The following is a 47062-nucleotide window of genomic DNA, read 5'->3' as shown; positions in this document are numbered from 1 at the left end:
AATTTGTTTTGGATACTTACGTTCACTTCTTAAGGCTTTTCGTTCTGAAGCGTCTGACGTATCTTCAAGTTGTTTATCATACTCAGTTACAACATCGTCTACTTTTTGAACCAATTGAGAGAGATCTTCCAATGATAATTCTTCAGCCGTTTCACGTTCAATTTCAGGTAAAATTTCATTCTTAAGTAACTCATTGTATAGCTGGTTTGACTTTTCAATTAAACTCTCATGGTAGTTCTCAATGGATTTCTTCCAGACGAACGTAAATTTATTCGCATTCGCTTCAATCTTTGTGCCATCAATAAAAATTGCTTCTTGATCAATAAGTTTTTCTTCGATCAATTGGCAACGGAATTGGACAAAACATTCGCGAATTAATTCTTTCACTTCTGGTTGAACACGGAATCGATTGATTGTGCGGTAGCTTGGTTCATATCCTTGACCTAGCCACATCATACGAATACTGTCTTTTAATAGGGCTTCAATTTTGCGTCCAGAAAAGACCGATTGTGTGTAGGCACACAAAATAATTTTAAGCATCATGCGTGGATGATAGGCAGGACAACCCTCATTTCGGAGAAATGATTCGAACGCTTTATGAGGGATACTTTCAACTAAATGATGGACATGGAAGGCAATATCATTTTTTTGTAATTTCATTTCTAGATCTAAAGGCAAAACTAGTTGATTCATGATATAATTTTTAAACATAAGGACCCTTCTTTCTGATTAGATTTTGTGTGGTAACTTTATTTTATCAGAAGTGGTCCTTATTTTAATTCAAAAATAATCAAAGCCGGTGAAATTTTACTCGTCGTAAAATTTCACCGGCTTTTTCATATCAGAGTTGGGTTTTGTCCCAGCCTCCTAACTTTAATATTACATGTGAGCCGTTTAGCTTATTTGAAAAATAGAAAAGCTAAACGGAAAAGGCTGTTTTCGCATTAACTGTTGTTTTCTAAAATTAAGTAATATACAAGTACACAACTATCGTTCGTGGCATCTTTATTTTGAAATATGTCAAACGTTTTAAATCCCTTTTTACTATACTAATTTAGTGGCAAGAGCAACCATCGAAAAGAGCCTAATAAAAAGAGCCTGAAGCTTAAGCTCAAGTGTAATAAATAAAATCTTTTTACACATATTGTGAAGCTTAACGACAGACTCTGTTCATGTATATAATTTATTAGCAATGATACTCTATTACAACATTTGATCTGTTGGACGAACGATGATTTCATTTACATCAACATGATCAGGCTGTTGAACTGCATACGCAATCGCATTTGCAATGTCTTTTCCTTGTAATGTCTTTAAATCAACATATCTTTCTTGGAAATTACGGATAACATCCTCATCTGTAATTGTATGAGTGAGTTCTGTTGCAACTGCTCCAGGGCAAATAATTGTTGTACGAATATTTTGTCCTGATTTCATTTCTTGTCGCAGCCCTTCGGTAATAGCTCTTACAGCATATTTTGTACCACTATAAACAGAGCTTCCAGGCCCAACTCGATGCCCTGCTACAGAAGAAATATTAATAATATGCCCTGATTTTTGTTCTTCCATATACGGTAGAACCGCTCCGATCCCATAAAGTACGCCTTTTATATTCACATCAATCATTTTATCCCATTCATCCACTTTTCTTTTGTTCAAAAATGACAACGGCATAATCCCTGCATTGTTTACTAGAACGTCTATTTTACCAAAAACATTCATCGTTTCTTTCGATAAAGTTTCCATTTCCTCAAACGATGTTACATCTGTCACATGATATGAAGCCTGACCACCAATTTCCTTAACTTGTTCTTGTAATTCCTTTAATCTTTCCTCCCGTCTTGCAGCTAACATCACTTGATATCCTTGCTCCGCTAACTTTAAAGCTGTTGCCTGACCAATACCACTACTCGCTCCTGTTATGATTGCCACTTTGTTTGTCATAGTAAAACAACTCCTTTAGTATTTTAACTTTTTATACTAATAATGTTTTTTTAGCCTAAAATGTATTACATATGTAAATATAACACTATTATTAAACATTGTAAACTAAAACAACTTATTTTGTCTAAAGTGTTTATTATAAGGCTATATTAGTATATGTTATAATTAAGTTGTTAAGGGGGATTTTCCATGCGTAAGATTGATCCTAAGTTAAGGGAACAAATGAGAAAAACATATGCACAAAAATTAATGAGCATCATTCGAGTTCAAGGATTTAATTCACTTAAAATACAAGATATAGCTGAGCATATGCAAATTAGCAAAGCTACACTTTATAATTATTTTTCTTCAAAAGAAGAAATATTAAATGAAATAACGAAAAACTATATTGAATATTTTAAGCAAGGCGAACAAACCATTGAAAATAATCAATTTACTTATATAGAACGTTTCCAAAAAGTTTTTGAGCAAGAAGTACTAACGGCTATATATATTTCTGAATTGTTTTTAGAAGAATTGAAAATTGGTTTTCCAAATTTATATGAAGAAATTATTTTTGCCAGAAGAAAAAGAAAAACGACCATTAAATATTTTTATGAACAAGGGATGAAAGAAGGGGTTTTTCATTCATTAAATCCTCAAATTCTGCTTATGCAAGATGAAGTTGCATTAAGAAAGTTACTAGAACCAACCTATTTATTAGAAGAAGGCTTAACGACTAAACAGGCTTTATTAGATTATTACGAAGCAAAAAAAATACAAATTATAAAAAGTGAAACACTGCTATCTGCAAACGATGAAGTAATGACAGATATTATTGAACATCTTTCTCGCAAATTAGCAACGTCATATTTATAATATTTTTTGGGTGAGATTAAATATTAATCTCACCCTTTCCCATCATCTTAAATTATCCATCAAGTAATAATGATTCAGGGTCCTCTACCAGTTCTTTTACATGGACAAGGAATTGCACTGCTTCTCTGCCGTCAATGATTCTATGGTCATAAGAAAGAGCAATATACATCATTGGTCGAACTGCAATCGTATCATCTTCATCAATAACAATTGGTTTTTTTTGAATTTTATGCATCCCTAATATCCCTACTTGAGGTGCATTTAAAATTGGAGTTGAAAATAATGAACCGAATACACCACCATTAGTAATCGTAAATGTACCACCTTGTAAATCCTGAAGTGATAATTTTTTTTCTCTAGCTTTAGAGGCCAAATTCCTAATTCCTTTTTCAATGTCTGCAAAACTTAATTGGTTAGCATCACGGAGAACTGGAACAACTAAGCCCTCTTCTGCTGACACAGCAACCCCGATATCATAATATCGTTTTAGTAAAATTTCGTTGTCTTGAATTTCAGCATTTAACATCGGAAAGGCTTTCAATGCACCTACAACTGCTTTCGTAAAAAAAGACATATATCCAAGGCGAACATCATATTTTTCTTCAAACCTTTGCTTTTTCCTATTACGCAAATTCATAATTGCAGTCATATCTACTTCATTAAAAGTAGTCAACATCGCTGCTTGTTGTTGCGCTTGAACTAAATGGTGTGCAATTGTTTGACGGCGCCGTGACATTGGGACCCGTTCAATTTGTTTAGTTTGAGTAAGGTCAGTGAAAGGTGGTTGAGCATTGTCAATTATAGTTGATTTATCTTGCTTCTCTTCGATTGAAGTAGCATAGTTTATGACGTTTTCAGGTCTAATTCGACCGAGCAAATCTCTTGAATCAACTTGTTTTAGATCAATCCCTAATTCTCTAGCTTTTTTCCTAGCGGCTGGTGTCGCTATCGGACGCTCATTTTGTGATGACAATTTGTTCGTTTGCTCTCCCTCACGAACATCTATTTTCGGTTGATCACCATGAACTGTTTCTTCGGTAGCAGCTTTAGAAAATGACTCATTTGAGTTATCATTTACTTTCGCAATTACTTGATCTACAAAAACAACTTCACCTGGCTCAGCTAGAATATCCTCTAATACACCATCATATTCTGCATAAATTTCTATATTAATTTTGTCAGTTTCTAACTCAACTATCGCTTCACCTTTGGAAATGGAATCACCCTTATGCTTGAACCACTCAGAAATCGTACCTTCTGTAACAGATTCTGCGAGTTCCGGTACTTTAATTTCTTTCATTATGCCCACTCCTCTGTTATTTTCAGTGCTTGTTGTATAATTTGCTCCTGTTCCAACTTATGAATTACATGTTCTCCTGTTGCAGGACTTGAGTGATATGGTCGTCCTATATAATCAAATTTCACATGCTGTAAGGAAGGTTGTAACAGTTTATAAATGAATTCCCAAGCCCCCATGTTTTTAGGTTCCTCCTGTACCCAAAAGACCTCAGCTAAATTTGGAAAGCGTTGTATTTTTTGAATAATTTCCTCTTTTGGAAAAGGATATAATTGTTCTATACGTAATATATGAATATTACTTGATGCTTTTGTGGATCTCGTTTCCAACTCAGAAACTATATCTACTGCAATTTTTCCTGTGCAAAGAATAAGCCGTGTCACAGCCTCATAATCTTCTTCAACAAGCGGGTGTTCAATAACTTCTTGAAATTGCTGATTAGTGAATTCCTCAATATATGACATTGCCTTTGTATGACGTAGTAAACTTTTCGGTGTCATTATAATTAGTGGACGAACCCCCTCATCACTTAACATAGCTGCTTGCCTTTTGAGTATAAGAAAATATTGTGCAGAGGAAGTTACATTAGCCACTGTCCAATTATTTTCTGCAGACAAGGTTAAAAAACGTTCTAACCGCGCGCTTGAATGCTCTGGCCCTTGTCCCTCGTATCCATGTGGAAGTAGCATGACTAACCCTGACTTCTGTCCCCATTTAGCCCTTCCAGCTGATATGAACTGATCAATGATTACTTGCGCAGCATTCACGAAATCTCCAAATTGTGCCTCCCAAATAACCAATGTATCTGGAGCATAAACACTGTATCCATACTCAAAACCTAGTACGGCCGCTTCAGACAATGGACTATTATATACCGCAAAAGATGCTTTGCTATTGTCCATGTTGTGTAAAGCAGAAAATTTTCTATCACTTTGATAATCATTTATAACAATATGGCGGTGGGCAAATGTTCCCCTTTCAATATCTTGGCCTGTCATTCTTATCGGTGTACCATCAGAAATAATTGATGCAAGCGCTAACACTTCAGCTAACCCCCAATCAACTTTTCCTTGTTCGTTCAACGCTTCCTTTCGTCTCATCAGTATTTTTTTCAATTTCGGATATACATTTAAGTCTTCAGGCCATTGGACTAATGAAGTATTAATATCAACTAGTTCTTTTTCAGTTATTGGCGTTTTTTTCTCAGAAACGTTGGAAGATAACCTTTCATTTAAGCTGGTCTTATCATTCGTATTTTCTTGTGTAGTTATTTGTTTATAACTTTCGGTTAATCTGTTATTCATAAATTGTCTATAATTATTGAAGCGCTCAACACTGAACTGTCCCTTCACATGAAGTTGCTCAGCATACTTTTCAGCTACTCGAGTGTGCTTATGAATCAAGTTATACGTTAAAGGCTGTGTTGCCATTGGATCATCTGTCTCATTATGGCCATAACGACGATAACCTACCAAATCTATGAGAAAATCTTTCTTAAATTTCTCCCTATATTTTGAAGCGAGGCGTACAGCTACTAAGCAAGCTTCCGGATCATCAGCATTTACATGTATGATTGGTATTTCAAAACCTTTGACTATATCGCTTGCATACAATGTAGAACGCGAGTCAACTGGGCTTGTAGTAAATCCAATTTGATTATTTGCAATAATGTGTATCGTACCGCCTGTTTGATATCCTCTTAAACGGCTTAAATTTAATGATTCTGCTACGATCCCTTCGCCAGGAAAAGCAGCATCACCATGGATGAGGATACTTAATGCGCTACTTTGGTTTTGTATCGGGAATCCTCGCTTCTGTCGATTTTCTTGGGCTGCACGGGTAAACCCTTGAACAACAGGATTAACAAATTCTAAATGGCTAGGATTATTCGCAAGGTGTATCTTTGTATGAATACTTTCTTGTTCGTGAATATCAAGGTCTGCACCTAAATGATATTTAACATCACCCGTCCAACCGTAATTTATCCCTGTTGATCCTTCAGAAGGGACAAGATGTTTATTTGGTGCATGATGAAACTCAGAAAAGATTTTTTCATATGGTTTTCTTAAAACATGAGCTAGCACATTTAATCTACCTCGATGTGCCATCCCTATCAACATGTCTTTAGTCCCTGTTTTTGCATTTGCATAAATGATTTCATCTAACATTGGGACTAACATATCAAGCCCTTCAATTGAAAACCGTTTTTGGGCTGCAAATGTTTTGTGTAAAAACATTTCAAAGCTCTCAACTTCAATTAAGCGCTCAAGAAGACTTACCTTTTGATCTTGTGGCAATTCTTCATATAAAGACTCAGTTTCAACTACTTTATATAGCCATGCTCTTTCTTCTAAGTCTTGTACGTGATTAAATTCGTATGACAATGAACTTGTATAGAGCTCTTTTAATTTTTCGATAGCAGAAAGTCCAGTACGTATTGAGTGAGGTGCATGCTCCCATATAATATCGGCAGTCATATTGTTCAGATCATTTCTCGTTAATTGATACGTCTCTAAGTTTAGAAAGTTAGGTGAAGAAGCATTTTTATTAAGATGCTGATGTAGCGGATTAGTTTTTGCATACAAATGTCCCTTTGTTCGGATCATTGTAATAAGTTGGATTGCAGAAGCAACTTTTGATAATTGGTCTGATTGGTTGTTTTGAGATTCACAATGCTTAGTAGTTGAAAAAGTAGGCGGTCCCCACTTAGCAAATAATTGTTTAATACTATCATCCACTTGATTAGGGTTAATACAATATAACTCATATTGCTCTTGAACATACGCAATGTTTGGTCCAGAAAACGATTGCCATTGAAAGCCATGTTTTCTGTTTGTCATGTTAGTTACCCTCCCATTTATATGAACGAATATGATGTAACTATAAGAAGTGTTGTATTATATTTAATTGAACTTGGTTCTCAATTAAAAAATAACAGAAACGCATACATATTACAAAAATAATGCTTAAAACAATAACTAATTTTAACAACCCTCTTCTCGTAAGCTTCAATATTATTTTTACTATTATCCTACGCGGTTATGCCTTAGCTTGATAAAGCGACAACCATTTTGACATAACCTTATTTTTATCATTAAATCTAAATAGTATTTAATAAAGGCTGTTTCCGCATTAATTGTTGCTTACCTAATAGCTAAACACGAATATAACTAACGTTCGGGGCATCTTTTTTCTATAAAGACTATAAAAAACATATAATACACTACATCTGTTTCTCAAATCCAAGTGAAAAAACGGCAAAATTCACGAACAGAGCCTTAATAAGACAGTAAAAGATACCTCACTATAGTCAGATGATTGGACTGTTGAGGTATCTTTCGTTTAGGCTCTTTATTGTACTTTTTTGTTAATATTACTCAGTAAAATGAGTCACATACCAAGAAATAGTTATTTATTTCCCTGCTAGTTGTTGTGCCTTCTTTTGTGTTGCGATAACCGCCTGCTCAATAATATTTGTGAATTGATTTTGATCTAACACTTCTATTCCTGCTGCCGTAGAACCACCAGGTGATGTCACTTGATCACGTAGTTCGTGAGGAGCATGTCCTTCTTTCAGCATAGCAGCTGATCCATATATCATCTGCGTAACGAGCTTGCGTGCTTGGTCTTTTGTAACACCGTATTCTAACGCCGACTGTTCTAACGCCTCAGCAAAACGATATAAAAACGCTGGTGCACTTCCAGTAATAGCAGTTAAATCATGTATTTGCTGCTCCGTACATAGTTCTGCATCACCTATTCCAGTTAATACTAGATCTAACTCTTGGCGATGCTTCTCCTTAACAGCTTTCCCAAAAGTGTATAAAGACATAGATTGAGAAATATTTGCAGCAGTATTTGGCATAATCCAAGCAACTGGCGTCTCCTCAGGCAAAATATTTTCTAGTAACTGTATGCCTATACCACCTGCTATGGTAACAACTAATTGGCCTTTAATCCATAAAGACAAATCTTCTAGTATCTCTTTGTGGGCTTCAGGAGGCATAGCCAAAATAATTATATCTACATGGGCGACCTCATCCTGCCATTTTGTTGATGTAGTGACACCATATTTTTCCTTCAAATCAAATAACCTTTGTTCATCCGTTCGATTCGTAACAATAATTTCATCAATATACTCTTGTTTGTATGTTAGTAAACCAGAAAAAATGGCCTCCGCCATTCTGCCTGCACCGATAAATAAGATCTTTTTTTTCATTAAATGTTCCACTCCATTAATAGATATATTTGTTGATCTAATCAATATTTCTTATTTTCAAATGTGTTTCTTGATCATTAACTACCACAATAAACGATTATAACGTAGTCACTATTAATAATGAAGTATTTAATTATACTCGCTATAATTTGGATGAACTTTGTTTAAGATATCAGAAATAGTATTTATTTTCAGCGTGAAAACTATTTCTGTCCTCAAAACAAAATAAAGGAGTACTCTTCTTTTTATAAGAGTACTACCTTAAAAGCCATATAGGCGATCAACCTATTCAAGTTTTACGCTATTGAAACATCTAACTCCATGAATGAAAGATGGTGTTCACTTGTATACTCTAATAAGGGCGTACCACAACTCCAAGTACAATGATCAACAGTATGAATAATACTACAATAAACGCAAATCCACCAAAAGGTCCATGTCCACCATATCCATAACCACCATAACCATACATATTACCATTCCTCCTTTCTAGTTATATGTTCAGTTTATGTGTATAAAAAAAAACTGACTGTACGAATGCACATGATGAAAACACCCAATTTATGATCATCTTTATTATTTTTCAAATAGCTTGTTGTTTTCGAACTTAGAAACAATCACTGATTTAATTGATTTGGAGTAGCTTTGTTACTTACAGTTGAAATCAAACAATACCATTCCATCCCTATATATTTAATACAACAAAATTCCTTGTTTTTTTCTGCTTGTGCGTAGCATATTGTTTTTCTTAACAAAAGCTGTTATCCGATTATTGTTGATTTTCGTAATAATGACTAAATACAAATGCACCTAACGCTCGGGGCATCTTTCTTCGCTAAAGACTATGAAAGTCATATAAACAGTCACTCAAATGCAAGTGAAAAAACAACATAGTTTTCTAAACTTAGGAGAACAAATGCTGAAACAAAATAAGACTTTTTACTTAGCCTATAACTTACAATACTTGTGAAAATACTATCAATCTTGATTAATATACTGAATATTTGTAATATTACAATTAACTATATGCATTTACTATATAGTAGAAAATATGAATAAAAGGAGTTGGAAAAATGAAAATCCGTACTTATCTATTAATCGTTTTATTAACTGTGATGCTAGTATTTCCATCTAGCATTGTAAAAGGTGCTATTGTAACTGATGCTATTCCAAAACCAATTAATGTAACCGACACACCTGGAACTTGGTACTTAGGGGCATCACCCGACAATTTGAATATGAACAAATCTCCTCTCGTATTCGTCCAAGGTTTACACGGAAACGCTAAGGATTGGTGGGAAGAAACAGTTTATTACGGTGAAAACGATATGTACAATTATGCATATGCTAATGGCTATCGAACAGCTTTTGTACAACTTGAGGATGCAACTGGTGGAGATGCTGCGGATATGTGGCATAATGGTCAAATGCTAGCTTCAATGTTAGAGGACATTTACGACTATTTTGGAGAGCAAGTTACTATTATCGCTCATAGTAAGGGAGGGGTCGATTCACAAACAGCGCTCGTCCATTATGGAGCATGGCCATACGTAAACGATGTGATTACATTATCTTCTCCACACTATGGTTCTCCTTTAGCTGATTTGGCATATAGTTCTTGGGCAAATTGGTTAGCAGACTTGATTGGCAGAACTGATGAAGGAACATATGTAATGCAAACAGGAGAAATGGAGAAATTCCGGCTAATTACTGATGAAAATGAAAGCGCATACAAAAATAACTATTATACTGCATCTGGCACTGGATGGGGGCCTTTCTTTTCTGCTCTTTGGTTTGGTGGTGCGTATATAGGCGGTGATAACGACGGTCTTGTTCCTGTATGGAGTTCAAAGCTTCCGTATGGCACTCACTTTTTTAGTGGAGGAGACGACATAGATCACGATAATATTCGGATGGGCAACAGTTCATTTGATAGAATCGTAACTTTGTTAAATGATACATCTAATCACACATCGGCAAATTGGTTCACAGCTGCTTCATCTGACTCACAATATGTACCTGAACAATTATTAAGAGGCGGTAATTTATCTACTAATCAACTAGTAGAAGAACTTATCCCTGTAGAATCCGATAATAATAGAGTTGTATTTCAAATATTAACAGCTAGCAAAGATGTGAATGTAAAGCTTATTTCTCCGAAAGGAAAAGAGTATACAAAAAAATCAAAACAATATATTCAATCTGAGGGAGAGAATTACTTTAAAAACACTTACATTCAAACATTTACTATAGACCAGCCTGGTGCTGGAGAATGGCAAATAGATTTAAATAGTAGCAACGAAGATGCCTACTTTATAGTAACAAATTTTCAAGGGTCAAATGCGCTTAACTTAAATTGGGGAGAGCTCGAAAAAGAAGCGAAAAATACAAATAACGAAAAGAAAGCTAAGAAGTTGAAAATTGATAAGAAAGTGAAGAAAAATAAACCTAAACAAAAAAACCCTGGAGATATTTCTAATGAAATTCTTGATATACTCCAAGCTGATACGTACAATGTAACCTATGAAATTGTTGGAACGACCGAAAATGGTGAAACGTTTTACCGAACTGCTGTGAAATCTTATTATCAATATGACGAAAATTAAAGTCAATTTGTTTTGTTGAATTATGTTCGTAGATGATAAAATTAATCGGATTTAGAAAATTTGCGACTTTATACTCGTATTTAACATTAACCTTTTATCTATTAAACTAATCTGTTGCGCAAAAGAGCTTGAAACAACATTCAAGCTCTTTTTCTTCTATTTATTTTATGTCCCATTATATTTCTACTCATATATCATTCAAGGACAGTACCAGTATCATTTACATATAAAATATATGTTTGCCTATCCTCATCTGCCTCTACCGACGACCTTTTATACTCTTTTCCTTCTATATATATAAATGTATTACCTATATATCCTAAAACGTCCATATGATCACGACAATCATATATTTTAAGAAGCTTTTGCTCTCCAATCCTTCTATACTCCCTTACTTCCACACATAAGTTTTCTCTCACACGTGTATTGGGATCGATAGTATCATCTCCAATTTTGTTCACATATAAAACGAAACGGTCATCTTCTAATGCTGATGATACTTGTTCATATACTATGCCGTCCTTCACATAATACTCACATTCACGCCTGACAAATATTTGTTCTCGATCGATATCTTTATAATGATATAGTGCAGGATAGTCTTTATAACGGTCATTTAGCCGAATTTCTAACACTCTAATTTTGTGATTCATGTGCCATCTCCTATGTAAATGTTATTACATCCATTATATAGAAAATACCTATAGCTATAAAATGATTATACTTAATAAAAGATTTTTATTATTTTAACATTCAATTTCAATTGCTTGCCCTATTACGAAGTCATTGTTAAGACTCTTATTGTATATTACACGATAATCATAAAATTAAGAATAAAAAATAGCACAAAGGCTGTATGTGTTGTTATTCCTTAGCATTAATAAACAACCGTTACGATAACATCAATACTCAGTTATAAATGCTCGTTTTTCACATTAATGAATCCATTGTTCTCCTTTGTAAGATTCACAAATAACTTCAAATCCAAATATGCCATTAATTAGAAATGGACAACTGATTTATTCACCTTCTAACAATATTTTATACATGTTAGGCGGACCCCACAATCAATATATATTGAATGCAAAATGTTATCTTGACTGTGGGATTAATCCCCTCTAACATTAATTTTATTAGGCTCTTTTCGAACTTTGTTGCTATTGTTATCACAATAGTACCAAAAAGTGGTTTATATTGTTAATTAACGTTGTAGAAGAAAAGATGCCTATCGTGTTTATTTCTTAATACGAAAAACAACAATCAATGGGAAAATAGCCTTTTAGTATGTGGTAATTAGAAACGTCGACGACGGAATAATGCACTTAACAAAAAGATCGTTGCGACAGCACGAAATGGAAAGAACCTTCTTCCACCACGACCACGAACAAATAAACCCGTTCCAGTCCTACCTTCGATGACTCCATCATAACTCCAACCGCCAAATCCCATCACTCTAACTGGTTGATAATAATATCTATTTGTTAAATTACTGATGTGTTCTTCATGTAGCATATTTATTCCTCCTTTCTAACTAAATCTTGCGAGAAGGATAAATAGCAATAATAGAAAAGGTTTATTAATACTCAATTACTGTGATTTGATTTAGATGTTTATTACCCATTCTAAAAAGATAGCCTAATACCGATGCAAATAGATACTTTTTAATATAGGGTAACTGCCTGAACATATTTAACAGCATCCTTCCGCTTCTATCTATTATATGTATGTAGTAAATAATCGGTATGGACATCCCCCTATGCCTATCAAAAATTTTCTTAGTCTATGTTTAGGTGTTTGTTATAGGAAGTTTTCACATTAATAGTTGCTTTCCTTAAAAAGAGCTGAACACAAATATAACTATCGTTCGGATCTACTTTACTTCTCAAAGGTTATAAAAGTTATATAAAACACATCAGTTACTTAAATTGAAGTGAAAAAAATAGCAACCAAGTTTACTAAAAGTTCCTATAACAATGAGCAGCATAGTTCTACACTTCCAATATAATTTCTATTACTTCCCTAAATACACGTTTCACCTTTCGATCCTATCGTATTTGTTCTTTGAATAGTTAAAACTCAATTGCTAATACTAATCAAAGCTCCATAAAACATGTAACAAAATAAGGAGATACAACATGCAAGAAAAACTTCATCCTTATCAAGTCACTATCGTTGTATATATGATACAAATTGGAATTACCATCATTACTTTACCTCGGATCAGTGCTGAAACTTTTGGGACGAATGGATGGATTGGGATAATAATTGTATCTCTGCTAGTAGCAGTGAACATATTAGCGATTGGTTTAGTTTTCTTTTATAGCAATGGGAAATCAATTTTCAAGATTTTGGATGAAGGTATCCCACAATTTTTATTGCGACCATTTTATCTTTTTTTAGCGTTATTATGGAGCTCTCTTGGGGTTTTAATAGCAAAAAATTTCGAATTACAATTGAACTTATTTTTCTATCCAACACGTACAGCATACATATATGTATTAATGTCTCTTTTTTTTACATATTGGCTCGTTCGAAGAGGAATTTATCACATCGCTAAAGCTTCAGTTGTTTTCTTCGCTGTCATCTTAATGACATTATTACTAGGGTTTCTTCTACCCGAGTTTAGATTTACAAGATTAACACCCTTCGTTTTTAAAGGTGACAAAGAACTATTCAAAGGTGGGATACAAGTTGTATCAGCTTTTTTAGGGTATGAGCTAACCCTTCTTTTTATACCTTATATGCTGAAACCAAAAACAGCTGTAAAATCAGTTTTACTCGGACATGCCATAGTGACTTTTGTCTACCTAAGTACATGTTTTGTTGCTTTTGGCTTATTTAGCTATCGTCAATTGTTAAATGAAAAATTCCCAATCCTAACTATGCTTGAATATTTGGAGTTTCCATTCATAGAAAGGGTTGAAGGGTTTGTTTATCATTTTTTTATATTAGAAGTGATTATCACCGTCGTGTTTTTTTATTGGGGTGCTGATCAAGTTCTTAGACAAGCGATTCCAAAGATTTCTCCTAGAAAATCGATATTAAGTTTAATCATCGTCTCATTTTGTTTATCGCTATTTGTAAAGGGCTCTATTGAAGTTGATAAGTGGTTACTCGGACTTGGTTTTGCTGAAGCAATCATTGCAGTATTACTTCCTACCCTACTCTTATTAACATTAGGAATATCTCATTTACGTCAAAAACAAAATATTTAATCTAGATTCTTAAATGACATAATCGTATATCCTATCTTGGAATAGAGAATCTATAGAAGTCCATACTAAGGACAAAACATCAATTAAGACTAATCTGTTCACAAATATTAGAAATTACTATAAATTCGGGGTGATAAAGTGTTTACTTTTTTTAAAAAGCGGATGAAAAATGACACAGCTAAGAAGCAGGCATCCGACAATGAACTAGAAATGAATGATAGTAACCCTGAACCTACCTATTCACATATTGAGCAGCAATTTACGGATTGTACTGACATATCTAAGAAATATTGTAAACGAGTAAATGTAAGGCTAATATATTTCGAGTATATGGTTGACAAACAAACATTAAACAGCGATGTTATTGATAAATTAGAAGATCTCGCCCCTGAAGAAGTGCACTCGTTTCTACAGCAAAGCCAATTTCAGCCTAGTAACGACAACAAAGAAGTAGTGAAAGCGATCTTAGATGGTAATGCTGCTATTTTCCACGAAAATATAACGTATATATTCGAAGCTACAAAATTAGAAACACGCGCGATACAAACAGCTGAATCTGAGACAATTATAACGGGTCCGCATGATGCATTAAATGAACTAATTGATACGAATCTATCCCTAATTAGGCGCAGAGTTAAAAGTTCTCATTTAAAAGTTCTAAAACTGTCGGTCGGTGAAATTGGAAAAAGTAACGTGTATTTATTATATATTGAAGATATTGCTGATCAACAAATTGTTCAAGATGCTAAGACAAGAATTGAAAACATAGAGATTGATGCTATTTATGACGTTAACATGCTCGTGCAATTAATCGATGAATCGCCAAATTCACCTTTTCCACAATTTCATACGACAGAACGTCCAGATGTCATTTCGTCTAAACTAACTGAAGGTAAAGTTGTCGGCATGATGGAGAACAGTCCTTATGCATTCAGTGCTCCAACGAGCTTTTTTGATTTCTTTCAGTCAACAGATGATTATAACCAACGGTGGCTTGTGGGATCTGCCACAAGGTTGCTACGACTCTTTGCTTTATTTGTAACTGTTTCTTTTACAGCTCTGTATGTGTCAATAACTACATATCATTATGAAATGGTACCCGACTTATTATTAATTAGCTTAATTACATCAAGAAGTAATGTTCCCTTCCCACCAATAATGGAAGCATTGTTGATGGAATTTACCATTGAACTATTAAGAGAGGCTGGAGCACGTCTACCGACTAAGATTGGTCAAACAATCGGCATTGTTGGTGGAATTGTCATTGGATCAGCATCAGTAGACGCTGGTATTACAAGTAATATTTTAATAATAGCTGTTTCAATTTCTGCTATCTCTTCTTTTGTCATACCTAGTTATGTCATGAGTAATTCTATTAGAATTATTCGGTTTGGTTTTATTTTATTAGCTGGTTTGTTAGGTAACTTAGGTATTGTATTCGGCATAGCTTGTTTAGTTATTCACCTTACTGGATTAACTAACTTAAAAGCACCTTATTTTTGGCCTATTTCACCAACAAATCCTAGTGGTTGGAAAGACACAATCATTAGAGGGCCTCTTAGTATTTTTAATACCCGCCCAAACATAAGTAGCCCTACAAATGATACAAGAAAAAAATTAAAATAACGACAAGATCCTACCCTTAAAGAGCTAGAGTAGCTTAAACAAGAATTTGTAAGAGAAGGGGACTTATGAATGCAAGAGAAACTCCAACCTTTTCCAACTGCTATACTTATCCATATGGTTCAATCAGGGATTATTTTATTCAGCTTACCTCGTGTAGCAGCTGATGCTTTTGGAACTAATGGGTGGATTGGAGTTTTGCTTATCTCCATAATCGTCATGTTAAATATAGTGCTCATTAGTCTCGTTTTTCACCTTGGTAAAGGAAGGTCAATATTTAACATATTTGAGGATGCTTTACCGATATCATTGTTGCGACCTTTTTACCTCCTTTTAGCTTTGCAATGGGGTACATTGGCAGTTCTTATCGCAAAGGATTTTGAAATGTTGTTGAGAATGCTATATTATCCTACGATGCCATTTACAGGATATGTATTTATATCGATATTATTAACGTATTGGCTTGTAACGAGTGGTATTTATCATATTAGTAAAGCAACTGTTATTTTCTTTTTTTTATCAATATGGACTATGTTTTTATTGTTTTTCCACCTTTCCGAATTTAGGTTGTCTCGATTTACACCATTTATTTTTGAAGGCAGCAAAAAAATAGTTGAAGGTGGTAGCGGCGTGTTTACTGCTTATTTAGGGTATGAAATTATCTTGCTATTGTTTCCTTATTTAGCTGTAAAGAGATCTACAATTAAAGCATTTTTCTATGCAAATGTTATTACAACGACGGTCTATTTCTTCGTTTGCTTTGTATCTTTTGGTTATTTTAGCTTTGAGTATTTAAGAAATGAATCATTTCCTTCGTTGACATTGCTTGATTACATTAGATTTCCTTTTGTGGAACGAATTGAAGGCTTTCTGTATAATTTAGCTTCTTTATCCGTTTTAGTTACTGTTGTCATGTATTATTGGTCTGCAAATGAAGCTATAAAGCACGCTTTGCCAAAAATAAAGCCAAATCGCTCATTTGCATTATTGTTAGTCGTTACGTTTATAATTTCTTTGAACCTGACATTGATGAGGGAGGTTGAATTAGCCTTAACAATACTTGCACGAATTGAAATCGGAATAGCTATTTTATTACCAATTATCCTTATTGTACTTATAAGCATCACACAGATGAGGAGGAAAACAAATGCGTAACATATTCTTTGTAACAATATGCATTGTCCTATTAAGTGGCTGTTATACTAGTTATGGAATTGATGACTTAGCTATGATCAATGCAATAGGTTATGACCTTTCTGAAGAGGAGGATGCTTATCTTGATGTTACAGCCTTATATCCACGTGCTACAGAAGCTGGAAACGTTTTTGAAACACTGCAAGCATCTGGGAATTCAACGAAAGATATTGAGATTGATACGATGGCGCAATCAAGCTTTGAGATCGTAAATGGTCAGCTTGAGATTATGTTATTTGGGGAAGAACTCGCAAAAGAAGGTATCTTACCGATTATTCATACAGCATTACGAGATCCTAGCATTGGCTCTAGAGTAAAGCTAGCTGTGACAAAAGGAAAAGCAGATCAAATCATTACAAAGAAATTAGAAAAAGAACCTAACTTAGGTTTATATTTAGATACAATGTTAAATAAGTTCGAAAAGACATTTGTTTTTCCATCTGTTAATTTATATCAATTTTCTAGATCTTATTTTGATGATGGGATTGACCCCTTTTTACCAGTATTTTCAGCAACTTCAAATAATATTGAGTTTGACAGTTTCGCCTTATTTAATGAAGATAAACTTGTTACGACGATCTCAAGAAAACAAGCTGTCTACTTATTTTTTTTAAGAGAAAATTTTCGTAAAGGCTTACTTGATATCGATTTAATGAAGGGAGATATTGCAGATCATATTCATCTGTCCTATGTACGTAACAAACATAAAATACATATTACAAAAAAAGAAGATGATCACTTTTCAGTGGAAATTGATATCCATGTTACTGGTTCTTTAGAAGAGTATACCGGTGATTTGAATATTGAAGAACCTAAAGAACAAAAGAAATTAGAAAAAATAATAAAAGAGCTTGTTGATAAAGAAACTATGGCTGTAATGAAGTTTCTACAAAAGAATAATGTTGACGTGATAGGATTAGGCCAAAAAGTTAGAAATAGCCTTACATACGAAGAGTGGCAAAGCCTTGATTGGGATAAAGTGTACCCAGAAATTGATGTCACAATTAAATCAGACGTAAAAATACGAAACATTGGTAAATTTAATCAGGATGACGTGAGCAACTAGTTGGGGACTAATCCCGGCAACTTTAAAGTGTTACAATAACGAATGGCAGACCTATCCAAGGTTTGCCATTCGTTATTTTCCGTTAATGTGTTTTCATATTGTTAGTTTCTTTTCATCAAATACTTAAGCCCGTTTACATCGAATATTGAACTCTCATAAAACTCATTCACACTATCTATCAATTTATAGCAAAGTTTATCAAAATGCCTACACTATTTAAATTAGCTTACATTTATATTTTACATAGTGAAAGGCCGTCCTCATAAATTTCAAAAATTCGTTGTACATCAATATTAAATAACTCTGTAAAAGAGTTAATAGGGTACTTCTCTAAATAAGAGGTAACAGTATTATAAGCAAATGCATGTCCAGTATATGTAGGTAAATCATCGTCATAATACCCATAATAAAATTTCCTATTTAATTGTACATCTGTTGACTGAAGCAACCCTTTCACATTAGCCCAGTATCTCTCTTCATCTATTGTGTCGTCAGCCCACCATCGTTTATCTTCAAAGAAGGATAGACTAAAATACTGTGCTGCCCCCTCCAATTTAAACCAATCAGCTAAAGTAAAATTGCCGTTCAATTGATTAACTGGGTTTTGTGGAGAAGAGTAAAAAGCTTTGTGTGCTACCACGTATTTTAAGTAATCGATATCTGGATTTGGTGGAACGGAAATGAGTATATTACCATGATGATTTTTATAGGCAAAAATACAAAGTGACTGAGGTATATGATAAGGTTTTGTAAGGGCTGGGACTACTGTTATTTCTACATTTTCGCCATAAATATATTTGTTTACTAAGCTCATGGCATTTTGTATAGCAGCTTCGATTAATCCTTCATTCCATTGTAATGCAACAAGTTCTTCACTTGTTAATGTATGCAAGTTATGAAGGTTTGTATCATTAAATAAAGAGCTACTACCTTTACTGCTCTCTTCTTTAAACTCGAAATTAAAGTCATGATCGCGAAAGAAATTTGTTAAGCAACCCTTTTTTTCTATTAAGCTATAGGGGGCGAATTGAGTAATAGATACCATAATGAAATAAGCTCCTTCCATTATTATCTTTAATTTTTCAATGCCATTCTAACTTTTAGAAACACCTTTAATCCAAGCCAAGCACCCACTGTATTTAACAAAATGTCATCAATATCAAAACTACCTAGGCTAAAAACAAATTGAAGTAATTCTAGACTGCCAATCAACCATATGAATACAAAAATTAATAAACTGCTTTTTCGCAGCTTAGGGATTAATAAAGACAAAAATAATCCGAACGGTATAAAAACAATGACATTCCCAATTAGATTTATCATTATTACACTTGCATTGTAGTATCCAATACTGTTCACATAATTACCTATTGTTTTAAATGGAATAAGATTGTACGAAGCTTCTTTATAAGTACTTCTAGAAAATCCAAAGAACATCACGTATATGAGCATCAAAAAATAAATGCCAAATAACAACCATCCAAATATCAATTTCTTGTCCTTTGTCAAATGTATCGTATCTGACATACCCATTCCCCTATGTTTTTAAAACTAACAAAGCAACTTAAGAGTAACTTCTAGTATTCTTATATGATCTCTACATATCATACCATATATCCTTTGGTAAAATTAGTATAATCAATAAATCACACAAAATTCAAAAATAATATGTATAATTTTTAATTATTCAAAAATATTAGAATACAAAACAGGATTTCTCTATTAAATATTGAAATATTATATTAATCATTAAATAACACGAATTCTAACATATATATAATTATAAATTGTTTAAGATGGTTCCAGTATTTATAGCCTAAAATGAAGCATTTATCTTATGTTTTCGTGCATACATTATGTAATAAGTAAAGAAATATAAAATTTCTTTATCACACAACAGCTTAAAAGCGTTTGTGTGATATAATATTAACCGTCACTATTTTGACACAAATAACTTCATAATTTTTTATTTGTAAGGGAGGAAATAACAATGAATATAGTAAAAAAAAGTGAGATTCCAGCTCATTTAAGAGAGTATGTTATTGAACAACAGTACGATGCGTACACTCCTATTAATCACGCTGTTTGGCGTTATGTGATGAGACAAAATGTAAATTTCTTTAAAGATGTCGCTCACGAAGCTTATACAAATGGTGTAACAGCCTCAGGCATGAACATTGAACGTATACCAAGAGTGGAAGAAATGCATAATAGCCTTCAGCCATTTAATTGGGGTGCTGTTGCAATAGATGGATATATTCCTGGAGTAATTTTCTTTGACTTCCAAGCTCATGGGCTACTACCGATCGGAACTGATATTCGTAAATTAGAAAATATCGAATATACACCTGCTCCTGATATTATTCATGAAGCCGCAGGACATGCACCAATTCTTTGTGATAAAAAATATGCTGAATACGTCAAAACCTTTGGTGAAATTGGGCGAAAAGCTATCGCAACAAAGGAAGAACATGACGTATTTGAAGCAGTTCGTACATTATCTAATTTATTAGAAAAAGGAAGCACAACTGAAGAAGAGATTGCTGAAGCTGAAAGAAATCTTGAAGAAAAACAGAAAGCTGTTACACAAATCTCTGAAGCTGAAGAAATATCACGACTTTACTGGTGGACAGTAGAATACGGACTAATAGGAAGCATCAGCGATCCTAAAATATATGGTGCGGGCCTACTATCATCAGTTGGAGAAAGTAGCAGTTGTTTAACAGATGAAGTCAAGAAAATTCCATTTGATCTAGATCATGTTATTTCAACTGGTTTCGATATCACAACAAAACAACCTCAACTGTTTGTTTGCGAAGATTTTGATCAATTAATCGATGCTGTTAAACAATATGCAAAGCGGATGGCATTTTATGTCGGCGGCACAGAGAGTCTAGAAAAAGCTGTACAATCTGGTGCAACTGCAACAGTTGAGTATAGTTCAGGCTTACAGCTGACTGGGACTGTTTCAAAACTAATTAAGGATGAAAAACAAGAAGCAGTTTATTTAAATACGTCAGGTGAATCCATCTTATCATATGATGACAAACAACTTGCTAATCATGGGAAAGATGTTCATGCTGATGGCTTCGGATCTCCAGTTGGAAAGCTAAAAGGAGAAGATAAACCTTTAGAAGACCTATCTGATGTTGAATTAGAGCAGTATGGAATTATTATTGATGACAAAGCAACACTACAGTTTGAAAGCGGTGTCATCGTTGCTGGAATAGTTCATGAAGTGATAAGAAAGAACAGTAAAGTAATTCTCATTCGTTTCAAAGAAGCTACAGTCACATATGACAATCAAACACTTTTCCAACCAGATTGGGGTATGTATGATATGGCTGTTGGGTCACACGTTACATCTGTTTATGCTGGTGCAGCAGATCCTGAAGCTTATTTTTCATCAGAAAGCATAGTAGAGGACGAAGAAGGTAATTCTAACGTAACTAACTCCTTAAGCCCATTAGATCATTTATATACAAGAGTACGTGAAATAAGAGAAGATATCAGTCTTCATTCAAATCCATCTGAGGGTTTACTAGAAGTGATAAATCAACTAGATAAAGACTTCCCTAATGATTGGTTATTACGCTTAGAAATATTAGAGCTTCTAGCTGAAAATGATCTGAATCCTGAAGGTCAGGAAAAACTTCATAATGACTTAAACCGCTTAAAAAGTGACGAAAAGGCATTATCTCAACTCATCGAAAACGGTTTGAAATTAGTCTAGTTGACGGTATGAAAACGAGCGCTATGAAATTAAATAGCTGCTCGTTTTTTCTATTGATCATTGAACATGTGTTTTATGACACACCTTTTCTTTTCTTTATTACGTGAGAAATACTAAGTAACAATAATAAAAAGACTGGCAGAGCAATCGATACCACCCCTTCTATTAGTCCTAACCAAATATCCCATTCATCTAACTCTCTTGAGAGATTTGGTATGAAGGACAAACAAAAAGTTAAAATTATTAAAAACAAGAGCGTATAACGAGGCTTAATAGATGGCACAGCATGTCTAAGTACTAAATCGGCAGACCAGTAATAAACAACGATAGTTATCAAAACTCTTAGGAAATATAAGCTAACAATAAATCCATCTAAGCGTTGGAAAAAAGGCAATTGAAAATATTCAATCATAGTTATGAATGGATACGTGTCATTTACCAATTGGTCATAACTGAAATAACCGTAAGCAACAAAGCAATTTACAAGAAAAATAAATGTTGTAATGATATTCCCGAATATCAATGCTTTAAAAGCTGATTTCTTTTTCATCATAAATGGGATGATTAAAATAACTAGCTCATAACCTAAAAATGCATCTAACACACCAAAACCGCCGTCAATAATCTTTTTCTCCCCTTCAAAAATAAAGGGTGTAAATCTTAAAATCCTAAATTCAGGTGTTAAATAGAAAAACAACAACACAATCCATATCGTAAGCCCAAAAAATACAACAGTTGTTTTCCCGATATGGTATATTCCACTTCTAACTAGCCAATATGTAATAACTAAAGTAAAGATAATAAATAAAAGTGAGGGCATAGTTGGATAATATAAGGTACGTAACAATAAGTCATAATACTTTAAAACTAAGACCCCAGTTGTACTCCACAACAAAGCCAAAAAAACATATAGTGGCTTTACAAGAATTGGGGAAATTACGTCTTCTAATATTTCAAATATGGTTTTATCTTTTCCAAAACGAAATACTAACGCTATAAGTATTAAATTCAAAATGACAAGAACAGAAAATATTAATATTCCAATCCACCCATTTGTCCCAAACGCTTCTGCGGTATAACGTGGTAAGCTTAATTGATCAATGCCTGTTTGTATCATAAAAACCATTATTGCAACCTGAAATGTACTGAGTCCCTCTTTCATCATGTGCCTCATTTGCTTATTGATTTTGTTGGCTGTTATAGCTTTAATTGTTGCTTTTCCTAATAAGAACTAAACACGTTTCGAAAAGAGCCTTTTCTTTTGAAGTACTAAAAACTTAAAAGAAAAATGAGCTTAACCAAAAATTAATTACATATTTATTCCTTTGATGTTAGTATGATGATAATTTCCTAAATTATTCCTACATCCCCCATTATCCACATTTAGTGCACGACTATCTGTTATTTTTCCTTTACACATCCAGTTTTTTAGCAAGAATCATTAGGTTATTCGTTTAGGCTGTTTTCGCATCGATTGTTGCTTTTCGTTCTTAAAAATAAACACGTAAATATCAATCGTTCGTAGCACCTTTTCTACTTTTAAAATAATTGAGTTGTCAAAACTTATTTTTTTAGTAAAAAAATAAGTTTACGAGAAGAGCCTTAGTTTAAATTGACAATCAATCCCTACCGTTGTTCATGCTAATGAGAAGAAGTTCACTCATGTTTTCTAATACGACATTCCAATAACATTTTTGGACCTTAAGTAAATTATTAGAAATCAAGACAAAATAGTTGAATGTCAAAAAAGGTCAGAGTATAATAAAGTCAAAGTTAGTCAAACACCCACCGATTCAATCGGTCTATTTTTCATATTAAAAGTCAAAGTTAGTCAAAGTCTAAACTAAATTGTATTTCAACTGATATCAGAGTTTATTAATAACAATAAATTTTATATATGGAGGTTTTATGTTATGGAATGTCAAGTTTGTAAAAATAAAGAAGCTGCTATTGTAGTAAAACTGAACATAAACGGTAACCAAGAACAATTACCTTTATGCCAAGAATGCTTTATCAATGAACGTAATAAATTAAATACACCCTCTGGCTTCCAAGGATTTTCGCAATTTCCTTTTGAGCACATGTTTCAAGGTTCTCAATCATCATCCGAGTCCAAAGAACATACTAAACAAACTCAACATGGAGGCAGAGGTGGATTATTAGATCAATTTGGACGCAACATCACACATGCTGCCAAAGCAGGCTTAATTGACCCTGTTATCGGTAGAGACAAAGAAATAAATAGAGTAATTGAAATTCTAAATCGACGCAACAAAAACAACCCCGTACTCATAGGTGAACCGGGTGTTGGTAAGACAGCAATAGCAGAAGGTTTAGCGTTAAAAATAGCTGACAATAATGTCCCGACTAAACTGTTAAATAAAGAAGTATATTTACTTGATGTTGCATCTTTAGTAGCAAATACTGGTGTGCGTGGTCAATTCGAAGATCGTATAAAAAGAATCATTGGAGAGCTTCAAAGAAGAAAAAATATTATTCTTTTCATTGATGAAATCCATTTATTAGTTGGTGCTGGTTCAGCCGAAGGCTCTATGGACGCAGGTAACATCCTAAAACCAGCACTTGCTCGGGGCGAGTTGCAAGTGGTTGGAGCAACAACACTTAATGAATATCGCAAAATTGAGAAGGATGCTGCTTTGGAACGACGCTTTCAACCTGTTACTGTAGCAGAACCAACAACTGATGAAGCGGAACAAATATTACATGGTATTAAAGAAAAATACGAAAACTACCATCATGTAAAGTATACTGACGAAGCAATCACACAATGTGTCACTTTATCACACCGTTACATCCAAGATCGCTTCTTACCTGATAAAGCTATTGATCTACTTGACGAGGCTGGATCGAAAATTAATTTAGAGTTTGGTCACACCGATGAACAAGCTATACAAGATCGCCTATCTCAAATAACAAAAGAAAAGGAGGTTGCAGCAAATCAAGAAAATTACGAAGAAGCTGCAAATTTACGACACGAAGAAATCAAACTAGAAAAACAATTAAAAGATCAAAATAATGTAGAAAAAGCATTGGTAAATACGGAAGTTATTCAAAAAATTATTGAAGAAAAAACAGGTATCCCTGTTGGGAAGTTACAACAAGATGAACATAATAGAATGAAAAACTTGGAGAAAAACTTATCATCAAAAGTAATAGGACAAGAGGAAGCTGTTAAGAAGGTTGCAAAAGCTATTCGTCGAAGCAGAGCTGGCCTAAAAGCAAAACATCGTCCAATTGGATCATTTCTATTTGTAGGTCCAACAGGTGTCGGAAAAACGGAACTAACAAAAACTTTAGCAGAAGAATTATTTGGCTCTAAGGATATGATGATTCGTTTTGATATGAGTGAATTTATGGAGAAACATTCGGTGTCAAAATTAATAGGTTCACCTCCTGGATATGTCGGGCACGAAGATGCAGGTCAATTAACAGAAAAAGTCCGCAGAAATCCTTATAGTATCATTTTATTAGATGAAATTGAAAAAGCACATCCTGATGTGCAACATATGTTTCTTCAAATTTTAGAAGATGGCCGTCTTACTGATAGCCAAGGTAGAACAGTTAGCTTCAAAGATACAGTAATTATAATGACCAGTAATGCTGGAACATCACATAAAACAATTACAGTAGGCTTTGAACATAGCGGAACCGATGCTATTAAAGAAAGTAATATTCTAAATACGTTAGGTTCATTCTTTAAACCAGAATTTTTGAACAGATTTGATAGCATTATCGAATTCAATCAATTGGAAAAAGCACAGTTACAGAAAATAGTAGAGCTATTAATTTCAGAACTAGAACAAACATTAAAAGATCAAAACTTAATATTAACTGTTTCATCAGAAGCGATTGAAAAAATTGCTGAATTAGGCTATCACCCTCAATTTGGAGCTCGACCACTTCGTCGAGTCATCCAAGAACAGCTTGAAGATCAAATCGCTGATTTACTGCTCGAAAAAGAAGATGTTACGGAGTTCCACACAGATATAAAAGCAGAAAAAATAGCAGTTAAGGCAGTCGAGAAGCAAATTGTATAAGTCTATAGGCTAAAATCAGCTTTTTAGACACATCTCACAACTACACATACTGCTTCGAACTAAGAAACAACAATCTATACAACTACTATACGTGTCGCCTCTTTTCTATAAAAAGACGATGACAGTCGTATATAACACCATCTTGCTTTTATAATTTTAGCAACAAAGTTTCACTAAAGCCTCTCCTTAATAGAATGGAAGATTAAATGCTAAATTTGTACCGTATAGAAGAGAACATTCTCTCTATACGGTATTTTTCGTTGTTAACCTTTTTTCCTATCATATAATAATTAGCTCTCTTGTTGAATGTGTTAATCGCTCACTACCATTATCTGTTATGACAATATCATCTTCAATTCTTACGCCGCCAAGGTGAGGGATGTAAATTCCAGGTTCTACAGTTATAACCATGTTTGGGTGTAAGATATGATTAGCTATGGTTGATAAAAAAGGAAGTTCATGTAAATCTAAACCAAGACCATGACCAGTCCCGTGACCAAAGTATTCTCCATAACCTCTTTCAGTAATGTAATCTCTAACAATTTTATCACCGGCTATACATGATAAACCTGGCTTCATTCCTTTTACACCTAACGACAGTGCCTCTTTAACGATAGAATAAATTTCTTTTAATTGTTCATCAGGCTCACCTATAGCAATCGTACGAGTAATATCTGATCGGTATCCCTTATAAAGAGCACCAAAATCTAGCGTTACCATCTCTCCATACTCAATAATCTTTGGAGTAGCAACACCGTGTGGAAATGCAGACCGATAACCCGATGCTACTATCGTATCAAATGATGACGAGTCTGCCCCTTGCTTTCTCATATATAATTCTAATTCATTCGCTACCTCTTTCTCGCTAATACCTGGGCGTATAAATTCTAGTATATGTTTAAATGTCCCATCAGCAATTTTTGCTGCTGTTTTAATCGTATCAATTTCTTCATCTGTTTTTATCATCCTTAACTTTTCAATAATCCCTGATGTTGGAACTAGCTGAGAGGAAAGAGTTTCTTCATATTTTTTATATGCACCAAATGAAAGATGCTCTTGTTCGAAACCTAACTTCTTAATACCGATAAGCTCCGACTGCACCGACACACTATTGGCGATCTCATTTATCGTGTTACTTTTGTGTTTAACAATGTCAAACCCAATTGCCTGTTTGGTCGCTTGCTCTACATAACGAAAATCCACATGTAACTTAGCTTCATTTGCTGAAATAAGTACAACTCCTGCAGAACCAGTAAAGCCTGTTATATACCGCCTATTTTGATTACTAGTGATAAGAAGTCCATCTAAATTTAGTTCAAAAAGTAGTTTCCTAAGTTCTTTAAGTTTATTCATCATTTCTCCCCCTCTTTTTTTAGTTTTTTTCGTAAGGATCTTCTCATAAACTTTCTTTAATTTTTCAACTTACATTTGAGTTAATGATGTGTACGACATGATTTTTTAGTTTAGAGAAGAAAAGATGCCCCTAACTCTTATTGCTAAAAGCAATCATTAATGCGAAAACAGCCTTTCGTAACTTTTATTGATTTTTACATCCTGCACCTGAGTCAGTGATGTCAATGATAAGATTTTTTTAGAGGCATTAGAGCAGAAAAGATACAACGAATGCTAATTGTTTACGTGTTTATTCTTGTTTGATAAATAACAATCAATGCGAAAACAGCCCTCTACTAAGACTATATATGCAGTTATTATGCCAAGCAGCCAACATTTGACTAATTCACTTGAATTCCTTTCACACTAAAAAAATACAAGAGCAAACTATCAACGTTCGTGACTACCGAATCTCTCTTAAGACTCAAAATTTAATAATAAAAGCACCATCGTTAACAAGAAAACTTCGAAAAAGCTGCAGTGTAAAAAAAACTATACAACGCTTTGTACTCGATGTATAAATTAGAAGATATATTTTTTCTTTCGTAATTATTAGAAATTTTAGATTTTTCATATCATTATACTTCATAATTATGGTAATATTAAGATACTTATATAAATAGGACTGATGACGAGTGAATGTACAAGACTTTATTCATAATAGGAACAAATTTTTAAGTAAATTGCTAGCCATTGTTTACGCAATAGAATTAGCTATCTCCATATATATAAATGAGTTTCACACTATCATGCTTATTGGACTAGCCCTACTTTTCTTAATATATAGCTTTATAATCTTAGCTGCCAATCCAACTTTGACGATGTATGTAATCATCATTTCATTGTTCACATATTTTTTCATCCTAAACTTCTTCTCACCAAACAGTGGGAACTATTTTCTAATCATATTTGGGATCATAGTCACCACTCTTTATCACCAGGTATTACCCATCATTTTTTCTGGGGCTATTGCTAGCTGCATGCTAATATTTTTCTTTATAACAAATTACGAAGAAAATTTTGCAACTCCTTCGGCAACAACAGATATCTATTTTGGTTATTTTACAGTATTAACTACGATATTTTTTATTTTTTTGGCTATTAATACGAGGCAACTCTGGTTAAGTGCCCAACATAGCGAGCAAATATTGAAGCAGCAACTGGTATCTATTCAAGAATACTTTCAATCATTTTTCGAAAATTCAAACGATGCTATACTGTTATTAGATATTAACGGGACTATAATTATGATGAACGATGCATTTGAACGAATTTACGGTTGGAGCTACGAGGAAGCTGTAGGATTTCACATTGAAAAAATCACCTACAAACGAGAAGAAAGGAATGAATTATTACAACGAGTCCTATCTGGAGAAAGGATTGTTGCATTACCATTCAGTGATGAAGGTAAACACGGGAAAAAAGTAGATGCTGAAATCACATTATCACCCATTTACAATGATCAACAGGTAATCATAGCTATTTCAGTCATAGCCAGAGACATTAGTAGTAAAAAGGAAACAGAAGCAAGGCTTATTCAATCTGAAAAACTTGCAGTAGTAGGTGAAATGGCTGCAGGAGTTGCACATGAAATCCGTAACCCATTAACAGTCATATCAGGGTTCATGAAAATTATAGATAGTGATAAAAATAATCCGTATAAATATTATTCCAAATTAATATTAGATGAACTCAAGCGAATAAACTTAATTATTAGTGAATTTTTAATTTTAGCCAAGCCACAAGCAGTGAAATACGAACAAGTAAAGATCAATACCATTATAGAAGACGTCATTTTACTGTTTCAATCAGAGTGTAATTTACGTGACGTCAATATCCATTACGAGAATTCAAATAAATCTACTCTCCTTACATGTGAGGCGAACCAGTTAAAGCAAGTATTCATAAATTTATTAAAAAACTCCATCGAAGCAATGCCAACAGGTGGTACTATTCACTTAATGTGCACGAGCACAAGTAATAACCTCCTTATAGAAGTACAAGATAATGGACAAGGTATACCAAGTTCAATTATTGAGAATATCGGTAACCCGTTTTTCACTACGAAAGAAAGTGGGACAGGTCTTGGTATGATGATTAGCCAAAAGATTATTCAAGACCACAAAGGAGAACTATCTATTACTAGCAAAGAGAATGAAGGAACAACTGTAACAGTCCGGCTTCCACTACAGTAGATGTATGTTTTGATTGTGAACAATATTATATAATTTTCATCTAATCATTTCTCTTTTAACATCTGTTGTCTTAGTTAACTATTACCTTTTTCATGTATCACTTCAAACTGTTTATTACGTATTTCAACATTTAGCAAAACTCTTTTCCAAATGTTATTGCAATCTCTCTAGTATTAAAACAGCAGATTGGAGTATGTACGAATGTCATCGAAAAGTGTCCAAGCGATAGATAATTGTTGTATATGAGTTTTCATCCAACGACCAACACCAAAGAGACAGCTTCTATAAATACCCGTTAAGTTAGTGGGTATTTTTTTAATCAATTATATAATTGAGTAAGTTTATGAATATTTTATAGATGTCCAGCAAACAGTCCTCAATTTCAAACCGCAACATCCCTATCCTAGTAGTCAATATTTCATACTTCTGTAAGCCAAAATATAAAAAAGACCTCATAATCTATGAGATCTTTTTTTATCTACTTCACCCTTACTGCTCCACCACTTGGTTATACTTTTTTGAAATAAACTTAATATAAGAGAAAATATGATCAAATTTTTCAATTCGTGTTTTCTTCTGTTCTATATGTTTTTCCTTGTTCATATGATTATTGGTGAGGTGTTTACATGAAGAGCATACATATATGTTTGTTATTTACTTCCTACATTATCCTATTCTTTAATGGTTCAACACTCGGTTTTTTCCTATTCAAGTTATTAGATGCAAAATATGGTTACTTCTTCTTCAGTACACTTTCTTACTTTGGATCGTTACTTGCACTGATTGCTTACCATATTTATAAGAAGAATTCATTTTACTGCACAATGTCTTACTTCGTTAATATTATTATAGGCTTGTATCCTGCTCTATTTTTAATTAGTGCAAAATATTTTTTTCACAACTTACTCAAATGAATTTTATAATTGAAGTTTAATCCACTACAATTGACTCTTAAAAGAGTGTGTCTATTCGTATTTAAATATGGTTGATATCCTTTGTAATATAACTTATTAACAGCTCTTAAAGATTGTAACAAACCATTATAGTCATCATAAAGTGAAAATGTATCTATACATTAGTTCTTTCATGTTGGTCAGTTAATATTTGAGGTCCATCTTTAGTAATTGCAATAGTATGCTCATATTGTGCTGATAGACTCCCATCAATCGTACGGGCAGTCCAATGATTATCATCCATTTTTGACTGCCAGGCACCAACATTCACCATAGGTTCTATAGTGATTACCATACCTTCCTTTAACCTCAAACCTTTATGTGGTAATCCAAAGTGTGGCACTTGAGGCTCCTCGTGAATAGTTGGTCCAATTCCGTGTCCTACAAATTCACGTACGACTGAAAACCCCTCATTTTCGACAAATGTTTGAATAGCATGACCGATATCTCCCATTCTATTCCCAATATGTGCCTTTTCAATTCCTTTATACATAGCTTCTTTCGTTACGGATAGTAATTTTTCTGTTTTGTCATTGATTTGTCCAACTGCATATGTCCATGCTGAATCTGCTAATCCCCCATCCAAATTAACGACCATATCAATCGTTACAATGTCTCCATCATTTAGAGGCTTCTTGCGAGGAAATCCATGACAAATTTCATCATTAATAGATGCACAAGTAGCAAACTCGTAACCTCGAAATCCTTTTTGTTCAGGAGTAGCTCCGTGCTCCTTTAAATATCTTTCAACAAATTGGTCAATTTCATATGTTGATATACCTGGTTTAATTAGTTTTGCAATCTCTTTATGACATGAAACTAATAAAGTACCAGCCTTTTCCATTAATGCTATTTCTCTTGATGTTTTTAACTGAATCATCGCATGTCTCCTTTTCTATTTACTTCTCTTATATTCATATTGTTATGATTTACAAAATGTCACCAAAGACTTGTTTTTTCTTATGGAAGTTTTCTTATTATTGTTATTTATAACAACAAGTTGAGGTTATAAGCGAACTGTAAAGGAGAAGAAATGTGCCACGTGCATAAGTTAGTATGCTTGTTTATCTCTAAGTACGATAAACAAAATCAACCATTGTAAAAGAGGCTGTTGTATAGATCAACAGCCTCTAAACACTTTACAACGATTACAACTTTTTATCTTCTACTCCACTTAACCATGCATCAATTTCCCCTACAACTGATTGTACACATCCCTCTTCGAAAGGAGATTTTAAATTTGCTACTTTCACAAGGTTTGTAAATGATTGGCTTCCTCCCTGTTTGCAAAGATGAACATAATCATTCCAAGCAGATTGCTGATCCTCTCTTGACCTTTTCCAAAATTGGAAAGAACAAATTTGCGCAAGCGTATAATCAATATAATAAAACGGAGTTTGATAAATGTGACTTTGACGTTGCCAAAAACCACCCTGTTCTAAATATTCATTTCCATCATAATCTCGATGTGGTAAATATTTTTTCTCTAAGTCTCTCCAAGCCAACTTCCTTTCTTTCGGTGTAGCTTCTGGATTTTCATAAATAAAATGTTGGAATTCATCAACTGCAACTCCATAAGGAAGAAATAATAACGATTCACTTAAATGAGAGAATTTATACTTTTCCGTATCTCCTTCGAAAAATAGCTCCATCCATGGCCAAGTGAAGAATTCCATACTCATTGAGTGTATTTCACAAGCTTCAAAAGTAGGCCAATTATATTCTGGGATCTCATAATTTCTAGACTCATACACCTGAAAAGCATGCCCCGCTTCATGTGTTAGTACATCAATATCGCCTGAAGTACCATTAAAATTTGAAAAGATAAATGGCGACTTATGGTTTTCTATATAGGAGCAATACCCACCACTTGCTTTACCCTTTTTAGCCACGAGATCCATTAAATTATTATCAATCATATAGTTGAAAAACTCGTTTGTTTCAGGAGATAATTCTTCATACATTTTCTTACCGTTATTTATAATCCATTCTGGACTTCCTTTTGGTGTTGCGTTACCAGTTTTATATTGAAAGCCTTCATCGTAATATTTTAAAGCATCGACCCCAATGCGCTCTTGTTGACGTTCCCGTAATTTAGTAGCTAATGGAACAATATATTCCTTCACTTGGTCTCGGAAATTTTTAACCATATCTGCATTATAGTCAGTTCTTGTCATTCGATAGTACCCTAACTCAACAAAATTTTTATATCCGAGTTTTACGGCAATTTCTGTACGTACTTTAACTAGCTTATCGAATATATCATCCAGTTGTTCAGCATGCTCTTTGTAGAAGCCAAACCGTGCTTCGTTTGCCTTTTTTCTCATTTCTCGATCAGTGGATTCAGCAAATGGACCTAGCTGAGCAAGTGTACGCTCTTCTCCTTCAAACATAATTTTTGCAGAAGCTATCAACTTTGTATATTCTGTGGATAATTTATTTTCTAATTGTAAATCTTCTACTACTTCAGGTGAAAATGTTTTTAATTCAGCATCAGCTAATGCAAATAATTGCTTACCCCACTTCTCCTCTAGCTCAACTCTAAACTTAGAATTGACAAGTTCTTTGTAATAATCCGATATTAACCCTTGAAGCAAAGGTTGAACTTCATCTAAATAATCCTGTTCCTGCTTGTAAAATTCGTCCTCTGTATCGATGCTGTGACGGATATAACAAAGGTTAAACATTGAACTCACATCATTACGAATATTGTTTACGTCGTTCATTGCTAGTTCTTGCTCATCTACATTACTAGCATTTTTGAATTTGTTAATAGCCAAATGATATTGAGCTTCAATTTCTTTCATATTTGGGCGTTCGTATGTATAAGTTTCAAATTTCATATTTTCCCCACCTTATTTTTATTTTGAACCACTTCTACTATTCTACATTGTTTATGAAAGTCCTTCTAAACAATATTCGAAAAATATCAATTTAATACCCAAAAAAGAGTAAGGAAATTACGATTATGATGCAAAATATAAAAACCTACTATATTCAGCAGAATAATTCAGCTCATATGAAAATAATGTTAATCTTTGTGATTTTTTCTAACTAAGTATGATAGGATAAGAACGAATAATTAAGAAAGTTGCAATTATTGTAAACGTCGTTTATTTTAAGGAGGATAAAAAAATGCACGAATTAGACTTGCACCACATTTTTGAACTTGGCATGATTCTAATCATGCTTGCGGCAGGAATAACTGCAATAGCAAAAAAGTTTAAGCAACCGTATCCAATTGCACTTGTTATTGTAGGTACTATTATTGGGTTAGTAAATATCCCTGTACTTGAACCATTGAAGGAGTTTATTACCGAAGGAGAAGTGTTCAACTTTGTTATCATTACATTGTTTCTACCTGCTTTATTAGGAGAAGCTGCACTGAAACTCCCATACACACATTTGTTGGAAAATAAAAAGCCCATTATTGCATTAGCCTTTGGCGGAACCTTTTTGTCTTTCCTTATCATTGGTTTTTCATCCCATTACTTGTTAAATTTATCTATACCTGCAGCCTTCGTATTCGCCGCATTAATGAGTGCTACAGACCCTGTAAGTGTATTATCAATATTTAAAAGCGTTGGTGTTAAAAAACGCCTTGCTACTGTTATTGAAGGTGAATCTCTTTTTAATGATGGCTTAGCAGTTGTTCTCTTTAATATTTCTGCATTTTATTTACTCTCTTATATTGATCAAGGTTGGGTAGGTGCCGGTTTAGGTGCTTGGGAATTTGTAAAGGTAATCTCACTAGGACTTATAATTGGTGGTTCATTAGGATATGCCTTCTCACTATTAACTAAATATTTTGATGATTACCCCCTCGAAATTATTTTTAGTATTATTTTATTTTACGGATCATTTTTATTAGCTGAAAGCGTACATGCTTCAGGAGTTATCGCAGTAGTTGTAGCTTCACTTATCTTCGGTAATTATGGATCAAAAATAGGGATGAGTCCAACTACAAAACTAAATATCAATAATTTTTGGGACGTCGCCGCGTTACTTGCAAATTCACTTGTCTTTTTAATGGTTGGGTTGGAAATAACAAGAATAGATCTAACTGACAGATGGGGTATGATTGGATTAGCGTTGCTCATCGTATTAATTGGTCGAAGTATTGCGGTCTATACTAGTTTATCAATCGTCAAAAATTTCCCAGCAAATTGGAAGCATGTATTGAATTGGGGAGGATTAAAAGGGTCTCTATCCATTGCGCTCGTATTAAGCTTACCTCGTGACTTTACCGGACGAGAAGATATCTTAATTCTGGCATTCAGTGTTGTACTATTCTCCCTTGTATTTCAAGGTTTAACAATTAAGCCGCTTATAAAAAAACTAGGCGTTATTTCTACTAGAAAAGGTTCTGATGATTATGAACGATATTTAGCCCAACTATACCGATACCAAGCATCAAAGGATGAACTATATAATGTTAAATCTAAACTATATATCCCTCATCCAGTTTACAAGGAGTTATTAGCTACTTATGACGCACATATAGAAAATATACAGAAAGATCTTAACCAATTATTTAAGGAACACCCTGAATTAAAGGAAAACCAAATGGCTGCTTTAAAAAAACACATTCTATATGTGGAGCATGAAGCCATTAGTCGACTTGAAAAAGAAGACATTATTTCAGCTGAGATTAAGACAGCAGTACAAGAAACAATTACAAACGAACTTGTCAAGCTAGAAGAAAAATAACGAAGCTCAATAAAACTCTGCCCGATAAACATATCAAATCAATGTAACGCTACGCTGTTGTAAAAAATATAACTATAAATATAAAACTGTTTTCGTTGTTTCTCGAACTAAAAAATATATACGTGGATATCTAAAGTTAGTGGTATCTATTTTTTTATAAAATGATGACTATTGAATAAAATGATGTTAATATCTTCTATTTTAGGGCAACAAAGTTTACGAAAGAGCTGATCATTAAAACTAAATTATGATCATTGTGTATAAAAATCACCTCGTATTACAAACTATTTAGTAGTTGTTTAACTCCAAGACGAGGTGATTTTTTTAATGGTACAAATCTTACGACATGAAGTTGAAACACATGGTAACAACACAACAATTACGGTTTATGTAAATGAGCACCAAACAGAATTTGCAACAGAATTTGAATCGAAGCAAAATAATGATAAAAATGATTTAGAAGAAAGTGTACAGAACTATGTCAAAAAGAGATTTCCAAACCTAAAAAAAGCTACTGTTAAAGTCGTTGTTGGCTCAATGCTTGTTACATCCTTTGCAGTTAGTCCAGCCTTAGGGATAATTGGAGGAGGAAATCAAGCTGAAGCAGCTGAAGCAGAAGAAGAGACTGAAGAGGCACTTGAAAGTAATTTTTCAGATGTTTCTCTCGAAAATATGGATGAAGAAACTGTTTCAGCTATTAACGATTTAGTAGATATGGGTGTCATCACAGGATATGAAGATGGGACATTCCAACCTTGGGAAGATATTTCAAGGCAGCATGCAGCTGTAATGTTTGTTAGAATGATGGAATTGGATACAACAGACGTTGAGGACCCAGGGTTTGAAGATGTAGACCCAGATGATTTGTATTACAAAGAAATTGCAGCAGCCGTTGAAGCTGGATTATTCATAAAAGCAGAGAATTTTAATCCGACTGCTACTTTTACACGAGGTCAAGCTGCTACTGTTTTAGTTAGAGCATTTGATTTAGAAGGTGATACAACGACCCCATTTACAGATATAACAGATAGTGGTCACGATGATATGATTGGTATTTTATTCAATAACGATATAACCAAAGGAACAACTGAATCAACATTTTCACCACATTCCGAAGTAAAACGATCACAATTCGCTCTATTTTTATTTAGAACTTTTCAATTAGATGAAGATGTAGATGATGATACGATTGGTGAAGCTAATCCTGATGATGAGGGTAATGTCGACGACGAGGCTGGTAATCCTGATGATGAGGCCGGTAATCCTGATGATGAGGGTAATGTCGACGACGAGGCTGGTAACCCTGACGACGAGGCTGGTAATCCTGATGATGAGGCCGGTAATCCTGATGATGAGGCTGGTAATCCTGATGATGAGGCCGGTAATCCTGATGATGAGGCCGGTAATCCTGATGATGAGGCTGGTAATCCTGATGATGAGGCCGGTAATCCTGATGATGAGGCTGGTAATCCTGATGATGAGGCCGGTAATCCTGATGATGAGGCCGGTAATCCTGATGATGAGGCCGGTAATCCTGATGATGAGGCCGGTAATCCTGATGATGAGGAAAACGTCTAGGATGAGTCTGCAACAGACGATAAAAATACATGTGGGTGGAAACAAAATATTGTTTCCACCCACTTTATTATTCCATTTTATAGCTTTTTCTTTAAGATTTGATATAATACTATACGTATGTTTAAAACAAGGGGCAGGTATATCTTGAAGAAAAAGCATGGAGTATTTAAACACATTTATTTATACATTTTATTAGTAATCATTCCATCAATATTAATTATTACGATAGTAATTAACTATGTTGTAGATGATTTAAAAAAAGATTTGTATGATGAGACGAAAGAGATTGTCAAATTTCATGAAAATCATATAGACAGTTTTATCGGAGAGGCAAAAGTTAGTCTAGAAACGCTTGCATTAGTCTATAACATCCTGGATGAGAGTGAAAGTAATTTAACACAAATTTTACAAAATACGCAACAAAAAGACCCTCGATTTGATGGATTGTATTTTGTGAATAAAAGTGGAGTTATTACAGTAGGCTCAACTGCGATGCTTGAGAATGTTCCAATCTACGATCGAGAATATTTTCTAGAGGCACAAAAAACTAAAAAAACAACAATCTCAAAATCCCTTTTTAGTAGAGTTAGTGGTGATGAAGTCATAGTAGTTATCACACCTATTACACAAAATCAGGATGAAATCAAAGGTTATTTATTAGCGAGCTTACGTCTTAATTACATGGAAAATGTCATGAATCAGTTAACACCGAATATGATTATTAAAGTTTCTGATTCCAATCAGCCATTTTTATTTGGAACGAAGCAGGCTAAAAATATTAACGAACCTTTCCCAATTAAAGAACAATTTAATGAAGTACCATGGATAATAGAAGCTCAACCTCTAGCTTTAGAGAAAAAAGAACTCATTCAAACAAGCTTGTTAATTATAGGGCTTACATTCTTTTTTACTAATATCATATTTTTATTTGGAGAATATATTTTACTTAAAAGAAAAGCCAAAGTTGAACGCCTACAGAATGATGCTCAAAAGCTTGAGTTAGTGGGAGCATTAGCAGCAAGTACTGCACATGAGATTCGCAACCCTTTAACTGGTATAAAAGGACTCATCCAACTGTTAAGTGAAAAATATAAAAACCAAGAAGATCAATATTATTTCTCTGTTATCCAAACTGAAATTAATAGAATTAATGAAATTTCAAGTGAATTTTTAGTTCTTGGAAAACCTACTATTCAAAAAAATGAAAAGTATTGTCTAGTAGATATTTTAGATGAACTTGACCCTATTCTGCGCTCAGAAGCAAATTTATATAATGTAGAGTTAGAGGTTATTAAGCCAATACATAAAGTTTATGTGCGCCTTTCAAAAGATCATATTAAACAAGTCATATTAAATCTAACAAAAAATGCTCTTGAATCGATAAAGAACGATGGACGAATTAAGATACAATTATGTACAAGAGATAAATTTTGTAAACTTGAGATCACAGATAATGGAAAAGGCATGTCGGAAGAGGTATTATCGAAAGTATTCACACCATTTTTTACAATGAAGGATAAAGGCACTGGTCTTGGCCTTGTCGTATGTAAAAGGATCGTTAATATGTATAACGGACATATAAAAATTCATAGTATTGAAAACAAAGGGACGACTGTTGAGATTTTATTCCCATTATGTACATCTAAGAAGTAGCATTACTTCCTAGCAGAATCTCAAAAGTAAGAAAGTAGGTGAAATTGTTGTGTCTAATACACACCTAGAATTCAATATGCTTATAGGTGCAAATAAACCAGAAAATATAATAAATAAAAATGCATCATGTCCATTCTGTGATCGCGATAGTTTGGAAAATATTATAGACGAAGACGGGTCAATCATTCTACTAAAGAATAAATATCCAGTTCTAAAAGACGCATATCAAACCGTAATAATTGAAACCGATGAATGTCACTCAGAACTTTCAACTTATTCAAAAGATCATTTGTATCGACTCATAGCCTTCAGCTTAAAGCATTGGATAAAATTAATGAACACAAACGAATATCAGTCAGTCATATTTTTTAAAAACCATGGTCCATATTCGGGCGGATCGTTAAGACACCCACACATGCAAATTGTAGGTCTTAATTATGTTGATTACTCACAAAATGTTTCAATAAAGGATTTTGAAGGCATTCCTATTGCTTCAAAAGATGGTGTATTGTTCAATATTTCATCCTTCCCTCGAATGGGGTTTGTTGAATTAAATATCAAGCTACCATCTTTTGAGAAACATTTAGTGATGGCAGATTATATCCAAATAGCAACTCATTATGTTTTAAATCATTTTCACAAAAACTGTAATAGTTATAATCTTTTTTTCTATTATGTAGAAAATGAGATTTACGCTAAAGTCATTCCACGATTTACTACATCGCCGTTGTTTGTTGGATATTCAATTCCACAAGTTTCAAATCAAACTTCGAAAATAGTAAAAAATATACAAAATAAATATTTTAAATGACTTGCTTATGTTACACAACAATAATAAATGTGAACTTTTTCTGAAAATTTAAAAAATATGATATGAAAATTGTATTTTTTGTCATATAATATAGTCACAGCCTTTTAATCATGTAGATTTTTTTAGATAGAAAGGAGTGGCGAAATGAATACACATCCTAATTATCGAGATTTTTATCAAAAATCATGTATTTGTATGGGCGATAGTGATCGTAGTAAATTTGTTGAACAAATTCAAGACCAAGTAGATCATACGAATATGGCTACTCATTGGCTAATAGCTTTAGAAGGTGAACCTATAGACAACAATTCAGAAATATATATATGGAAAGTTATAGTGTTCCCTGCATACGTAGATGGAATGTTTCATTACCAAAATCCTCAGGTTCTTATCAAATCTATTCATTCCATCCACAAGGCTTTTGAGTTAGCAAAAGAGTTAGAGAAACATATAAAATCTGATTGCCTTTTAATTAACTACTCAAATAAACAAGTCGGTTAACTTATCTGCTTTACCTCTTTTTATTCAATTATGTGAAAACTAACACATAACTTATTTACATAACCTCTTTACTTCGTAACAAAATGGATGTTTCCCAATTGATTGTTGTTTAGCTAATTAGGACAAACACAACGTGTATATAACAATAATATCGTAGCAGCTTCTTTAAGTGTGCACGCTCCAAGTAATATCGAAGCCTTTTGATGATAGTTGATAACGTTCATATATAACGTAACCTTATACGTGTTTTATAACGTTCAAGTATGACTCGCCCTTTGACTCAAAGTATTCCACCCACACTCTATTAATCGCTCTGAATTTCCTCACCGAACCGTTTACTAACTCCTAAAACACTTAAAATGACGGCACTGTTTCGATAATCGGATAGGGGCTAAGTACCGATTTCACGAAATCGAATCGCCGATAAAACTTCCCGTATATTGTAACTTTTTCTTAATCCAGCATCCCTCGTTAACATTGCCAACAGTGAGTTTGTGTCATTGCTAAGTAATGTCATTTCCTCAACAATACGATTAATCGCCTTTTGTTTGATGCTTTCACTATCCTTGCCCGATTCTAACTTCGGTGGCTCGCCCACGAGTATATCGGCTGGATTTGTTAATAGAATTTTGATGATGTTCACCGCGATATAAAACTTTTCCTTTTACGATGATGAAGGTGTGTCTGTTAATAGTTCGGAAGCTTGTTGATAGAGTTCGTGTTATCTTCTGCCAAAAAACAGTTTGCTTCGCTTATATTTTGCTCGGCGTTCAACCTCGTCTGTAGGTGGAAACTGCTTACCGGAACATTGCGCCACCTCCTTTTGTATTTTATGTCCACACAAAAAAAGCCGGTTTTTCACCGACTAATTAAATGTATTTTTATTAATTTAAAAGTATATGCTGCCAATGCTCGGGAAGTTGGTGTGTTTCTAAATGCATAAACTCAATTAATTCAGCTTTTCCCGCGCTAATATCAAATTTCAGTCTATCTTTTCCTACGCTGATATGTGGCCCTACAACTGGATGAACTTCTAACGTGACATAAAATCTAAATGATCGATAACCATAAACCCTCTCAGCACTAATAACATCAATCATATAAGAGTAAACGACAGGGGGTTCATTTATTAATTTCGAGTAATACTCTAATATTGGCTTGTCAATTTCGGATGAAAGTAAACTGAGGAACATATCGTGATATAGTTCTTCTCTCGATTCTGTAGGTGGCTTTGGTAACTCTTCCGCTAAGGTCAATAATGGGGTTGTTAACAACATGGCTAATGTCAATAAAACAACTATATAATACTTATTCAATAGTATCACTCCATGAATGCAACTTTTTAAGTTCATTCCTTAGGTTTAACGATTGAATTAGTTATTTATCATTATTATTTTTTCCAATTTCAGCAATTGGTGGTTACGACCACGCTGGTTTTTCCTTTACTCGCTCTCATACTTTCTTAAATAAGCAAATAGCCTGCTCAATGCGACAAAACAGTCGTCATGTTCACCGGTTACATATTGCTCTCACTATTCGAGCAATATCCCGTGATTTTTGAAAATTTCATGCCTCAGCTATCAACGCACGACAACATCGCCTCAATTTCTAGCTCTTTCCGTTGCCTTTGTTGTATTTTATGAATACGTGATTGCGTTAAATAGTTTACTTTTCTTTAGCATCTTTTTCAACTCATCGATGTAAGATTCCTTTGCATGTCGTTTTAAAATGGACTATTTAAACAAATAAGCAATGGATGTGGTTGCGCTCTAGATTCTAGAACTAGCAACTAATTAATCGTAGGTAATGCACTTGCTAGCACCGTCATTTATAAACACGGACCAGGGCGGCAACGATCATCCCAAAAATTGAAAAATTCGCTACCAACTTCAGACTCATAGGGCAAGAATGGTAGCAAAAAATTAATGGAGGTGATATCGTGGTTTGAATTTGATAAGAAAAGGACAAAGTTTGGTAAATGGTTACAACAAGAGGATATATCGCAAATTGAATTGGAAAAGAAATTGAAATAGAGCTAGAGGACTATTTCTTGCTTATGTAATGATAATGAATGCAAAGTGTTCGACTTTGGTTAGTTAATATATTTCGGTAAAGACGTGCCTCGAAATGTGAACAACAAGGTTGATTACATCGATTTTTGGGTATATAAAAAGCCGGTACTAAGCCGGCTTAATAATAATTATCTCACATGTTAAGAGGTATACTTTTCATGGTCACTATCATAATCACAAACGACCATTTTTCACTTATTATGCTAGTCTAAATACTACACCGTGCCCACCTTTCGGATATTCCCATTTGATATTTTGGTAAGGGCAACCAATACGACAACTTCCACATTCATGACAGCCTTCGTAACCTACATGCATACGTATATCTTCCCATTTGTAAACTTCTGCTGGACAAAATACTGTACACAACTTATCAGGACACTTTTCTATACATACATCGTGGTCTAAAACTGTTAAGTGGGACTCTGTATCTGCTTTAAAACGTACTAAATACTGTTTATCTTCAATAGTATTTGACATTACTTCACCGCCTTCCACGCACGATACATATCAGACATGAGTTTAAATGTACCTTTTTCACCTCTAATTGTTCGAATAATTTCCTTTTGTTTATCCTTCTTAGGTGTTCCATCAACTGTGAAAAACTTACTTGCAGCTTTATTCATCATTGGTAAATATTCTTTAAAATATTGAGGATTATTTTCAAATGTATGAGTTGCATCTTTATATTTCTTCAAGTCTTTTCCAATAAAACTGTTATAAATATTCTCATGATAAACATTCAATGTTGCTTCAGAGTAGCTATCTCTTTCTTTTGCGTGGAGAATTGCTTCTGCCGCAAGTCGTCCAGATGACATTGCCATATTTGATCCTTCTCGATGAATTGCATTTACAAATTGTGCTGCATCGCCCGCAACGAGAACACCATTACCAACGATTTTTGGTATAGAATGATATCCACCTTCAGGAATAAGATGCGCCAAATATTCTACCGATTCACCACCATCAACATAAGGTTTGACCATCGGATGCGATTTTACATAATCGAGTAAATCATATGGTTTCATCTTTGCTTTAATCATACTCGATAGTGTAGTCCCTACCCCTAAATTTAGACTATCTTTATTTGTATACAAAAAGGCAGTACCTAAGTTCCCTTTAGTTGAGTCCCCAAATATTTCTACTGTACAGCCTTGATTATCTTCGAGATTAAATCTTTCATTTATTTTTGCCTTTGGGAGATTAATCACCTCCATGACGGTTAACGCTACCTCATCAGGCTTAAATTCTTTATGAAATCCTAGTTGTTTTCCTAATAGAGAATTAACCCCGTCTGCTAAAACAACAACATCTGCGTATACATCTCCATCAGGTCGATCAGTCCTTACACCGATAACTTTACCATTTTCTACGATACATTCTTTCACAACGGTTTCATTAATTAATAGTGCTCCCATTTCTACTGCTTTTTGAGCAAACCATTGATCAAATTTAGCTCGTAAAACCGTAAAGTTATTATAAGGCTCTTTCCCCCATTCAAGACCTTTATATCCAAAGGAAACCATTGATTCTTTATCCATCATCCAAAAACGTTGTTCAATAACCGGCCTTTCTAAAGGAGCCTCTTTCCAAAACTCTGGGATGATCTCTTCCATTTGTTTTCTATATAACACGCCACCCATGACGTTTTTACTGCCAGGATATTCTCCACGTTCAATAAGAAGTACATTCAAACCATTTTTAGCACAAGTATATGCGCAAGAAGTGCCTGCTGGGCCTGCTCCTACGACTATTACATCAAATTTTTCAGACATAGCTAACTTCACCGTCCTTCTGAGTACGTGCCTTCTTGAATTGTTCGATTAGTTTTGGAACGATTTCAAGCGCATCTCCTACAATTCCATATGTTGACACATCAAATATAGGTGCGTTTTCATCCTTATTAATGGCAATGATATATTCGGAGTTTTTCATTCCTACAACATGTTGAATTGCACCAGATATTCCTATAGCAAAATATATTTTAGGAGTTACTGTTTCTCCAGTCTGTCCAACTTGATTTTCGTGTGGTAGCCATCCAGCTTCTACTACATCACGAGTACCTCCAACTGTACCTCCAATTACATCCGCTAATTCATGAATGAGTTGAAATCCTTTCTCATCACCTAAACCTTTGCCACCTGCTACAATAACATGCGCTTCAGCTAGCGCTGCCTTCTTATCCACATCTTTCACTATTTGCAATACCTTTGTGCGCAATTGATCTTCCTGTAAATCAATCGTTTCTTCAATCATGTTGCCTGAACGACCGTAATCTGGTAATAGCGCTTTCATAACCTTCGGACGTACAGTAGCCATTTGTGGTCGATGCTTCTTACACAAAATCGTTGCCATAATATTTCCACCAAAAGCAGGACGACTGGCTTCTAATAATCTTTTTTCGACATTTACGTCTAGCATCGTTGTATCTGCTGTTAACCCAGTACTTAAATCTGTTGCTACAGCACTTGCAAGGTCCTTCCCATTCGGAGTTGCACCATATAGAAAAATCTCTGGTTTATATTTTTCACTAACTTTCACGACCCCTGCCATGTAAGTTTCAGTTCGATAATCTTTCAAAATCGGATCATCAATGACATAAACCTCATCTGCACCAAATGCAAATATATCTGAGCTCAGCTCCTTCACACCATCACCTAGTAAAACCCCTGCCAAAGCAACATCTAGTTTATCTGCTAGTTTTCTACCTGCTCCTAGTAGTTCTAAAGAAACACCTTCTATCTTCCCATCATTTTGCTCTATAAAGACCCAAACACCTCTGTTTTCTTCCATATCGTTTCCCCCTATTCATTCTTTGATAAGTAGTCGTTGTTAGAGGTTATCTGATAGTTCAAGCAGCTTTCTTCATCCTTCAACTTTTTCTTCAAATAACTCTTTCTTATCCAAGAGTAGATTAATAATTTGATTGACTTGTTCATCGACTGTCCCTTCAATTATTTTTCCACCTTCTGGCTTAGGTGGTGTAAACATTTTGCCTACTATCGTCGGAGAACCTTTTAGTCCTAGTTGCTTTCGATCTACATCTTCAAGATCATTAACAGTCCAAACTATAGGAGAATAACGTGCAGCACTTATCATGTTAGGTAATGGTGCATATTCAATATCATTTATTTCTTTTTCAACTGTTAAGAGTGATGGGATAGTTGTTTGAATGAGTTCATATCCATTAGATAATTTCCTTTTAACTAACATCGTTTCTTCTGTCTGGTTAATTTCCACCACTTCAATAACATTTGTAATCGGAGGTATATCCAACCTTCTTGCTATTCCTGGTCCAGTTTGCCCTGTATCACCATCTATTGCATGCTTTCCACATAAGACCAAATCTATTGGTTGTTCTTTCTTAATTTTCTCTAAAGCTTTCGACAAGGCATAACTAGTTGCTAACGTATCAGCTCCAGCAAACGCCCGATCAGAAATTAAGTATCCTTGATCTGCGCCTATTTCAATACATTTTTTAATTACTGCATCTGCTTGCGGTGGACCCATTGATAATACTGTAATTTTCCCACCTACAAGCTTTTTTAAGCGGACTGCTTCTTGAACTGCATGAGCATCATACGGGTTCAAAATAGCGGGAGCACTCCGGCGGTCTAACGTATTGGTTTTAGGATTAATTTTAATAATCTTTGTGTCTGGTACTTGTTTAACGCAAACTACGATGTGCATTCGTTACCCTCACTCCTCTAAAAAATTTATAAATGAGTTCATTCAAAAAACTATTGCACTTTTTGAATAAGCTCTATTACATCATTCAGTTGTACGTCTAAATCTTGCTATAATATTTGAGACATAGTGTAATGTGAATAACAATTAGCAATAATGCTGCTGTATAACCAACCTGACGTTTCTCAAACGAATGCTCCATAACATTTTGTTATTATTTTCACAATAATGTCTATAAAAAAGGCTTTTTTTCGTACTATAGTATTCAAGGCATTATGTTATATGATGAACGATGCCTCAAAGCCGCTATAACTGTTCTAATGTAGGAAAATTTACAACAAAGTTTCCGAAAAGAGCCTTAAAAAACCAATTAAAAGACCTAATTCTAATCAACCATTTGTTAAAAGGAAATGGCATAGTGTCTCTGCTTGGTACTCGGGTTATTAGGTGTACAATAAGCTTTATTTAACGGTAAAAGAGTATTGAGTATTCTAGGCGGTTTTAAGTTTTATCTAGGTGAGTTTCTTTGGAGAGTCTCTAAAATGCTGAATATGATGTCGAATAATGTAAGCGTTATCTCAATCTTTATTTGACCAAATCTTCGCAAGATAGTCTGTGACGTTCATCACAATACATCATATATAAATATAAATTTGGAGGTAAAATTATTACATAAATTGGAGTTTGTTGAATATTTAAATTATTATAAACATTAAAATAATTAATATTATATAAACTTATTTTAAGTATTTTTCTAACGTTTGTAAAGTGGTAAATCCAATCTTATCTTCTTCAACTATATGCAATCATCCTGTTTTAGTTCCAGACTTCACTTTACCTTGCTTCATAGGCTTGTCCCAGAAGAAAAATACTTGATAAGATAGACGGTCTTGTTTCTTCAACGTTAGTTGTTGGTACTTATAAATTAGCTTATCTAATTCTTGACTGCACTTAACAACCTCTTCACTTGAGTAATCTCTTTTGGAAGCTAACGTTAACATTTCTTTTCTTTTTTTATCAATCTTTAATTGAAGACTATTAAGCTTATTCATAAATTTCTCCACCATTCTCCCCTCAAATGCGATCTTTAGAGGAAGTTGTCACAAAATTGTATGAAATGATCTACTTCACTCTAAATGTCGTTTTCCAAACATACTAAAAAATGATTACTTGTGAATTATTACAAAATATTCTTTTCTTGTAAATAGATTCGCAAAATTAGACAAAATCTTCTAATAAAGATTATATTTCTATCCACAATAAATGGCATATTAACAACAAATAAGCCAGGTGAACCTATATTCTTCACCTAGCTTTTAGCTTTAGAGCATATATCAATATTTAATTTTTTTGTTGTTATTTATCTTTGTCATGATTTCCTCTTGTTCTGCTTTTGAAATGATACTCATTTTTGAGCAAAGTAGTGTATAAAAACCAATCTTTTGTTTGATTTTCATGTATATGACCCCCTTTTTACCTGGACCAACATTTTTTACTTTAGTTAATTATATGACAAGGTATATACAAATGTTAAATAAAATAAGGTCATTTCGTAAACTTTGTTGTTATTGTGACTAAATTAGGATAAAATTCCACGAAAGTTTGATTTATACGTATTTATTCCTTAGTACATAAAGCAACATTCAATTCGTAAACAGCCTTTTTAATTGATGTTATAGTCGCAAAAGTTTATACTC

General features: G+C 33.8%; 36 protein-coding genes. 14 read left to right on the top strand and 22 right to left on the bottom strand.

Annotation, left to right across the window (positions count from 1 at the left end; all coding sequences use genetic code 11):
- Both ACSVDA_RS09590 and ACSVDA_RS09585 read right to left on the bottom strand, forming a co-directional pair.
- On the bottom strand, positions 1 to 711 hold a 711-nt coding region (locus ACSVDA_RS09590), incomplete at its 3' end, for a transposase (RefSeq protein ID WP_485882718.1).
- A 492-nt stretch (positions 712 to 1203) separates the two neighbouring features.
- Positions 1204 to 1944, bottom strand: a complete 741-nt coding sequence (locus tag ACSVDA_RS09585) for an SDR family oxidoreductase (protein ID WP_485882716.1) — start codon at positions 1942 to 1944, stop codon at positions 1204 to 1206.
- Positions 1945 to 2133: 189 nt separating this feature from the next.
- Here ACSVDA_RS09585 and ACSVDA_RS09580 point away from each other — a divergent pair, with 189 nt between their 5' ends.
- On the top strand, positions 2134 to 2802 hold the full coding sequence (locus ACSVDA_RS09580) for a TetR/AcrR family transcriptional regulator (RefSeq protein ID WP_485882714.1): 669 nt from the start codon (positions 2134 to 2136) through the stop codon (positions 2800 to 2802).
- 52 nt (positions 2803 to 2854) lie between these two features.
- On the opposite strand, the gene odhB is transcribed toward ACSVDA_RS09580, so the two are convergent.
- From odhB to ACSVDA_RS09560, 4 genes are all read right to left on the bottom strand, one after another.
- Positions 2855 to 4102 carry a 2-oxoglutarate dehydrogenase complex dihydrolipoyllysine-residue succinyltransferase gene (odhB, locus tag ACSVDA_RS09575; RefSeq protein ID WP_485882712.1) on the bottom strand — a complete coding sequence of 416 codons (1248 nt, stop codon included), beginning with the start codon at positions 4100 to 4102 and terminating at the stop codon, positions 2855 to 2857.
- Entirely contained in the window at positions 4102 to 6939 is a 2838-nt protein-coding gene (locus tag ACSVDA_RS09570) for a 2-oxoglutarate dehydrogenase E1 component (protein WP_485882710.1), read from the bottom strand. Before ACSVDA_RS09570 ends, odhB begins: the two co-directional genes overlap by 1 nt.
- A gap of 572 nt (positions 6940 to 7511) precedes the next feature.
- On the bottom strand, positions 7512 to 8318 hold the full coding sequence (gene proC, locus ACSVDA_RS09565) for a pyrroline-5-carboxylate reductase (RefSeq protein WP_485882708.1): 807 nt from the start codon (positions 8316 to 8318) through the stop codon (positions 7512 to 7514).
- A 352-nt stretch (positions 8319 to 8670) separates the two neighbouring features.
- Positions 8671 to 8790 (bottom strand): sporulation protein YjcZ, encoded by a 120-nt coding sequence (locus tag ACSVDA_RS09560; protein WP_214482142.1) that lies wholly within the window; start codon positions 8788 to 8790, stop codon positions 8671 to 8673.
- Positions 8791 to 9391: 601 nt separating this feature from the next.
- Between ACSVDA_RS09560 and ACSVDA_RS09555 the strand changes: the two genes are divergently transcribed.
- Complete coding sequence (locus ACSVDA_RS09555; protein WP_485882706.1) at positions 9392 to 10924, top strand: esterase/lipase family protein; 1533 nt, start codon at positions 9392 to 9394, stop codon at positions 10922 to 10924.
- Between the two features lie 194 nt (positions 10925 to 11118).
- On the opposite strand, the gene ACSVDA_RS09550 is transcribed toward ACSVDA_RS09555, so the two are convergent.
- Both ACSVDA_RS09550 and ACSVDA_RS09545 read right to left on the bottom strand, forming a co-directional pair.
- Entirely contained in the window at positions 11119 to 11577 is a 459-nt protein-coding gene (locus tag ACSVDA_RS09550; protein ID WP_485882704.1) for a hypothetical protein, read from the bottom strand.
- 640 nt (positions 11578 to 12217) lie between these two features.
- Entirely contained in the window at positions 12218 to 12436 is a 219-nt protein-coding gene (locus tag ACSVDA_RS09545; RefSeq protein WP_485882702.1) for a hypothetical protein, read from the bottom strand.
- Positions 12437 to 13059: 623 nt separating this feature from the next.
- Here ACSVDA_RS09545 and ACSVDA_RS09540 point away from each other — a divergent pair.
- The 4 genes from ACSVDA_RS09540 (at position 13060) to ACSVDA_RS09525 (ending at position 18022) form a co-directional block, all read left to right on the top strand.
- Positions 13060 to 14139 (top strand): GerAB/ArcD/ProY family transporter, encoded by a 1080-nt coding sequence (locus ACSVDA_RS09540; RefSeq protein ID WP_485882700.1) that lies wholly within the window; start codon positions 13060 to 13062, stop codon positions 14137 to 14139.
- A gap of 138 nt (positions 14140 to 14277) precedes the next feature.
- Positions 14278 to 15765, top strand: coding sequence for a spore germination protein (locus tag ACSVDA_RS09535; RefSeq protein ID WP_485882698.1), 1488 nt, complete (start codon positions 14278 to 14280; stop codon positions 15763 to 15765).
- A 69-nt stretch (positions 15766 to 15834) separates the two neighbouring features.
- Positions 15835 to 16917 (top strand): GerAB/ArcD/ProY family transporter, encoded by a 1083-nt coding sequence (locus ACSVDA_RS09530; RefSeq protein ID WP_485882696.1) that lies wholly within the window; start codon positions 15835 to 15837, stop codon positions 16915 to 16917.
- The gene (locus ACSVDA_RS09525) at positions 16910 to 18022 is read left to right on the top strand and encodes a Ger(x)C family spore germination protein (RefSeq protein WP_485882694.1); all 1113 of its coding nucleotides are present in this window, start codon (positions 16910 to 16912) and stop codon (positions 18020 to 18022) included. Before ACSVDA_RS09530 ends, ACSVDA_RS09525 begins: the two co-directional genes overlap by 8 nt.
- A 232-nt stretch (positions 18023 to 18254) precedes the next feature.
- Here the strand turns inward: ACSVDA_RS09525 and ACSVDA_RS09520 are convergent, their stop codons facing one another.
- Together ACSVDA_RS09520 and ACSVDA_RS09515 are read right to left on the bottom strand one after the other, a co-directional pair.
- Entirely contained in the window at positions 18255 to 19088 is an 834-nt protein-coding gene (locus tag ACSVDA_RS09520) for a DUF2268 domain-containing putative Zn-dependent protease (protein ID WP_485882693.1), read from the bottom strand.
- A gap of 8 nt (positions 19089 to 19096) precedes the next feature.
- Positions 19097 to 19549, bottom strand: a complete 453-nt coding sequence (locus ACSVDA_RS09515; protein ID WP_485882691.1) for a VanZ family protein — start codon at positions 19547 to 19549, stop codon at positions 19097 to 19099.
- Positions 19550 to 20018: 469 nt separating this feature from the next.
- Here ACSVDA_RS09515 and ACSVDA_RS09510 point away from each other — a divergent pair, with 469 nt between their 5' ends.
- A complete protein-coding gene (locus tag ACSVDA_RS09510) occupies positions 20019 to 21755 on the top strand; it encodes an aromatic amino acid hydroxylase (RefSeq protein ID WP_485882727.1) in 1737 nt (578 codons plus the stop codon).
- A gap of 73 nt (positions 21756 to 21828) precedes the next feature.
- Here ACSVDA_RS09510 and ACSVDA_RS09505 read toward each other — a convergent pair whose 3' ends face one another.
- Positions 21829 to 22917 (bottom strand): GerAB/ArcD/ProY family transporter, encoded by a 1089-nt coding sequence (locus ACSVDA_RS09505; RefSeq protein WP_485882689.1) that lies wholly within the window; start codon positions 22915 to 22917, stop codon positions 21829 to 21831.
- Positions 22918 to 23668: 751 nt separating this feature from the next.
- Between ACSVDA_RS09505 and ACSVDA_RS09500 the strand changes: the two genes are divergently transcribed.
- Positions 23669 to 25813 carry an ATP-dependent Clp protease ATP-binding subunit gene (locus ACSVDA_RS09500; RefSeq protein WP_485882688.1) on the top strand — a complete coding sequence of 715 codons (2145 nt, stop codon included), beginning with the start codon at positions 23669 to 23671 and terminating at the stop codon, positions 25811 to 25813.
- A gap of 279 nt (positions 25814 to 26092) precedes the next feature.
- On the opposite strand, the gene ACSVDA_RS09495 is transcribed toward ACSVDA_RS09500, so the two are convergent.
- Positions 26093 to 27166, bottom strand: a complete 1074-nt coding sequence (locus ACSVDA_RS09495) for a M24 family metallopeptidase (protein WP_485882686.1) — start codon at positions 27164 to 27166, stop codon at positions 26093 to 26095.
- 1019 nt (positions 27167 to 28185) lie between these two features.
- Between ACSVDA_RS09495 and ACSVDA_RS09490 the strand changes: the two genes are divergently transcribed.
- The gene (locus ACSVDA_RS09490; protein ID WP_485882685.1) at positions 28186 to 29400 is read left to right on the top strand and encodes an ATP-binding protein; all 1215 of its coding nucleotides are present in this window, start codon (positions 28186 to 28188) and stop codon (positions 29398 to 29400) included.
- A gap of 1068 nt (positions 29401 to 30468) precedes the next feature.
- On the opposite strand, the gene map is transcribed toward ACSVDA_RS09490, so the two are convergent.
- Positions 30469 to 31233, bottom strand: a complete 765-nt coding sequence (gene map / locus ACSVDA_RS09485; protein ID WP_485882684.1) for a type I methionyl aminopeptidase — start codon at positions 31231 to 31233, stop codon at positions 30469 to 30471.
- 268 nt (positions 31234 to 31501) lie between these two features.
- Entirely contained in the window at positions 31502 to 33196 is a 1695-nt protein-coding gene (locus ACSVDA_RS09480) for a M3 family oligoendopeptidase (protein WP_485882683.1), read from the bottom strand.
- A 292-nt stretch (positions 33197 to 33488) separates the two neighbouring features.
- Here ACSVDA_RS09480 and ACSVDA_RS09475 point away from each other — a divergent pair, with 292 nt between their 5' ends.
- From ACSVDA_RS09475 to ACSVDA_RS09455, 5 genes are all read left to right on the top strand, one after another.
- Positions 33489 to 35063 carry a cation:proton antiporter gene (locus tag ACSVDA_RS09475; RefSeq protein ID WP_485882681.1) on the top strand — a complete coding sequence of 525 codons (1575 nt, stop codon included), beginning with the start codon at positions 33489 to 33491 and terminating at the stop codon, positions 35061 to 35063.
- A 327-nt stretch (positions 35064 to 35390) separates the two neighbouring features.
- Positions 35391 to 36641 carry an S-layer homology domain-containing protein gene (locus ACSVDA_RS09470; protein ID WP_485882679.1) on the top strand — a complete coding sequence of 417 codons (1251 nt, stop codon included), beginning with the start codon at positions 35391 to 35393 and terminating at the stop codon, positions 36639 to 36641.
- Positions 36642 to 36785: 144 nt separating this feature from the next.
- Entirely contained in the window at positions 36786 to 38294 is a 1509-nt protein-coding gene (locus tag ACSVDA_RS09465) for an ATP-binding protein (protein ID WP_485882678.1), read from the top strand.
- 49 nt (positions 38295 to 38343) lie between these two features.
- The gene (locus tag ACSVDA_RS09460) at positions 38344 to 39105 is read left to right on the top strand and encodes a DUF4931 domain-containing protein (RefSeq protein ID WP_485882676.1); all 762 of its coding nucleotides are present in this window, start codon (positions 38344 to 38346) and stop codon (positions 39103 to 39105) included.
- Between the two features lie 144 nt (positions 39106 to 39249).
- Positions 39250 to 39606, top strand: coding sequence for a hypothetical protein (locus ACSVDA_RS09455; protein WP_485882675.1), 357 nt, complete (start codon positions 39250 to 39252; stop codon positions 39604 to 39606).
- A gap of 391 nt (positions 39607 to 39997) precedes the next feature.
- On the opposite strand, the gene ACSVDA_RS09450 is transcribed toward ACSVDA_RS09455, so the two are convergent.
- The 8 genes from ACSVDA_RS09450 to ACSVDA_RS09415 form a co-directional block, all read right to left on the bottom strand.
- A complete protein-coding gene (locus tag ACSVDA_RS09450; RefSeq protein ID WP_485882673.1) occupies positions 39998 to 40249 on the bottom strand; it encodes a hypothetical protein in 252 nt (83 codons plus the stop codon).
- Between the two features lie 241 nt (positions 40250 to 40490).
- Positions 40491 to 40922: a DUF3888 domain-containing protein gene (locus ACSVDA_RS09445; protein WP_485882671.1), complete on the bottom strand. Its 432-nt coding sequence runs from the start codon at positions 40920 to 40922 to the stop codon at positions 40491 to 40493.
- Between the two features lie 954 nt (positions 40923 to 41876).
- Positions 41877 to 42158 (bottom strand): ferredoxin family protein, encoded by a 282-nt coding sequence (locus ACSVDA_RS09440; protein ID WP_214482118.1) that lies wholly within the window; start codon positions 42156 to 42158, stop codon positions 41877 to 41879.
- Entirely contained in the window at positions 42158 to 43453 is a 1296-nt protein-coding gene (locus tag ACSVDA_RS09435; RefSeq protein ID WP_485882669.1) for an FAD-dependent oxidoreductase, read from the bottom strand. Before ACSVDA_RS09435 ends, ACSVDA_RS09440 begins: the two co-directional genes overlap by 1 nt.
- Positions 43446 to 44471 carry an electron transfer flavoprotein subunit alpha/FixB family protein gene (locus ACSVDA_RS09430; RefSeq protein WP_485882667.1) on the bottom strand — a complete coding sequence of 342 codons (1026 nt, stop codon included), beginning with the start codon at positions 44469 to 44471 and terminating at the stop codon, positions 43446 to 43448. Before ACSVDA_RS09430 ends, ACSVDA_RS09435 begins: the two co-directional genes overlap by 8 nt.
- 72 nt (positions 44472 to 44543) lie before the next feature.
- A complete protein-coding gene (locus ACSVDA_RS09425) occupies positions 44544 to 45368 on the bottom strand; it encodes an electron transfer flavoprotein subunit beta/FixA family protein (RefSeq protein WP_485882665.1) in 825 nt (274 codons plus the stop codon).
- An 803-nt stretch (positions 45369 to 46171) separates the two neighbouring features.
- On the bottom strand, positions 46172 to 46417 hold the full coding sequence (locus ACSVDA_RS09420) for an aspartyl-phosphate phosphatase Spo0E family protein (protein WP_485882663.1): 246 nt from the start codon (positions 46415 to 46417) through the stop codon (positions 46172 to 46174).
- 282 nt (positions 46418 to 46699) lie between these two features.
- Complete coding sequence (locus ACSVDA_RS09415; RefSeq protein WP_320209380.1) at positions 46700 to 46822, bottom strand: hypothetical protein; 123 nt, start codon at positions 46820 to 46822, stop codon at positions 46700 to 46702.
- Between the last annotated feature and the right edge of the window lie 240 nt (positions 46823 to 47062).

The sequence above is a fragment of the Cytobacillus sp. Hm23 genome, assembly GCF_051842895.1.
GTDB lineage: Bacteria > Bacillota > Bacilli > Bacillales > SM2101 > Nanhaiella.
Note: the sequence above shows the minus strand (reverse complement) of the source record. Positions and strands in the feature narration are given on the sequence as shown.

Bases quoted from the DNA above. Each gene is read 5' to 3' on its own strand.
- ACSVDA_RS09530 (WP_485882696.1), top strand. From the start codon at position 15,835: ATGCAAGAGAAACTCCAACCTTTTCCAACTGCTATACTTATCCATATG.
- proC (WP_485882708.1), bottom strand. From the start codon at position 8,318: ATGAAAAAAAAGATCTTATTTATCGGTGCAGGCAGAATGGCGGAGGCC.
- ACSVDA_RS09440 (WP_214482118.1), bottom strand. From the start codon at position 42,158: ATGTCAAATACTATTGAAGATAAACAGTATTTAGTACGTTTTAAAGCA.
- ACSVDA_RS09525 (WP_485882694.1), top strand. From the start codon at position 16,910: ATGCGTAACATATTCTTTGTAACAATATGCATTGTCCTATTAAGTGGC.
- ACSVDA_RS09420 (WP_485882663.1), bottom strand. From the start codon at position 46,417: ATGAATAAGCTTAATAGTCTTCAATTAAAGATTGATAAAAAAAGAAAA.
- odhB (WP_485882712.1), bottom strand. From the start codon at position 4,102: ATGAAAGAAATTAAAGTACCGGAACTCGCAGAATCTGTTACAGAAGGT.
- ACSVDA_RS09560 (WP_214482142.1), bottom strand. From the start codon at position 8,790: ATGTATGGTTATGGTGGTTATGGATATGGTGGACATGGACCTTTTGGT.
- ACSVDA_RS09550 (WP_485882704.1), bottom strand. From the start codon at position 11,577: ATGAATCACAAAATTAGAGTGTTAGAAATTCGGCTAAATGACCGTTAT.
- ACSVDA_RS09455 (WP_485882675.1), top strand. From the start codon at position 39,250: ATGAATACACATCCTAATTATCGAGATTTTTATCAAAAATCATGTATT.
- ACSVDA_RS09515 (WP_485882691.1), bottom strand. From the start codon at position 19,549: ATGTCAGATACGATACATTTGACAAAGGACAAGAAATTGATATTTGGA.
- ACSVDA_RS09470 (WP_485882679.1), top strand. From the start codon at position 35,391: ATGGTACAAATCTTACGACATGAAGTTGAAACACATGGTAACAACACA.
- ACSVDA_RS09545 (WP_485882702.1), bottom strand. From the start codon at position 12,436: ATGCTACATGAAGAACACATCAGTAATTTAACAAATAGATATTATTAT.
- ACSVDA_RS09495 (WP_485882686.1), bottom strand. From the start codon at position 27,166: ATGAATAAACTTAAAGAACTTAGGAAACTACTTTTTGAACTAAATTTA.
- ACSVDA_RS09520 (WP_485882693.1), bottom strand. From the start codon at position 19,088: ATGGAAGGAGCTTATTTCATTATGGTATCTATTACTCAATTCGCCCCC.
- ACSVDA_RS09480 (WP_485882683.1), bottom strand. From the start codon at position 33,196: ATGAAATTTGAAACTTATACATACGAACGCCCAAATATGAAAGAAATT.
- ACSVDA_RS09415 (WP_320209380.1), bottom strand. From the start codon at position 46,822: ATGAAAATCAAACAAAAGATTGGTTTTTATACACTACTTTGCTCAAAA.
- ACSVDA_RS09585 (WP_485882716.1), bottom strand. From the start codon at position 1,944: ATGACAAACAAAGTGGCAATCATAACAGGAGCGAGTAGTGGTATTGGT.
- ACSVDA_RS09475 (WP_485882681.1), top strand. From the start codon at position 33,489: ATGCACGAATTAGACTTGCACCACATTTTTGAACTTGGCATGATTCTA.
- ACSVDA_RS09570 (WP_485882710.1), bottom strand. From the start codon at position 6,939: ATGACAAACAGAAAACATGGCTTTCAATGGCAATCGTTTTCTGGACCA.
- map (WP_485882684.1), bottom strand. From the start codon at position 31,233: ATGATTCAGTTAAAAACATCAAGAGAAATAGCATTAATGGAAAAGGCT.
- ACSVDA_RS09580 (WP_485882714.1), top strand. From the start codon at position 2,134: ATGCGTAAGATTGATCCTAAGTTAAGGGAACAAATGAGAAAAACATAT.
- ACSVDA_RS09500 (WP_485882688.1), top strand. From the start codon at position 23,669: ATGGAATGTCAAGTTTGTAAAAATAAAGAAGCTGCTATTGTAGTAAAA.
- ACSVDA_RS09425 (WP_485882665.1), bottom strand. From the start codon at position 45,368: ATGCACATCGTAGTTTGCGTTAAACAAGTACCAGACACAAAGATTATT.
- ACSVDA_RS09490 (WP_485882685.1), top strand. From the start codon at position 28,186: ATGCTAATATTTTTCTTTATAACAAATTACGAAGAAAATTTTGCAACT.
- ACSVDA_RS09540 (WP_485882700.1), top strand. From the start codon at position 13,060: ATGCAAGAAAAACTTCATCCTTATCAAGTCACTATCGTTGTATATATG.
- ACSVDA_RS09505 (WP_485882689.1), bottom strand. From the start codon at position 22,917: ATGAAAGAGGGACTCAGTACATTTCAGGTTGCAATAATGGTTTTTATG.
- ACSVDA_RS09430 (WP_485882667.1), bottom strand. From the start codon at position 44,471: ATGGAAGAAAACAGAGGTGTTTGGGTCTTTATAGAGCAAAATGATGGG.
- ACSVDA_RS09435 (WP_485882669.1), bottom strand. From the start codon at position 43,453: ATGTCTGAAAAATTTGATGTAATAGTCGTAGGAGCAGGCCCAGCAGGC.
- ACSVDA_RS09555 (WP_485882706.1), top strand. From the start codon at position 9,392: ATGAAAATCCGTACTTATCTATTAATCGTTTTATTAACTGTGATGCTA.